The sequence below is a fragment of the Actinomadura nitritigenes genome (assembly GCF_017573545.1).
Lineage (GTDB): Bacteria > Actinomycetota > Actinomycetes > Streptosporangiales > Streptosporangiaceae > Spirillospora > Spirillospora nitritigenes.
Genome location: NZ_JAGEOK010000021.1, coordinates 112293 through 166017 on the forward strand (window position 1 = coordinate 112293; position 53725 = coordinate 166017).

Here is a 53725-nt window from a genome sequence, read left to right on the forward strand (position 1 = left end):
CGCGAGCAGGTGCGCGCCGACGCAGACGGACGCGACGCGGCGGGCGTGCCGGGCGGTGGCGGCGATCCAGGCGACCAGGTCCGGATCGATCACCGGCGCGCCGGCGCGGTCCAGGGCGCCGGGCACGACGAGCGTGCCGACCCGGTCGCCGACCTGGTCGAACGTCAGGTCGGTGGCGAGCCGGACGCCGGCGCTGGTGCGCACCTGGCCGCCGTCCGGCCCGGCGAGCAGCACCCGGTAGGGCGTGCCGCCGGACATCTCCCGGTTCGCGGCCGCGAACACCTCCGCGGGCCCGGTGACGTCGAGGAGGTCGACGTCGGGGAACACGGCGATGACGACACGGTGCGGAGCGGACATGCCTCCATTGTCACGGGCGTCCCGCCGTGACCGCCATGACCAGGTTCTGGCATATCCGGACATCGGGCCGCCGCGGACCCCGTCAGGCGGGGGCGCTGAGCGCGACCGCGGGTCCGTCAGGGGTAGCCGCCGGCGCGGCCGAGGAGGGCGGGGGCGGGCGTGCCGAGGAGGCCGGCGAGCCAGGTGCCGGTCTCGGCGACGGCGTTCATGTCGATGCCGGTCTCGACGCCGGAGCGGTGGAGGGCGTAGAGGAGGTCCTCGGTGGCGATGTTGCCGGTGGCGGCGGGCGCGAACGGGCAGCCGCCGAAGCCCCCGGTGCTGGCGTCGAGGGTGGTGGCGCCGAGGTCGACGGCCGTGAGCGCGTTGGCGTAGCCGGTGTTGCGGGTGTTGTGGAAGTGGAAGCGCAGCGGCGTGCCGGGCGCGGCCGCGCGGACGCGGGCGGTCAGGTCGCGGACCTGCGCGGGGACGCCGACGCCGATCGTGTCGGCGATCGCGATCTCGAAGGCGCCGGCGGCGTGCGCGCGGCGGGCGATCTCGGCGACGCGCTCCGGAGGCGTCTCGCCCTCGAAGGGGCAGCCGAACGCGACCGCGATGGTGACCCCGGCGGGGATCCCCGCGTCGTGCGCGGCGGCGGCGATGCCGTCCCAGGCGTCCAGCATCCCGGCCATGGTGCTGCCCTGGTTGCGCACGGAGAACGTGTCGGACGCGACGAGCACGACGTTCACCTCGTCCACGCCCGCGTCGAGGGCGCGGTCGAGGCCGCGCCGGTTGAGCACGAGGCCGCTGTAGGAGACCCCGTCGCGGCGCGGGACGCCCGCCATGACCTCCTCGGCGCCCGCCATCTGCGGGACGCGCTTGGGGTTGACGAACGAGACGGCCTCGATGCGGCGGGCGCCCGCGTCCACGCAGCGGGTGATGAAGGCGATCCGGTCGTCCGGGTCGAGCACGCGGGCCTCGTTCTGCAGCCCGTCACGGGGACCCACTTCGAGGACTGTTGTATGCAACTTCGCCTCCAGCTTGCGAGTTTCGACCCTGGTGTGACTATATTGCATGCAATCGAAGCGAGGGAGGGGCGATGGCACGGGCGACCGACACGGCGTACGACGCGGTCCGCCGGATGATCCTCTCCGGCGAGGCGGCGGCGGGCAGCAGGCTCGGCGAGGCGGAGCTCGCCGAGACGCTCGGGCTGTCCCGCACGCCCGTCCGGGAGGCGCTGCAGCGGCTCGGCGCGGACGGGCTCGTCGAGGTGCTGCCGCACCGCGGGGCACGGGTCGTCCGGTGGACGCGGCGGGACCTGGAGGAGATCTTCGAGCTGCGGTCGCTGCTGGAGCCCTACGCCGCGGCGCGCGCGGCCCGGATGGCGCCCGGCGAGGACGTCCTGGCGGACCTGCTCGGCCAGTGCGACGCGATGGAGGCGGCGGTCGCGGCCGGCGACTTCACCCGCGTCGCGCAGCTGAACTCGCTCTTCCACGCCGCCGTCATCGACGCCTCCCGCAACCGGCGGCTCCCGGCGATGCTGACGTCGGTCATGCACGCCCCCCTGATCGTCGGGACGTTCCGCCGGTACGACGCCGGCGAGATGGCCCGCAGCATGAACCACCACCGCGAGCTGGTCGCCGCGATGGCCGCCCGCGACCCCGACTGGGCCGAATCGGTGATGCGCGCCCACATCCGCGCCGCCGCGGCCAACCTGAGCCACGACGCGAACGAGGCGGAGGACGAACGATGACAGGTGCGCTGGGAGACCTCCGGGTCGTGGAGATGGGCCAGCTGCTCGCCGGCCCCTTCTGCGGGCAGCTGCTCGGCGACTTCGGCGCCGAGGTCGTCAAGATCGAGCCGCCGGGGTCCGGGGACCCGATGCGCGAATGGGGCCGGGAGAAGCCGCACGGCATGTCGCTGTGGTGGCCGATCCTCGCCCGCAACAAGAAGTCCGTCACGCTGAACCTGCGCACGCCGGAGGGCCAGGCCCTCGCCCGGAGGATCATCGCGCAGGCCGACGTGCTGGTGGAGAACTTCCGTCCCGGCACGCTGGAGCGCTGGGGCCTCGCGCCCGCCGACCTGCAGAGGGAGAACCCGCGGCTGATCATCACCCGCGTCACCGGCTACGGGCAGGACGGCCCGTACGCGCCGCGTGCCGGGTTCGGCTCGATCGGTGAGGCGATGGGCGGCATCCGGTACGTCACGGGCGACCCCGACAGGCCGCCGTCCCGCGCGGGCATCTCGCTGGGCGACGAGCTGGCCGGCACGTTCGCCGCGCTCGGCACCCTCGTCGCCCTGCACGCCCGGCACCGGACGGGCCGCGGCCAGATCGTCGACTCGGCTCTCTACGAGGCGGTGCTCGCGCTGATGGAGTCGCTCGTCCCGGAGTGGGAGATCGCGGGCTACCAGCGGGAGCGCACCGGGTCCGTGCTGCCGAACATCGCGCCGTCCAACGTCTACCCCACGCTCGACGGGCCCGTCCTCATCGCCGCGAACCGCGACACGATCTGGCGGCGGCTCGCCGCGCTGATGGGCCGTCCGGAGCTCGCCGACGACGAGCGGTACGCGACGCACGGGGCGCGCGGCACCAACGCCGAGGAGCTGGACGAGCTGATCGGCGCGTGGACGGCGGGCCAGGGCTCCGACGCGCTGCTGGAGTTGCTGCACGAGAACGGCATCCCGGCCGGGCTGACCTACCGTGCCAAGGACATGCTGGCGGACCCGCACTACAAGGCCCGCGAGGCGATCATCCGGATGGCGCACCCGGACTTCGGCGACTTCCCGATGCACAACGTGTTCCCGAAGCTGTCCGAGACGCCGGGCGAGGTGCGCGCGCTCGGCCCGTCCCTCGGCCAGCACAACGCGGAGGTCTACGGCGAGTTGCTCGGCCTGTCCTCCGAGGAGATCACGTCGCTGGAGACGTCCGGCACCATCTGACCGCCGTGCGCCCCGCCCGCCGAGCGGGCGGGGCGCCGGTCGTCAGCAGTACTTCGACGAGCCGCTGCTGCCCCACTTGCAGGTGTCCGCCACCGCGCCGCTCGGGTAGCGGAGGTAGGCGGTGTCACCGGTGTTGTTCCAGATGTACGCCTTCGAGCCCCAGTACCGGTTCGTCGCGGTGTTCGTCCCACGGCCCGTGCGCACGTAGACCGACTTGTGCCCCTTGAGGGTGAACGAGCCGAACGTGTACGTGTGGCCGGACTTGTCGCGCAGCGTGACCCCCTTGAGCTGCCGCGCCGTCGTGGTCCTGTTGTACAGCTGCACCCACTCGGCGTTCAGCGACGCGTTCGACCCGGTGTCCTTGCCGGGCGAGTCGAAGTAGACGCGGTAGATCTGCACCGGGCTGGCCGCCTCGGCGGGCGCCGCCGCCAGCAGCCCCGCGGCCACCGCACCGGCGATGGCCGCGACCCCCGTCACAACAAGCCTCTTCACCCCGAGAACCCCTTTCGTTCACCAGCGAATGCCTATTTGTACCGGCATTCACACACACATGGTGGTGTGTGGCCATGTGTGGGTCGGATGGCAACCACAGGGCCCTCTCAGGCGTCCGGCACCCCCGTGTTTTCCCTGGTGAAGCCCGAAGTCCCGGCGGACGTCCTCACAGCGTGATCACGATCTTTCCGTGGACGTGGCGTCCGGCCTGCAGCGCCACGGCGTCGCGGATCTTCTCGATGGGGAAGGTCGCGGCGATCGGCACGGTCATCTCGCCCGCGAGGATCGCGTCGGTGATGCGCTCCAGGGCGCCCGGCCGCGCGTCGAAGCCGCCGGTCGGGCGCGTGCCGCCGGGCGGGTTGGGCCCCGCGGCGATCGTGGAGATCCGCTCGGGCGGCACGCCGAGCGCGAGCGCGGCCTCGGCCGTCTCGGTGCCGAACAGGTCGGTCGCGGCGGTCAGACCGCCGGGCGCCAGTGCCCGCACCCGGTCGGCCAGCCCGGGGCCGTACGCCACCGGCTCGGCGCCCAGCCCCCGCAGGAACCCGAAGGTGCCCTCCGAGGCGGTCCCGATCACGGTGGCGCCGGCGAGCCGCGCGAGCTGGACGGCGAACACGCCCACGCCGCCGGCGGCACCGCCGATCAGGACGGTGTCGCCGGACCGCAGGCCGATCGCCGCCAGCGCCGCGGAGGCGCTCAGGCCGGCCACCGGAAGGGTGCTCGCCACCTCGTCGCCGATGCCCTCCGGCGTGCGGGAGAGCATCTCCGGCGTCCTCGCCGGCACCGTGACCACCAGGAAGTCGGCGGCGGCCCTGCCCACCGTGCCGCCGTGGACGCGGTCGCCGACGGCGAAGCCCGCGGCGCCGTCGCCGACCTCGTCGACGACGCCCGCGAAGTCGGACCCGAAGCCGGACGGCAGGGTGACGCCGAACCGCGCCGCCGCCTCGGGCCGCGCGGCGAGGAGCCAGTCCATCGGGTTCAGCCCGACGGCGGTCACGCGGACGCGGACCTCGCCCGGGCCCGCGTGCGGCTCCGGGACATCGCGCAGCTCCAGGACCTCGGGACCTCCGAACGTCTCGTAGATGACGGCTCGGCTCATGGCAGACCTCCTGCAGCGGAGTGATGGGACTTGGTCCTATCACCGTACACGAGTGATGGGACCAAGTGCCGTAGACTGTCCGCATGGCCCGCTGGCAGCCCAACGCGTCGCAACGCCTCGTCGCCGCCGCCCTCGACCTCTTCGCGGAGCGGGGCTACGAGAACACGACCGTGATCGACATCGCGCAGCGCGCCGGCCTGACGAAGAGCACCTTCTTCCGGCACTTCCCGGACAAGCGCGAAGTCCTCTTCGGCAGGGACACGATGACCGCGCTCCTCGCCGACGGGATCGCCGCGGCGCCGCCGGCCGCCACCCCGCTCGAAGCGGTGGCGAACGCACTGGACGCGATCGGGCGCGAAGCCTTCACGCCCGACCGCCGCGAGATCATCGCCCGCAGGCGGGCCGTGATCGACAGCCACCCGGAACTACAGGAACGCGAGGCGCTGAAGGGGCTCGCCCTCACCGCCGCCGTGACCGCCGCGCTCCGGCGGCGCGGCGTCCCCGACCTGACCGCGCGCGTCGCCGCGGAACTGGGCGCGCTCGCCATGAAGATCGCCTTCGAGCGCTGGAGCGACACGGCCAACGGCGATGACTTCGGCGAACTCGCGCGGCGGACGCTCCGCGACCTGCGGGAGGCCGGCGCCTCGTGCTGACGCGCCTCCGGCGGGTCGCGACGCGGTGCGTCGCCTCGTCCGGAACCGGCGCGGTCAGGCTTCTTCCGGGTCGCGGCCCAGCACCGCGCGGCCGCCGTCCACGGGGACGACCGCGCCGTTGACGAAGCTCGCCTCGTCCGAGAGCAGGTACCGGACGGCCGCGGCGACCTCGTCCGGGCGGCCGACGCGCCCCACCGGGTGCAGGGCGCGCATCTCGGCGTCGATCCGCGCGGCGGACGCCGGATCCCGGGCGGCGAGGAACGCCTCGTAGCGGGCGGTGGTGATCGAGCCCAGCGCGACGACGTTCACGCGGACGCCGCGCGGCCCGTAGTCCACGGCGAGGGCGCGGCTGAAGCCCTCGACGGCCGCCTTCGCCGTCGCGTAGGTGAGCGATCCGCGGACGGGACGCGCCGCCTGGTGCGACGAGACGTTCACGACCGCGCCGCCCGTCCCCGCGTCCAGGAACCGGCGGATCGCGGTCAGCGACCCCACCACGGCGGGGTCGAAGTTCAGCGCCACCGCGTCGATGACGTCGCGCGCCCCCGGGACGTCCACGGCGGCGTCGCGGAACACGGCGGCGTTGTTGACCCAGCCCTTGAGGGTGCCCGCCGCCTGCGCCGCGTCCGCCGCCTCGTCCGCGACGGACTCGTCCCGCACGTCGCCGACGACCGCCGAGACGCCCGGTCCGGTCGCCCACTCCACCGCGGCCGGGTCCAGCTCGACGACCACCACGTGCCCGCCGTCGGCGATGAGACGTTCGGCGATCGCGCGGCCGATGCCGCGCCCGCCGCCGGTGACGACATACGAGAGCCCCACGAAACGGAACGTACCACTGCGTTTGGGGCGGGACATGCGGGCAGGGGTGCAGCGGACGCATGTTCGAGGAGGCAGCGATGGCAGACGTCTTCACGGTGCTGGCGAAGGATCACACCGAGGTCAAGCAGATGTTCACCGAGCTGGAGGCCGGCTCGGCCAACGCGTCGGAGGCGTCCGTCCGGGGCGAGGACGGGCGGCGCAGGCGCGGCGAGATGGTGCGGCGCCTCATCATCGAGGAGTCCAAGCACGAGGCCGTCGAGGAGGAGTACTTCTGGCCGGCCGTCCGCGAGCTGGTGGAGGACGGCGACCGGCTCGCCGACCACGCCATCGAGCAGGAGCAGACGGCGAAGAGGGAACTCGACGAGCTGAGGCGGCTGGACGCCGGCGACCGGAGGTTCGAGGAGCTGCTCGCGAACCACATCACCGACGCCCGCGAGCACATCGCCTACGAGGAGATGACGGTGTGGCCGGCGCTGCGCAGGGTCATCACCGACGAGCGGGCGGAGCGGCTCGGCGGCAAGCTCGAGCAGGCCAAGAAGACGGCGCCGACCCGCCCGCACCCGCACACCCCGCCGAAGCCGGGCGTCCTCAAGACCGCCGGGCCCGCCGTCGCGGCGGCCGACCGGCTCCGCGACAAGATCAGCGGCCGCGGCCGGACCTGACCGACGGGAGGAACGGCCATGACCGAGTCCACGCGGCTGGCCCTGGTCACCGGCGCGTCCAGCGGGATCGGGCGCGCGCTGGCGGACGAGTTCGCCCGGCACGGCTTCCACGTGATCATGGCGGCGGAGAACGCGGAGATCACCGCGGCGGCGGAGGCCGTCGGGGACGCGACGCCCGTCCGGGTGGACCTGGCGCGGCCCCGGGGGGTCGAGGAGCTGTACGCGGCGGTCGGGACGCGCCCCCTGGACGCGGTGGCGATCAACGCGGGCGTCGGCGTCGGCGGCGACTTCGCCCGCGACAACGCGCTCGCCGACGAGCTGAACCTGGTCGACCTGAACGTCCGGTCGGCCGTCCACCTGGCGAAGCTGGTGCTGGACGGCATGGTGCGCCGGGGTTCGGGGCGGCTGCTGTTCACCTCGTCGATCGCCGCGACGTCCCCCGGCCCGTACCTCGCCACGTACGCGGCGTCCAAGGCGTTCCTGTACTCCTTCGCCGAGGCGCTGCGCCACGAACTGCAGGGCACCGGCGTCACCGTGACCGCGCTGCTGCCGGGCCCGACGCGCACGAACTTCTTCGAGCGCGCCGGGGTGCTCGACACCAGGCTCGGCAAGTCCGGCAAGGACGACCCGGCGGAGGTGGCGCGGCAGGCCTACGACGCGCTCATGGCGGGCAAGGACCACGTCGTCACCGGGTCCGCGCGCAACAAGGTGCAGACCACGGCTTCCAGGGCCATGCCCGAGCCGGTCAAGGCGAAGATGCACGCGATGATGTCCAAGCCCGGCACCTAGGCCGGGGGCCTCCGCGCCAGGTCACATACCTGCCCCGCGATCGGGCAGGACGTCTCATCATGATCAGGGCGCGGGCTGCCCCACCGGGGTGGGGACGGGCGGTCGACGCCGTCACACGGCGGCTGGGCGGGCCCCGCCAGGCCCGCATCGTGCTGCTGCTCGCCTGCGTCCTCGCCCTCAACACCGCCGACTCCGGCGTCATCGGCGCGATCGTCGAGCAGCTGCGCACCTCCCTGCACATCGACAACACGCAGGTCGGCGTGCTGACCGCCGCGCCGGCGCTGGTCGGCGCCGTCGCGACCGTCCCGGTCGGCATGCTCACCGACCGCGTCCCGCGCGTGCCGCTGCTCGCCGGCAGCATCCTGCTGTGGAGCGCCGCGATGGTCGTCGGCGGCCTCGCCACCTCCTACGACTGGCTGCTGACGTCGCGGGTCGCGCTCGGCGCCGTCACCGCGACCGCCGGACCCACCGTCGCGTCCCTGACCGGCGACCTGTTCCCGAACCAGGAGCGGGCCGGCATCTACGGGCGGATCCTCGCCGGCGAGCTGATCGGCGCCGGGTTCGGCCTGGTCGTCGGCGGGAACGTCGCCGCCGCGCTGAGCTGGCGCGTGTCGTTCTGGTTCGTCGCGGCCCTCGGCGTCGCGCTCGCCGCGGCGGTCTGGCGGCTGCTGCCCGAGCCGGGACGCGGCGCGCAGGGCCCGGCCCGCTCCGCCGCGCGCGCCGGCGCCGAGGCCGCCCAGCGGGCGGTGGAGGAATCGGACGTGCGGCCCCGCCCGGAGAACGTGCTGACCAGCGACCCGTCCCGGATGACGCTGCTCCAGGCCGCCCGGCACGTCCTGCGCATCCGCACCAACGTGATCATCATCGTCGCGTCCTCCATCGGCTACTTCTTCTTCGCCGGGCTGCGCACCTTCGCGATCGTGTTCGTCCAGCACCGGTACGGCATCGGGCGCGCCGGGCTGAGCCTGCTCGTCCCCGTCATCGGCCTCGGCGCGCTCGCGGGCGTCCTCACCGCCGGCCGCCTCGCCGACCGCCTCGTCCGGCGCGGCCGGATCGCCGCCCGCGTGCTGGTGCCGAGCGTCGCCTACACCGCGTCCGCGCTGCTGTTCCTGCCCGGCCTGCTGACCACCTCGGCGTGGGTGGCGATGCCGCTGTTCTTCCTCGCCGCCGCCGCGCTGGCCGGCGCGAACCCGCCGCTGGACGCCGTCCGCCTCGACGTCGTCCACTTCGGGCTGTGGGGCCGTGCCGAGAGCATCCGCACGATCCTGCGGATGGCCGGCGAGGCGGTCGCGCCCGTCCTGTTCGGCTGGCTGTCCGGCGTGTTCGCGCCCGGCGACCACTCCGGCACGGGCCTGGACCGGGTGTTCCTGCTCGCGCTGATCCCGCTCCTGGTCAACGGCCTGATCCTGCTGCGGGCGCGGCGCGACTACCCGGCGGACGTCGCGTCCGCCATGGAGTCCGAACGGCGTTTCGCCGCCGGGTGACCCTCAGATCACCAGGCGCCTGGACACCAGCCCGTGCCCGACCTTCCCGCCGTGCCACAGGTCGAACCGGCAGCCCGCCGGGAACGCGCCGGGCCCCGCCGTCTCCGTCAGCAGCGTCATCGTCACGATGTGGTCGACGTCGCCCGGCCGCAGCGGCTCCCCGTCGTCGGTCGTCATGACGACCTTGTGGAACGCGTTCGGCTTCTGCTCGGCGCCCTTCTCGCGCAGCGTGAACGGGCAGCCCTCGGCGGGGAGGTCGGCCCCGATCGCCTGCTCGTCCAGCGAGACCAGCGCCTTGAACTTCGCCAGCTTCATCTCCGTCGCTCCTCCCACCCGGCGACCTCGTCCTTCCCTTCCATGCTTCCACCGAACGCGCGCCCTACCCCGTGAGACCATGATCACCATGCCCGAACCGGACATCGCCCCCCAGAACTTCCTCCGCACCCTGCGTCCCGGCGACCGGTGCGGCGGGGTCGTCGCGGACGACCGCCGCCAGGAACTCTCGGTGGTCCTCGACGGGTTCCCGGCCCGGCCCCTGGGCGTGGTCGGGCCGCTCGACCGGTCCTGGCGCGACCCGCGCGCACCCATCGAGCCCGGACGGCGGATCACCGCCGTCGTCCTCTCCGCGGATCCCGATCGCGGCAGGGCCTGGCTCTCGCTCGCCGCGACCGAGCATCCGGAGCTGTGGGCGTTCCTGGAGGGGCGGCGGACCGGGGAGCGGCTGCCGGGCGTGGTGGCGGCGATCGAGCGGTTCGGGGTCTTCGTCGACCTGGACGACGGTCCCCGCCACCCCGTCCACCCGGGCGTCGGCTTCGTCACGGTGCCCGAACTGTCGTGGCGCCGGCTCGACGCGCCGTCCGACGCCGTGCGGGTGGGGCAGCGGGTGACGTGCGAGTTCCTCCAGTTCGACACCACGAACGGCGAGGCCCGGCTGTCGCTGCGCGCGACACGGCCCGACCCGTTCCGGGCGTTCGCCCGCGGCCACCGGGCGGGGGACGTGCTGGACGGCACCGTGACCAAGGTCGTTCCGTTCGGGGCGTTCGTGCGCGTCGCGGACGGCATCGAGGGCCTGCTCCGCGACGTGCCGGACGGGGACGTCCGGGCGGGCGACGCCGTCGCCGTCGTGGTCGGCGAGATCGACGCCGAGCGGCGGCGGGTGGCATTCTCGGACCGGGCTCGAGGAGGACGCTCATGACGCTGGTGCGGGCCGTGCGCGCGGACGATCTGGACGGCGTGGCGGCGATCGCGGCGCATTACGTGCTGAACAGCACGGCGACGTTCGCGGAGACGCCGCAGACGGTCGCGGAGTGGCGGGAGCGGCTCGGCGACCTGGAGGGGCGGGGCCTGCCGTTCCTCGTCGCCGAGGCGGACGGCGAGGTGGCCGGGTACGCGTACGCGGGACCGTGGCGGCCGAAGCCGGCGTACCGGTACACCGTCGAGGACACGATCTACCTCGACCCGCGGCATCTCGGCAAGGGACTCGGGACGGCGCTGCTCGGCGAGCTCGTGGAACGTGCGGCGAAGGCGGGGATGCGGCAGATGATCGCGGTGATCGCCGACGCCGCCGGCGACGGGTCCGTGGCGCTGCACCGGCGCTTCGGGTTCGTCGAGGCGGGGCGGCTGAGCGACGTCGGGCACAAGCAGGGCCGGTGGATCAGCACGATCCTGATGCAGCGCGCCCTCGGCCCCGGAGCGGGCGCGTAGGGCCTTTCCGGCCGGGCCCGGCCGGGTTACCCTTCGCATGGCGTCCGTGCCGGTCGTTTGCGCCTCGACTTGGGAGGGTCCCGCACGCGGGACGGTTCGGCTCTGACACCGGCTCCTCTGTGTCCCGCTTTACCGAGGAGTCGTCCCGATGCAGTTCAAGCACAAGCGATGGTCCGCGGCAGCCGCCGCGCTCGCCTCGGCCGCCGCGGCGGTCGTCCTGTCGCTGGTCGCGCTGGTCGCGCTGTCGGCGCCGTCATCGGCGCGATCCGCCCCGTCGATCGCCTGCACGTACGCGGCGTGGGCGGAGGGCACCACGTACAAGGTCGGCGACAGGGTCACCTACAAGGGCGACGGTTACGAGGCGCTCGTGGCCCACACCGCCTACCCGGGCGCGAACTGGAATCCCGCGTCCACGCCCACGCTCTGGCGCGACCTGGGCGCGTGCGACGTCTCGACGCCCCCGACCACCCCGCCGACGACTCCCCCGACCAGCCCACCGACCACTCCGCCGACCAGCCCTCCGCCCGGGGACGGGACGTGCGCGGTGAAGTCCCGGCCCGCCGGCAAGGTCCTGCAGGGCTACTGGGAGAACTGGGACGGCGCGTCCAACGGCGTGCACCCGCCGTTCGGCTGGACGCCGATCGGCGACCCGGCGATCGGGCGGCACGGCTACAACGTGATCAACGCGGCGTTCCCCGTGATCCGGTCGGACGGCACCGTCCTGTGGGAGGACGGCATGGACTCGACCGTCAAGGTCGCCACCCCCGCCGAGATGTGCGCGGCGAAGGCGGCGGGCGCGACGATCCTGATGTCGATCGGCGGCGCCGCCGCGGGCATCGACCTGGGTTCGAGCAGCGTCGCGGACCGGTTCGTCCAGACGATCGTGCCGATCCTGAAGAAGTACGACTTCGACGGGATCGACATCGACATCGAGACGGGTCTGACCGGCGGCGGCAGCATCACCCAGCTGTCGGCGTCGCAGGCCAACCTGATCCGGATCATCGACGGCGTGCTCGCGCAGATGCCGTCGAACTTCGGGCTCACGATGGCCCCCGAGACCGCGTACGTCACCGGCGGCAGCGTCACCTACGGCTCGATCTGGGGCGCCTACCTGCCGATCATCAAGAAGTACGCGGACAACGGGCGGCTGTGGTGGCTGAACATGCAGTACTACAACGGCAGCATGTACGGCTGCTCCGGTGACTCGTACGCCGCGGGGACCGTGGAGGGCTTCGTCAAGCAGACCGAGTGCCTCAACAACGGCCTGACCATCCAGGGGACGACGGTGAAGGTGCCCTACGACAAGCAGGTTCCCGGGCTGCCCGCGCAGCCGGGCGCCGGCGGCGGCTACATGGCGCCGAGCCTGGTCGGCCAGGCGTGGAACCAGTTCGGCGGCGCCCTGAAGGGCCTGATGACCTGGTCCGTCAACTGGGACGGCTCGAAGGGCTGGACGTTCGGCGACAACGTGCGCGGTCTCCAGGGCCGCTGAGCGGCAGGAGGGGCGGCGGCCGGACGGGGGTTCCCGTCCGGCCGCCGTTCCGCGTTACTTCAGGAGGCCGCGCATCTTGGCGATCTCGGCGGTCTGCGTGCGGACGATCCTCGCCGCCAGCGCCTTGGCGTCGGCGTTCCGACCGGAGCGGATCTCGGCCCGCGCCATCGTCACGGCGCCCTGGTGATGCTCGATCATCATCCGCAGGAACGCCCTGTCGAAGGCGGCGCCCTTGAGGCCCTTGAGCGAGGTCATGTCCTTCTCGCTCATGATGCCGGGCATGTCGTGGTGCATGCCGGACATCGGGGCGGGCGCGCCCCAGTCCTTCAGCCAGCCGGTCATCGTCTCGATCTCCGGCGCCTGCGCCTTCTCGATGCCCGCGGCGAGCGTTTTGACCTGCGCGGACGCCGCGCGGGACGGGGCGAGCCCGGCCATCTCGACGGCCTGCCGGTGGTGCGGGATCATCATCTGCGCGAACATGACGTCCTGCTCGTTGTGCGCCGCCTGAGCGGCGGTCGCGGGCATGGACATGGACATGGACGGGGTCGCGGACGACTTGGAGCCGCCCTTGCCGCCGGAGTCGCCGGAGTCGCCGCACGCCGCGAGGGCGAAGGCCAGGGCGGGGACGGCGACGAGCGCGATTGCGCGTTTCACTGGGTCGAGCCTTTCGTGTGCCGGTTCATGACAGGTCCTCGCGGCACGCCGAAGCGGCGCGCCGGTGGGCCTGTCACAGCCGGAGCACGCTCAACCGGTGAAGGGACGGGCCGGGCGGGGAGCGTCCGCCGCGCGGCACGGGCGCCCGGACCGCCGGGCGCGCCGCGACCGCGACCCGCATCACCCGGAGAAGGCCGAACAGCAGCGCGACCAGCAGGGACACGAGCAGCGTCCCCAGGCACATCTGCCCGCTCGGATGGTCCGGGTGGTGGTCGCCCGGCGGGTCGCCGACCACCACGTGGTGGTGCGCCGGGCCGCCGGCGCTCGCCAGCGGGGCGGCGGCCATCTCCATCGGGCCGGGGGACGCCTGGAGGCCGTGCATGGCCATCAGCCCGGTGAAGAGCAGCAGCAGGCACAGCGGCGTCCCCCGATGGAAACGCCGCCGTGCCCGCTTCAGTGGTCCCACCGTCTCCCCGTCCCCGAAGTCGTTCCGGACCTCATGCTAGGACGGGACGCGGCGGGTCAGGACGGGGAGAACGCGTACAGCTTGTTGTTCTGCGCGCAGTCGTAGGTGCCGTCGGAGCAGAGCCCGAACCAGTATCCGGAGCCCCAGTAGACGGTCCCCGCGACGACGGCCGCGCCGCCGATCACGGCCCCGCCGCTGTCGAACCGCCACAGGACGCTGCCGTCGGCGGCGTTCAGCGCGAACATGGTGTCGGCCGCGCCGTTGATGCCGCCGGCGTAGACGACGCCGTTCGCCGCGCTGAGGAACCCGACGTCGAGCGTCCCGTACGGGTCGCCGACCTGCCAGAGGATCTTGCCGGTGGCGGCGTCGAGCGCCGCCCACGACCCGCCGTTGACGGTGGTCTTCGTCCCGTCCGCGCCGACGATGTCGTACTCCTCGTGCTCGGCGTTGCCGATGCCGACGTAGATCCGCCTCCCGTCGGTCGCCGAGCCCCATTCCATGCCGCCGAGGTCGCTGCCGGGGCCGACCTGGGTGTGCCAGATCTCCTTTCCGGTCGCGGGGTCGAGCGCCCAGTAGATGCCGCTCTTCTGGCCGATGCCGAGGATGCTGCGCAGGTGCCCGCCGTCGGCGACCTGGTAGAGGTTCGGCGCGGACCCGAAGTCGAAGTCGGGGCCGCAGGTGTCGCAGTCCTCCGTCCCGACGTCGGCGGTCAGCGTCTTGAACGACCAGTCGACGGCGCCGGTCCGCAGGTCGAGGGCGACGACGGAGTCGGTGTAGTTGTCGTCCGGGCCCTGCTCGCAGTCCTGCTGCCCGGGGCGGGTGCAGACGCCGTCGGGCACCGTGTAGTTGTTGCCGGTCGTCACGAACAGCCGCCCGGTGGTGTTGTCGACGGCGAAGGAGCCGCCCCACACCGAGTTGCCGGTGTACCCGTCGGGCGCCATGTACCGCCGCCACCGGACGGCGCCGGTCACCGCGTCGAGCGCCACGACGCTGCCGCGGAACCGCACGGGGTGGCCGTCGCCGAACTCGACGCGGCTCGCCGTCCCGACGTAGACGGTGTCGCCGTTCACGACCGGCGACGTCGTCACCATCGCGGCGGGGTCGGCGTCGATCAGCGTGCTCCAGCGCTTCGCGCCGGTGAGCCGGTCGGCGGCCATGACGCGGGCGCCGGCGTCGGACGGCACGCTGGACACGCCGTCGCCGAACACGATCTCCGTCCCGGCGACGGCCGGGCTCGTCCGGGACACGTCGCCGGACACGCCGCTGTAGTCGGACACCGGGCGCTGCCAGCGGACGGCACCGGTGAGCGCGTCCACCGCCGACAGCTTCCCGCCGTAGTCGGGCACGTAGACGGTTCCGAGCGACACCGTCGGCGTCGCGGCCACGTTGCCGGCCAGCGTCGCCGACCACCGCGGCTTGAGCCGCGAGGCGTTGCCGGGCGAGATGACCGTCTCGGTCGCCGCGTACCGGGTGTTGGCCACGTTCTGGCCCGCGACCGTCCAGCCGGCGACGTACGGGACCGCACCGGACGGCGCCGCCGACGCGGACGGGAGCGCGAGCAGCGCGGCGGCGAGGGCGGCGGCACCGGCCAGGGCCTTGCCGCGGATGCGTGCACGGGCCATCGCTCAGCCCTCCGCGATGTAGGCGTGGACGATGCCCATCACGTCGTTCCTCGCGGCGGGCGAGTCGTAGTAGCTGGTGACGGTCAGCCGGTCGCCGAACCGGACCGTCGCGAGCGGGTCGCCGGAGCAGGTGCCCATCTTCACGATGGTCCGCATCCCGCCCATCGTGTCGTAGGTGGCGGGCGAGTCGCAGATCAGCGTGCCGGTCGAGTCGTCGGTCGCCTTCACGTGGACGCCGCCGGCGTGCTGGTGGCCGTTGGCGAACACGACGCGGCCGGCGACCGTGGACGTCCAGCTCCAGGTGTGCGTGCTCGGCCCGGCCGGGACGCTGTAGTCGGAGGTGAGGCAGCCGCCCGCGTCCAGCCACAGCGACCGCACCGGCGTGGTGGCCCCGGCGGCGGCGATGGTGTATGTGATGGAAATGTAGACCGTCTTCGGTTCCGCCGAGTAATTCATCAGATCGGTCAGCATGGCCCAGCGGTCATAGCTTTTCACCGGCAGCCCGTAACCGTCCGGCATGGTCTTCTCGGTGCGCTCGTCGCCGGACGCCCAGATCCGGTCGCCGAGCGGGCTGAACGGGCAGACGGTGTCGTGCGCGGCCAGGTTCGAGATGACGAAGTGGTGCAGCATCGGGCCGCTGTTCATGTCGGCGGTGCTGCCGTCGGCGTACACCAGGTCCGGTTTCTCGCCGACGATGTCGCAGTTGGAGCAGGGTTTCGGCGCCGCCGACACCACGTTCGGCAGCTCGCCGGGACGGTCCATGGTGCCGCCCGGGATCGTCCACGGGCCGTACCTCACCGTCACCGTCTGCGTGGCCGGGGCGGCGGCCAGCGCATGCCCCGTCCCGGCGAGGGCCGCCATGAAAGCGACCATCGCCACGATCATCGTTCGGAGTCTTCGACGCACTTCGATCACCCCATTCTGGGCTCGGCGCGAATTCCACCCGGAATTGCGTGCGGCCCGAACGTACGGCCGCCTCCGCGTCCCGCCATCGGCGAAATCACCGGCCGCCCCGCCATTGCGCGGACGCCCAGCGGGAGGCCCGCCGGAGGCTGCCGCCGCACACCGCGTGCCGCGCCGGCACGGCGAATGGAAGCCGATGACCTGCTGATTCACATGACTCCGTCAACTCGAAGTTTGATCAGGTGCCGTTCGGCAATCGGAGTCTCCGTGACAGAGCTACGCACGGAAAAGGGCGTCGTCGACACGCGGATCCCCGCGCGGCTGGACCGGCTGCCGTGGGCGCGCTGGCACTGGATGATCGTCATCGGGCTCGGCACCGTCTGGATCCTGGACGGCCTCGAGGTCACGATCGTCGGCAACCTCGCGCCCCAGCTCGCGAAGCCGGGCAGCGGCGTGGCCATCACCGCCGGCCAGGTGTCGGGGTTCGGCGCCGCGATCTACGTGACCGGCGCGTGCCTCGGCGCGCTGTTCTTCGGCTGGCTGACCGACCGGTTCGGCCGCAGGAAGCTCTTCATGATCACGCTGCTGGTGTACCTGGCGGGCACCGCGATGACCGCGCTGTCGTGGACGGCGTGGTGGTTCTTCCTGTGCCGGTTCATCACCGGGTTCGGCATCGGCGGCGAGTACGCGGCGATCAACTCGGCGATCGACGAGCTGATCCCGAGCAAGCACCGCGGCCGGATCGACATCGTCATCAACGGCAGCTACTGGCTCGGCGCCGCCGCGGGCGCGCTGCTCACCATCCCGATCCTCGGGCGGTTCGCGGTGGACGTGGGGTGGCGGCTGGCGTTCGCGCTCGGGGTCGTCCTCGGGCTGGTGGTGCTGCTCGTCCGGCGGCACGTCCCGGAGAGCCCGCGCTGGCTGATCATCCACGGCCGGACGCGGCAGGCGGAGCAGCTGGTCGGCGACGTGGAGGAGACGGTCCGCGACGAGACCGGCGGCCGCCTGCCGGAGCCCGGCGCGTCGATCCGCATCCACCAGCGCAGGAGCCTCGGGTTCGGGCTCATCGCGAGGACGCTGTGGCGGCGGTACCCGAAGCGGACGATCCTCGGGTTCGCGCTGTTCATCGGGCAGGCGTTCCTCTACAACGCGATCACCTTCGGGTTCGCGGACATCCTGAGCACGTTCTTCCGCATCGACACCGACACCGGCTACTTCTACGCGGTCATCGCGGCCGGGAACTTCCTCGGCCCGCTCCTGCTGGCGCCGCTGTTCGACAGCTGGGGCCGCAAGCCGATGATCAGCGGCACGTACGTGCTGTCGGGCGCCCTCCTGCTCGTCACCGCGTACCTGTTCGACCAGGGGCACCTGACCGCGACGACGCTGACGGCCTGCTGGTGCGCGGTCCTGTTCTTCGCGTCCGCCGGAGCCAGCTCGGCGTACCTGACGGTCAGCGAGGTCTTCCCGATGGAGACGCGCGCGCTGGCCATCGCGTTCTTCTACGCGATCGGCACCGCGGCGGGCGGGATCTCCGGGCCGCTCCTGTTCGCCAAGCTCGTCGGGACGGGCGTGCCCCGCGACACCGCGATCGCGTTCGCCGTCGGCGCCGTCCTGATGATCGCGGCCGGGCTGGTGGAGGCGGTCCTCGGCGTCAAGGCCGAGCGCAAGGGCCTGGAGGACATCGCGCAGCCCCTCACCGCGCAGGAGCCCGCGGAACCCCTCACCGCGCAGTAGCGGGCGCTTCTCGACACGCCCGCCGAAGAATTCTTCGGCAGGCGTGTCGAGAAGCGCGCGCGGGCACCGACCAACGGGTGAGAGGCGCCGCAAGGGGTGCCGAGCACCGAGGGAGACGGTCCCATGAGCATGGTCACCTGCGACATCGCGATGTCGGTGGACGGCTACGTCGCCGGCCCGAACCAGAGCCTGGAGAACCCGATCGGCGAGGGCGCCGAGGACCGGCTGCACCGCTGGATGTTCGAGCAGCCCGAGGCCAACGCCGAGGAGCTGGAGGCGATCACCGCCGCGGGCGCGTTCATCATGGGCCGCAACATGTTCGGCCCCGACCGCGGCGACTGGGACCTCGACTGGACCGGCTGGTGGGGCGACGAGCCCCCGTACCACGCGCCTGTGTACGTCCTCGCCCACCGCCCGCGCGGACCCGTCGAGATGCGGGGCGGCACGACGTTCCACTTCGTCACCGACGGCATCGAGTCCGCCCTGGCGCGGGCGCGCGAGGCGGCGGGCGACGCGGACGTCGCGGTCGCCGGCGGCGCCTCGACCGTGAACCAGTACCTCGCCGCCGGGCTGATCGACGAGCTGCGCCTGCATGTCGCCCCGGTCGTCCTCGGCGCCGGCGAGCGGCTGTTCACCGGCGTCGGCTCCCTGGATCTGGAGCCCGCCGGCGTGCGGCACACCGGCATGGTCACGCACCTCACCTACCGTCCCCGCCCGGCTCGCTGACCCGCCGGTCAGGGGTGGAGGGCGGCCAGTTCGGCGGCGAAGCCCCGGATGAGGGCGGCCAGGCCGGCCTCGAAGGCCAGGTCGCGGTGGCCGGGCGGGGCGTGCAGCATCGGTTCGAGCCCGGCCGGGACGTCCTCGCCGGGGAGGGGGCCGCCGGGCGGGTCGTCGAGGACGAGGACGGAGCCGAGCAGGAAGTACTCGACCGCGTGCACCAGCGGCAGGAGCCGCTCCTCGGGCCAGCCGGCCCGGCGCAGGACGGTGAACGCGCCGGCGTAGGCGCGCAGCGCCGCCCGCGACCGGACGGGCCGCGCGGCCAGCAGCGGGACGGCGCGCGGGTGCGCGGCGAAGGCGGCGCGGTAGGAGCGGGCCCAGCCGTCCACCGCCGCCGTCCACGGCGTGATGGTCGGGTCGAGCGTCATCTCGCCGACGATCAGTTCGCGGATGCCGTCGACGACCTCGTCGCGGCCGGAGATGTGGTTGTAGAGCGACGGGCCCTTGACGCCCAGCGCGGCGGCGACGCGGTTGACCGACAGGGCGTCGGCGCCGTGCTCGTCGACCAGCGCGAGCGCGGCCCGCATGATCGCCTCGCGGGTCACCAGCCGGCGCGGCGGCCTGCCCATGCGCCTCTCCCCCGATCCGCCCCGAGTCCGCCTCTCGACGGCGGACGGCGGCCAGTGTAATGTCCCCCCGACGCTAAAACTATGACTTCTAGTTTTACGGAGGGGTGCCGTGGAGTACGCCGAGTACCGCGCCCGCGACGCGGTCGGGCTGGCCGCGCTCGTCACCGCCGGCGAGACGACCCCGGCCGAGCTCCTGGACGCCGCGATCGCGCGCGCCGAGGCCGTCGACCCTCGGATCAACGCGATCGTCCGGCCCATGCACGACCTCGCGCGGACCCGCGCCGCCGAGCCGCTGACCGGACCGTTCGCCGGGGTGCCGTTCCTCCTCAAGGACCTGTCGCAGGACTACGCCGGGCTGCCCACCGGCAGCGGCAACCGGGCGCTCCGCGACGTCCCCGCCGCCGAGCACGCCGAGGTCGTCCGCCGGTGGCTGGACGCGGGGCTCGTCGTGTTCGGCAAGACCAACACCCCCGAGTTCGGTGCCAAGGGGATCACCGAACCCGAGGTGAACGGCCCCACCCGCAACCCGTGGGACCTCGCCCGCACCCCCGGCGGGTCGTCCGGCGGGTCCGCCGCCGCGGTCGCCGCCGGGATCGTCCCGGTCGCGGGCGCCAACGACGGCGGCGGCTCGATCCGCATCCCGGCGGCCTGCTGCGGGCTGTTCGGCCTCAAGCCCGGCCGCGGCCTCGTCCCCGCCGGGCCGTCGTACGCCGAGCACCTGCACGGCGCGGCCGTCGACGGCGTCGTCTCCCGGACCGTCCGCGACAGCGCCGCGATGCTCGACGTGCTCACCGCGGCCCCCGACCCCGGCGGCCCCTACCTGCCCACCAAGCCCGACCTGCCCTACGCGGAGCTGGCGCGGCGCCCGCCCGAGCGGCTGCGCATCGGCTTCGCCACCGAGTCGCCGCTCGGCACCGAGGTCGACCCGCAGGCCGTCGCCGCCGTCGAGGACGCGGCCCGGCTCCTGGAGGGCCTCGGCCACGACGTCGAGCCCGCGGCGACCGGCATCGACGAGCGGCGCCTCGCGTTCGACTTCCTGGCGATGTGGTCGACGCAGCTCGCGTACACGGTCGACGAGATCCGCCGCGCGACCGGCGCGTCCCGCACGGCGTTCGAGCTGGACACCCATCTCGTCGCGGCCGCCGGACGCGTCCGGTCCGCGCCCGCCTACTTCGCCGCCCACGAGCGCTGGAACACCTACGGCCGGCAGCTCGCGGCGTTCCACTCCCGCTACGACCTGCTGCTCACCCCGACCCTCGCCAGGCCGCCGATCCGCATCGGCGAGCTCGACACGCCCGCCCCGCTGCGCGCCGTCGGCCGGGCCGCGCTCGCGCTCGGCCTCGCCGGGCCGCTGACCCGGACGAAGCAGTGGCGGGACGCCGTCATCGCCAACCTCGCGCCGGTCCCCTACACGCAGCTCGCCAACATCACCGGGCGCCCGGCGATGAGCGTCCCGACCTACCGGACGCCCGGCGGCCTGCCGCTCGGCGTGCAGTTCGTCGGCCCCCTCGGCGGCGAGGGCGTGCTGCTCGCGCTGGCCGCCCAGCTGGAGGCCGAGCGCCCCTGGTCCCACCTGGAACCGCCGCTCTGACGGATGGCGGGATCTTAACGGTGATCGGCGGTCCCGCCGCTTCCGCGGCGCGGGCGCCGGATCCGATGCTGTGCGCATGTCGAACGACGTCCGCGCGCGGGACGGCCGCCGCGCCTGGCGGGACTTCCGGCTGCTGTGGAGCGGCCAGAGCGTCAGCCTGATCGGCGACCAGGTCTTCCTCCTCGCGCTGCCGCTCACCGCGCTCCAGGAACTGCACGCCGGCACGATGCGGATCGCCCTCGTCGCCGCGCTCGGGAAGCTGCCGTTCCTGCTGATCGGGCTGCCCGCCGGGGTCTGGGTCGCGCGGCTCGGCATGCGCCGCTCCATGCTCGGCGCGGACCTCGTGCGGGCCCTCGCCGTCCTGTCGCTGCCGGCCGCCGCGTGGGCGGGTGCGCTGACACTGCCGCACCTGATGCTCGCCGCCCTGGTCACCGGCGTCGGCATGGTGTTCTTCCAGGTCGCCTACCAGTCGTACACGCCCACGCTGATCACCGACGACGGGCGGCTGCACGCGGCGAACACCCGGCTGTCGCTCTCGGAGTCGACCGCGCTGCTCGCCGGTCCCGGCATCGCCGGGGCGGTCGTCACCGCCCTCGGCGCGGTGCGGGCGCTGCTCACCGACGCGTCCAGCTACGCCGTCAGCGTCGCGACGCTCGCGCTGATCCGGCACCGCGAGCCGCCGCGCGAGCCCGCCGGCGAGGCGCGCCCGCTCCTGCGGGACGTCGGCGACGGGCTGCGGTTCGTGGCCCGGCACCCCGTCCTGCGGCCGATCATGGTGTGCGGCGCGCTCTACAACCTGGGCGTCGCCATGTACGACTCGCTCATCGCGGTGTTCGCCGTCCGGCACCTCGGCCTGCACGCGTGGGCGCTCGGCGCGGCCCTCGCCCTCGGCGGCGCCGGGTTCCCGCTGGGCAGCCTCATCGCCCGGCGCGTGTCGGACCGCGCGGGCATCGGGCCGTCCCTGGCGCTCGCCGGCGTCCCTTCCGTGCTCGGCCTCGCCCTGGGCGCGGCGGCGTCGGGGCCGTGGCCCGCCGCCGTGCTCGCGGCGGGCACCTTCGTCAACGGCGTCGGGCAGGGCGTGTTCGCCGTCAACGCCATCACCATCCGGCATCTCGCCACGCCCCCGGAGCTCGCCACCCGCGCGACGGCCGTCCACCGCTTCCTCACCTGGGGCGCGCTGCCCGTCGGCTCGGTGATCGCCGGGGCCGTCGGGTCCGCGTTCGGCCTGCGGACGGCGATGGTGACCGCCGCCGCGACGTCCGCCCTGTGCCTGATCCCGCTGCGGTCCCGCCCGCTGCTCCGCACGCGGCGGCTGCGGCGTTCCGCCGTCCCGCAGACGGCGTGACCCGGCCGCGGATCAGCCGATGAGGTGGTCGCACAGGAACCGCGCGATCTCCTCGTAGGCGAGCAGCTCGTTCTCGCGGTCGGTGAACCCGTGCCCCTCGTCGTCGAAGACCCGGTACCGGACGTCGACGCCGCGGCTCCGCAGCCGGTCGACGAGCCGGTCCGACTCCGCGCGCGGGACCCGCGGGTCGCGGGCGCCCTGCAGCACCAGCAGCGGCGCGGTGATCGTGTCGGCGTAGGTGATCGGCGACCGCTGCCTGAGGTCCCCGGCGTCGGTCTCGGGGTCGCCGAGGACGGCCGCGACGAAGTGCTTCCAGGTCGGCGGGCAGGCCCGGGCGAGCGCGACGAGGTTCGCGGGCCCGCACAGCGACACCCCGGCCGCCCACCGGTAGGGCAGCCTCGCCAGGCACGACAGCGCGGCGAACCCGCCGTACGAGCCGCCCATCACGGCGATGCGCGCGGCGTCGACGCCGGGCTCCGACCGCAGGTGGCAGACCGCGTGGTCGAGGTCGTCCAGGTCGAACCCGCCCCAGTTGCGGTGGACGAGCCTCTGGTGCCGGGCGCCGTAGCCGGTGGACCCCGCGATGTTCGGCGCGAGGATCGCGATGCCCTGCGCGAGAAGGTGCTGGTAGAGGCCCGAACGGAGGTACTGGGGCCGTTCCTGCGCCTCCGGGCCGCCGTGGATCGACAGCAGGACGGGGTGCGGCTCCGGCGTGCGCGGCCGGTAGTACAGCGCGTGGACGTACCGTCCCGCCGACGACGGGTAGACGACCGGCTCCGGCTCCACCGGCTCCACCGCCCCCGCCTTGAACGCGGGCGGGCGGGCGTCGGTGAGGTAGCGGACGCCGTCCGCCGCGTCCAGGACGGCGATCTCGGCGGGCCGGGTGGCGGTGTCGAGCAGGACGACCAGCGGCTCGGCGCGCGGCGCGAGCGCCAGCGCGGAGACGACGCCCGGCGGGACGTCGGGGAGCGGCAGCGGGTGGTCGGCGTGGCGCGCGTGCAGGACGGAGCACCCGTCCTCGTTGACCGACCAGACGAGCGTCTCGCCCGCGACCTCGATGCGCTCCACGTCCCAGTCGTGCTGGGCGACCGGTTCGAGGCTCCCGGTGGCCAGCCGGTAGAACGCCCCGGCGACGAACTCCCCCCACAGGTCCGTGCGCAGGTAGAAGCCCGTGGAGTCGGCCGCCCACGGGCCCGGCTCGAACAGCCCGTCGCCGTGGTCGGCGGTGACGCACACCGGTGCGGCGGACGCGTCCCGCAGGTCGGTCAGGTACGCGGCGACCCTGGTGTGGGACCGGAACCCGCCGGTCAGCAGCCACCGCCCGTCCGGGGAGATCCCGACCGGCTGGAAGACCACGCCCGGCGGCGGCTCGATCCGCCGCTCGGTGTCCTCCGCGAGGTCGCGGACGAGCACGTCCTGGACGGTCTCGTCGCGGTCGTTCGCCGCGTAGACCAGGCGGCGCCCCTCGGCGTCGAACGGCGCGGCGGGCAGGACCCGCTGGCACCGCGGGCCCGCGCCGATCTCGACGGGGCCGCCGGCGCCCGGCCGGCCGCCGTCGCCGTCCAGGTCGAGGCGGTACAGCCGGTACTGCTCGTCGCCGTCGCGGTCGGCGGTGAAGACGAGGCTCTTGCCGTCCGGGGCCCACGCGATCCGCCGGACGGCCCGGTCGGGCAGCCGGGTCAGCCGCCGGGGCACGCCGCCCGCGACGGGCACCGTCCACAGGTCGAAGCGCCCGGCGGCGTTGCTCGAGTAGGCCACGGTGCCCGCGTCGGGAGACAGCGCCAGGGTCGGCTGGAAGCCTTGGCGCGGGACGAAGTCGCGGTAGCCGGGCATGGAGCCCTCCAGGGTCGGCCGGAATACCTGATCCGCAGCGCGGAGGCGGCCGGGCCGGGCCGCCCGGGGCACCACAGGAGCCCCAGTGTCCACCCGATCACCTTCAGGCACAGAGAGTAGCCGGACGGAGCGCGAGCGTCACATGACCGCTCGGGTGAGGTTATTCGGCCGCGCCCGCCTGCGTCATCGAGCCGGCCGGATCGGTCACCGGACCGTGACGCGGACGCTCCCGTACGCGAAACGGCCGTCCGCGCCGGACTCGACCGCGACGATCAGGGCCGGGCCGGGACGCAGCGGCTCGTCGAACGGCTCGTCGCGGCCGTCGGGACGGCGGATCGCCCCCACGGCGCCGAACGTCACCCCGCCCGCCTGCACGGCGACGTACGCCGGCGGACGGCCGGTCGCGGCGCGCATCGCCGGGCGGGCGTCCAGCTTCGCGCGCGCCGCCGGTTCGAGGATGCGGACGGTCGCGGCGGGCGCGGGATCGACCCGCCCGTCGGCGGAGCCGTCGGCCCGCGAGTGGACGACGACGGCTCCGGCGGGCCGCAGGGTCCGCTTCTCGACGAGCAGGTACAGGAACGCGCTGGGGGTGCCGCGGCCCTGCGTGATCCTGTCGACGAGGGTCCATTTCGCGGGGCCGTGCGGGTCCGGGGCGATGCGGGCCAGCGCCGCCCGCAGGCCGCGCGGCGATCCGTACCGCCGCTGCGACTCGGGCGTGAGCAGCCGCCATGCCTTCCCGGCGTCGCGGTGCGCCGCGGCGTCCTGCCAGCCGCGGGGCACGCCCTCGATCCCGCTGGTGTCCGGCGGCGGCTTGCAGCCGCAGATGTGGGGCCGGGCGGGCTCGTCCAGGACCGTCACCACGGTCACCGCCGCCCCGGCGACGACGATCAGGACCGCGGCGATCACCCAGGGGAGCCGGCCGCGCCGGAACGGCAGCTTCCGAATGTTCATCCGGTTTCCCCCATGTGCTCGCGGACGCCCGGGATCAGACGGTCCGGCCCGCGCGGGGGTTCCGCCGGTGAGGGCGCGAGGCGGGCCGTCAGCCGGGGGTCCGGTGCACCCGGGCCGTCTCCCGGACGACCGCCCAGGCGTCCGCGACGGGCCCCACATGCCCGAGCTTGTCCGGGTTGAGCACCGTGCGGATCATCTGGATCCGCCCGTCGAGGATGTCCAGGGACCACGTGTTGACGACCCTGCCGTCCCGGTCGCGGAACACCGCGCCCGGCTGGCCGTTCACCTCGCACGGCTCCACCGCGCCGCCGATCTCCAGGAACGGCCGGACGAGCGTGGCGAGCGCGTAGGCCACCTTCGCGGCCCCGGCGACGCCCTCGCCCCACCGGGGCGCCTTGCCGCCGCTGTCGCTGACCAGCCGCGCGTCGGCGGCGAGCAGCTCCCGCAGCCTGTCGACGTCCCCTTCGGTGAAGGCGTCGAAGAAGCGTCCGGCGAGCTCCTCGCGCTCGCGCCGGTCCGCCTCGTACCGCGGACGTCCCGCGTCCATGTGGCGGCGCGCGCGCACGGCGAGCTGGCGGCACGCCGCCTCCGACCTCCCCACCGCCGACGCGACCTCCGGGAAACCGAACCCGAACACCTCCCGCAGCACGAACACCGCCCGCTCCAGCGGGCTGAGCCGTTCGAGGAGCAGCAGGGCCGCCATGGACAGCGAGTCGGCCAGCTCCGCCGACCGCTGCGGGTCCTCGTAGGGGTCCGCCAGCAGCGGCTCGGGGAACCACAGCCCGACGTACTGCTCCCGCCGGACGCGGGCCGAGCGCAGCACGTCGATCGAGATCCGCGTCACCACGGCCGACAGGTACGCCTTCGCCGAGGCGGGCCGCGCCGCCGCACCCTCGTACCGCAGCCACGTCTCCTGGACCGCGTCCTCGGCCTCGCTGACGCTGCCGAGGATCCGGTAGGCGATCGAGAACAGCAGCGGCCGCAGCTCCTGGAACTCCTCGGCCCGGCTCACGCCAGTTCCTCCTTGAAACCCTGCCGCCACGACGGGTAGCGCGGCTTCCAGCCCAGCTCCCGCTTGGCCTTGGCGTTGGAGAACCCCCGCCCCTCCGTCATCATGATGACGGCCTGGTCACCGGCGAGCAGCCGGGCCAGCCACACCGGGACCCGTATCGGCCGCTTCGCCCCCGCGCACGCGGCCAGGTGGGGCAGCCATTCGCTCGCCGGGGCGGGCTCGTCGTCCACGATGTTGAACACGCCCCGCGCCTTGCGCTCCACGGCCAGCACGGTGGCGCTCGCCGCGTCGTCGAGATGGATCCACGAACTGTACCCGGTGCCGCGCCCGACGAGCGGGTACTGCCGCTTGCGGACCAGTTCCACCTGGTCGTCGATGGCGCCCGGACCGTAGAACGCCCCGTACCGCAGCACCGCGCCGCCCACCCGGAGGACCTCGTCCTCGACGTGCCGCATCGCCTCCATCCCGACCTGCGCCGCCGTCCCCTCCAGCAGGTCGAGCGGGTCCTCCTCGGTCTTCACCCAGCCGCCCTCGCGGACGCCGTTCCAGCTCGCGTAGCCCTGCGCGACGACATGCGGCACGCCGGTCGCCTCGACGGCGGCCAGCAGGTGGTCGGTCCCCTCGGTGCGCAGCCGGTTGGTGAGCGCGAACCAGCGGTCCGGGTGCTTGATGTCCGGCTTCCCGGCGTGCGCCATCGAGATCGCCGTCATCTGGTGGACGACCGCGTCCGGCCGGGCGGCCGCGACGGCCTCGCCGACGGACGCCGCGTCCAGCCCGTCCATCACGACGGGCTCGGCGCCGAGGCGCTCCAGCAGGTCGAGCTTGGCGGCGCTCGTCGTCGTCGCCGTCACCTGGTGGCCCCGCGCCACGAGTTGCGGCACCAGCCGCTGCCCGAGAACCCCGCTCCCGCCTGCCACGAATACGCGCATGACCTTCCCCTTCCCGCTTCCGGTCCGTCCTTTCGGACCCGAGACGAGACAGCCCCGGCCGCCTGTGACACGGCCCCGGTCCGGGGGTCGGCACGCCGCCGCCCACAGGGGTTCGCGCATGCTGGTCGACCTCCACCGGACCCCGCATTGACCTGCGGTTTCGGCGACACCCGCACGGTTTGGCCGGGAGGGCGGCGGGGAGCCCGGCAATTATGAACAAATCCACCATTTCCACCACACTCGGGGCCGCAGTGCTCGCGGCCGGTGCGCTGGCCCCCGCCGGGGCCGCCCACGCGACGACGAGCCCGAGCCCGAGCGCGAAGACCACGACCGTCACCGTGACCGAGAAGGAGTTCACGCTGACGCCGTCCATGACCAACCTCAAGCCGGGCGCGTACACCTTCGTCGCCAAGAACGTCGGCACGACGGTGCACGGGCTGGCCATCTCCGGCCCGGGCATCAGCGGCACGAAGATGATCACGGGCGTCAAGCCCGGCTCCACCGGGATGCTGAAGGCCGTCCTCAAGTCCGGCACGTACCAGATGTGGTGCCCCGTCGACAACCACAAGGGGCTCGGCATGCACACGCAGCTGACCGTCTCCGGCGCCGGTGGCGGCGGCGCGCCGACGAGCCCGTCGCCGACGACGCCGGCGCCCACCACGAGCAAGCCCGGCGGGTACTGACCGCCGGGCTTGCCGCACACGTCGGCGGACAGCGCCGTCCGCCGGCACCGGGCTTGACGGGGACGGAGGCCGCCACCGCCCACCGGCCCCGCCAAGCCCCCTTCCTTTCCCGCCGCGCTCCCGCGGAGGCACCCGCGAGTAGCGCCGTCACCTCGTCCACGGGGCTCCCTCAAGGGTTCGCCATCGGGCCTTCGGTGACTGAGAAAGAGCAGGTCAGCGTCTTGGCAAGTCAGTTCGGCCACCGCTTCCCCGGGTAAGGGCGGAGCCGGAAAGGAAGGCATCGGCTCGACCGATTCCGAGCCCTCCAAGGGAAGGACGTCCTGCGATGTCCCGAACGACTCTGCGCAGCACTCCGCACTCGTCCGGTCCGGCGACCCCGGCGTGGCGGAGCCGCGGCGTGCGCATGGCGGTGCCCGTCGCGGCGCTCGCGGCCGCGGCCACCGCGTGCGGGGGCTCGGCCGGTCCGGGCGGCGCCCACGCGCACCGCCCCGCCGTGCCGGTGGCCGCGACGACGGCGCCGAACACCTCGAACGAGGGCGGGACGATCGCCACGGCGAAGGTCGGCAACCTCGGGCAGGTCCTGGTCGACGGCGAAGGCCGCACGGTCTACCTGTTCGAGAAGGACCAGGGCGGCACGTCGTCCTGCTCCGGGCCCTGCGCGGCGGTGTGGCCGCCCGTCACGACGACGGGCACGCCGCACGCCGGCACCGACGCCAAGGCGGCCAAGCTCGGCACGACCACCAGGAGCGACGGAAAGAAGCAGGTCACCTACGGTGGGCACCCGCTGTACTACTACACGCCCGACGGCGCCGTGAAGGGCAGCGCCAAGGGGCAGGGGCTCAACCAGTTCGGCGCCGGGTGGTACGTGGTGTCCTCGGCCGGCCAGAAGGTCGAGAAAGGTGGCTCCTGACACGTCGCGCGCGCGGATCCCGTCCCCGCGCTGGTCCGCCGTCGCGGCGGCGGGCCTGCTGGCCGCCGGCTGCGCGTTCGCGACGAATTCCCAGAGCCCCGGCCACCAGCAGGTCACGTCGGCCGCCGTGCCGAAGCTCGGACGGGTCCTGGTCGACGACAAGGGCCGCACGCTGTACCTGTTCGCCGCCGACCCGCCGAACCGGTCCACCTGCTTCGGCGCGTGCGCGAGCATCTGGCCACCGGCCACGACCCAGGGACCGCCCGGGACGTCCGGCGGGGCCCAGGCGGGCATGCTGACCACGATCGCCCGCCCCGACGGGCCGCGCCAGATCGTCTACGCCGGGCACCCGCTGTACTACTACCAGGCCGACACCGGACGCGGCGACGCCCAGGGCCAGGGCATCACGCAGTTCGGCTCTCCCTGGTTCGCCCTCACCCCGCAAGGACAGATCCAGACCACCGGGAGTGCCCATGGTGGCTACCAGCCCTGACCTCACCGGCACGGGGGCCCTGTCCCCGGCTCTGCTGCGCCACCTGTCGGCGCTCCTGCTGTTCGGCGTCGGCGCCGTGCACCTGTACGAGTTCCTGGCCGACCACTACCGCGTCATCCCGATCATCGGCCCCCTGTTCGCGGCGAACTTCGCCAGCGCGGTGGTACTGGGCATCCTGCTGCTCGTACCGCTCGCCTCCATCCCGCTCGTCCGGTCCCTGCCGCTGATCGGCCGGGCCCCGCACGCGCTCGTCGCGCTCGGCGGGATCGTGTTCCTCCTGGGCACGATCATCGGCCTGCTCATCAGCGAGCAGGCGACGCTCTTCGGCTTCCACGAGTACGGCTACCGGACGACGGTCTGGCTGGCACTCGGCCTCGAATCGGCCGCCGTCCTGGCCCTCGCCGGCTACCTGGTCATGGAGACCCGCCGAGCCCGCCTCCACCCGGCCACCGCCTGACATCCGGCGAAGCCCCGCGCCACGGACCGGCCGACGACCCTCATGAGCGGACGCCGGCGTGGAAGCCGGTCACCGTCCGCCCGGACATCGCGGCGTCGTCATCCGGTGTGGTCCAGACGGGCGGCGTCGTCGTAGGACTCGCGGGCGTCGAGCAGTTCGTCCCAGTGCTCCTCGGTCCAGGCGCACGCCGCGGCCATCGGCTGGAGCATGCTGCGGCCGAGCGGGGTCAGCTCGTACTCGACATGCGGCATCGTCCCGGGATGGACGGTGCGCTCGACGAGCCCGTCCCGTTCGAGAGAGCGCAACGACCGGGTGAGGACCTTGGGCGTGACGCGGCTCAGCGGGACGCGCAGCTCGGAGAACCGGCGCGGTCCGTGCTCCAGGCAGCGGATGACGAGCCCCGCCCATTTGTCGCCGAACCGGATCGGGTTGAGGGCGGACGGGCACAGCTCGTCGAACATGTCGGCGGGCAAAGGCTCCCTCATGCCCTCACGATAACCGGTATCCCGGCGGAAACCGCGGCCCCCGTTAACGTCGGCGCACCGGCCGGGCGCACGGGCTCCCGGCCCTGGTGAAAGGCGGTTCCTCCATGAACATCGTGGTCTTCGGCGCGGGCGGCCGGGCCGGGCGGCAGGCCGTCGCCGAGGCGCACCGGCGCGGCCACCGGGTCACCGCCGTGGTGCGCGACCCGGCGCGCCACGGCGACCTGGCCGGCGCGCGGGTCGTGGCGGGCGACGTCACCGACGCGGCCGGCGTCGGGCGGGCCGCCGCCGGGCACGACGCCGCCGTCAGCGCCGCCGCGGACCTGGCGGTGCCGCCGCACGACTTCTTCACCGCCTCGTCCCGCGCGCTGGCCGCCGGGCTGGCCGGGGCGGGCGTGCGCCGCCTGCTGGTGGTCGGGCTCGCGTCGATCATGCCCGGGCCGTCCGGCGTTCCGCTGATGGACGAGCCCGGCTACCCGAACGAGTACCGGTCCTTCTACCTCGGCCACGCGGCGGGCCTGGACGAGCTCCGGGCCTCCGACCTCGACTGGACGTACGTGGCGCCCGCGGGCGACTTCGACCACGACGGCGCCCCGGCCGGCCGGTACGCGATCGCGGACCACGGCGATCCGGCCAGCCGCATCACCTACGCGGACTTCGCGATCGCGCTGCTCGACGAGATCGAGAAGCCCCGCCACCGCCGCGCCGCGATCAGCGTCCGGGAGGCGTGACGCCCGAGGTCCGTGCCGGCTCGGACCCTCGGGGCGCGCCGGGTCAGCCGCCGTCTTCGAACGTGTCCATCGCGTCCTCGTACGCCTGCTCGTAGGCGGCTTCCTGGTAGGCGTTCTGGACGGCCTGCTGGGCGAAGCCGGTGTCGAACGAGTCGTCGTCACCGCCGTCGTCATCGTCATCGAGCATCTCGTTGACGACGGCACCGGCGACGAACCCGGCCGCGAGACCGCCGGCCGCGCCCGCGGCCACGCCGCCCCAGCCCGGCCCGTGGCCGCCGTGGTGCTCGCCGTGATGGGCGCCGTGGCCGAACCCCTCGTGCCCGTACTCATGCCCGCCGAAGCCGTGCCCGCCACCGTGCCCGGCCACGGCCTGCAGCCAGGACTCCAGCTCGTCCGCGAGACCCCGGCCACGGTGGAGCACCGCAGCCGCCCTCTCCGCAACGGTCTGCTACAAGTGTAGTTAGAAGCGCCCTCGGCGGTACGGGGAACCGGCGAGGGCGCCGGATCAAGAATTCGATCGGATGTTCGAGAAACCGGGACGGGCGCCTTTCCGGCTCCTAGGCTCGACACCGTGAGCTCCTCCGAGACCACTGAGCCGTGCCGGGGTTTCTGGGCCGACACCGCCCGCGTCAGGACCGGTTACCTGGCCGAGGTGCCGACCCACACGCTGGTGCTGAAGCTCGCCGAGGAGGTCGGCGAGGTCGCCGAGGCCTACATCGGGATGACCGGCGGCAACCCCCGTAAGGGCGTCCACAAGAGCAGGACCGATGTGCTGGACGAGCTCGCCGACGTCATGCTGTCCGCCGCGATCCCCATGGTCGATCTGGCGGGCGGCGCGGCCGAGGCCGAGGCGCACATGGCCGGACGTCTCGGGATCGTCTCCGCCCGCACGGTCGCCGCGCCACCGGCGGAGGGCGGCGCCGGCGGCTGGTACGGGTCCTTCGTCGCGCCCCATGTCGTCCTGCGGCGCCAGGACGGCCAGGTCCTGATGCTGCGCCGCCACAACACCGGGTACGCCGACGGGTGGCTCTGCCCGCCCGCCGGACGGATCGAGCCGGGCGAGGACGTGCTGGCCGCCGCGATCCGCGAGGCCCGCGAGGAGACCGGGGTCCGGCTGCGCCGCGAGGACGCCCGTTTCGTCCATGTCATGCACCGCACCGCCGAGACGCTGCCGGGCCCGTGCCACGCGGTGAGCGACTTCTGGTTCCGCTTCGACCGCTGGGAGGGCGAACCGCGCGCCGCCGAGCCGGACAAGGCGTCCGAGGCGGTGTGGATCGACCCGGTCAGGCCGCCCCGCGACGTGATCCCGCACTGCGCGCTGGCGCTCGCCGCGATCATGCGCGGCGAGCCGTTCGGCGTGCACGGCTGGGCCTGACGCGGCGCCCTCCCCGGCTCCCGCGGCACGCTCCGCCTGCTCCTGTGCCGACGCCTCCGCCTACACCGGATCGGTGATCCGGACGCGGTCGCCGTCGCCGTCGGAGAGGAACGACGCCAGCGCCCGCCCCTCCTCGGCGACGGCGGTGCGCTCGGCTCGGGAGAAGCGGCGCAGCGGGGTGACGGCCACCGTGCCGGCGTCGGCGCTCCAGGTCGCGGCGGCCCGCCCGTCGACCAGCACCACGCGGGCGCCCGTGACGGACAGGCCGCGGTGGTCGTCGTCGATGATCCGGCCGCGGTCGTGGTAGCCGAGGATCGCGTTGTCGTACGCCGGCAGGAACCGCACGGGGGCGGGCGTGTCGGGATCCGGGCGCGGCGCGTCGGGGAGGTCGAGCAGCTCGCGGCCCCGCCCGTCCCGGAAGGCGACCAGTTCGCCGCGCATCGCGGCGATCGCGGCGGGCAGTCCCGCGAGACCGCACCAGGCGCGCAGGTCGGCCGAGGCGGCGGGCCCGAACGCGGCCAGGTAGCGCCGCACCAGCACCTGCCCCACCGGGTCCGAACCGTCCGTCGGCGGAGGGTCGGCCTCGCGGCCGAGCCAGGAGGACAGCGGGACGTTGCGCACCCCCGCCCTGGTCCGCCACAGCCCGCGCGGCGGGATCTGCGCCATCGGGACGAGGGCGGCGACGAGCATCTCGCCCAGGGCCCGCGGTGACGGGTCCGGCCGGCGTCCGGCGACCGCGCGCGCCAGCTCCGCCATGGAGCGCGGCTCGCCGTCGGCCGTCACCGCCCGCCCCGCCGCCGCGAGTTCGTCGAGATCCACCCCGGCGAACTCGCCGCGGTAGACCCCGAGGACCCGCTGGCGCAGCATCGCCTCGTGTCGGCCCCGCCAGGACAGGGCGTCCTCGGCGGTGACGAGGTGGACGGTGCGGCGCATGAGGTGCGTCCGCACCACGCGCCGTCCGGTCAGCAGGTCCGAGAGCGTCGCCGGGTCGAACGCGCGGAGCCGCGACCAGAGCCCGACGAACGGCTCCTGCGGTTCCTGCGCCTGCAGGCCACAGAGGTGCCCGATCGCGTCGACGGCCGGGAGGCCGGCGCGATCGAGGAGCAACTGGCGGGCGAGCGTCGCGCGGCCCAACGCCCGGTCGTCGAGGACGGCCACCGGGGTCAGGACGCGTCGTAGCCGCCGGCGACGTCCAGGACCCAGACGACGCCGAACCGGTCCACGAGCATCCCGTAGAGGGGCGCCCACTGCGCGGGCCCGAGAGGCTGCCGGACGGTCGCCCCCTCGGAGAGCTTCTCCCAGCAGGCGGTGATCTCCTCGGCCGTCCCGCCGCGCACCGAGACGAAGAACGCGTTCTCGCCCCGGTTCCACGGCAGGTTCGACGGAACGTCGTACGCCATCACCCGGAAACCGTTGCCGGCGGCCACCTGGCCCCACATCACCCGGTCCGCGTCGGCCGGGTCCTGGACGTTTCCGGCGTCCTTGTAGGTGACCACGGCCATGTCCCCGCCGAACACGGACCGGTAGAAGGACAGCGCCTCGCGCGCATCGCCTCGGAAGTTCAGGTGGGTCACGGCGTCGACGGCCATCGCGGGCTCCTCATCGTTCGGTTTCGTCGGGCTCGGTGTCCACCGTCGCAGTGGAAGCGGACAGGTTGTGGCCGCTTCTCCCGCGAGAATCGGAAGCATGCACAAGACCTCAGCGCGGCTGCTGGAGCTGCTCTCGCTGCTCCAGGCGCGCCGGGACTGGCCGGGCGCGCTGCTGGCCGAGCGCCTGGGCGTCAGCCCGCGCACGGTGCGCCGCGACGTCGACCGCCTGCGCGAGCTGGGCTACCCCATCGCCGCGATCAAGGGGCCGGACGGCGGGTACCGGCTCGCGGCCGGCACGGAACTGCCGCCGCTGCTGTTCGACGACGAGCAGGCCGTCGCCCTCGCCGTCGCCCTCCAGACCGCCGCCACCAGCGGCGCGGGCATCGAGGACGGCGCGGCGCGCGCGCTGGCCACCATCAGGCAGGTCATGCCGTCGCGGCTGCGCCACCGGATCGACACCTTGCAGGTCACCGCCGTCGAGCGGCCGGCGCCCCGGCCGGAACCGCAGGTCGACGGCGGCGTGCTCATGGCGCTCGGCGCCGCCGTCCACGCCCGCGAGGTCGTGCGGTTCGACTACGCGCCCGCCGCACCTCCGGAGGCGGGCGGCGGCGCCCCGGTCCCGCCGCGCCGGGCCGAGCCCCACCACCTCGTGACCTGGGGCGGCCGCTGGTACCTCGTCGCCTGGGACCTCGACCGCGAGGACTGGCGCACCTTCCGCGCCGACCGGATCACCCCGCGCGCCCCCACGGGGCCCCGCTTCACCCGCCGCAACGTTCCCGGTGGCGACGTGGCCGCGTTCGTGGCCGGCCGCTTCCGCGGCTCCAGCGGCTCGGCCGGATGGGCCTGCCGCGGCGAGGTGATCCTCGACCTGCCCGCCGCGGTCGTGTCCCGCTACTCCCGGGACGGGCTCGTCGAGGAGCTCGGCCCGGACCGGTGCCGGCTCGTCCTGGGCTCGTGGTCCTGGCCCGGCCTGGCCGCCGCCGTCGGCCGCTTCGACGCGGACTTCGAGGTCGTCGGTCCCGCCGAGCTCGAGGACGCCTGCGCCGACCTGGCCCGCCGCTACACCGCCGCCGCGTCCATCGGCCGCGCCGGCCACTGAGGGAACGCCCCTATTTCGCGACGGCCACGAGCCGGACGGCGAGGCCGGTGAAGACGGTGCCGCTGAAGATGTTGAGGCCGCGCGCGACGCGGCGGCTCCGCCGCAGCAACCGGGCGAGCCGGCCGGACAGCAGCCCGACCGTCCCGTCCACGGCGAGGCCGATGAGCACGAGCGTCAGCCCGAGCACGAGGAACTGGACCATCGGGTGCCCGAGCGAGGGATTCACGAACTGCGGCAGGAACGCGATGTTGAACAGGATGACCTTGGGGTTCAGCAGGTTGGTGACGACGCCCCGCCAGAACGCGCGGAGCCGGCCCGGTCCCGCGGGGGCGGCCTCGTCACCGGCTTCACCGCGGTCCAGGAACGACCTCACCGCGAGGTAGAGGAGGTAGGCGGCGCCTGCCCAGCGCAGCACGTGGTAGAGGGTCGGCAGGGTGGTGAACAGGGCCGAAAGGCCGAGCATCGCCGCGATCGCATGGGTGAGCGCGCCGGTGGCCACTCCCGCCGCGGCCATCACGCCGGTGGCGGGGCCGCCCCGTCCGCCCATGGCCACGATGAACATCATGTCGGGGCCAGGCGTGAGGCACAGGGCGAGCGCGGCGACAAGAAACGCAACATAAAGGGATGTATCCAACACGCTCGCATCATGGAACGCCGGACCGCCTCCGCGCGACCCTTTAACCGGCCGCGCCTCCTGACGACGACCGGCACGGCCCGCGCTCAGCGCGGCTCGCTCGGCAGGTGGGCGTAGACGGCAGGTCCATGCGGGGCGGTTCGCAGGGCCGCCCGCAGGGCCGGCGGCGGTACGGCGTGGACCTCCCGGTGATCGGTCTCACCGCGGGCCGGGTCGGTGCGGTGCGCGAGGCGCGCGTCGTACAGGTCGAAGCCGGCGGCCGCGCCGCCGCACGGATCGAGCCGGCTCCATCGCCCGACGATCCGGGTGGCGACGAGGGCGTGCAGGTGGAAGCCGCCGGGCCCGCGGTCGTCGGCCAGACGCTGGTAGCACACACCGGCCGGAAGGCCCCGGGCGCGCAGCAGGGCGACCAGCAGGTGGGCCTTGCCGTGGCACAAGGCGTCCCCGCACCGCAGCACCTCGGACGCCCGATAAGCGGTACTCCACCGGTCCACGTCTTCCGAACGGGCGATGGTGTCCCGCACGAACACGAACGCCGCCTCGGCGTACCGCTCCGGATCGACCTCCACGGACCACCCGTCGACGCCGCCGCAACCGCGTTCCAGTTCCTCTGCGACCGCCTCTACCGCCGGATGCCGGTAGTCGGCGACCTCGTCGGCCGCGTAATACGCCTCGGGATCGTCGCGAACCGGGATGAGGGCGAGGTAGCCGTCACCGCGATCGGGCCACCGGCGAGCGCCCGCACCGACCTGCGCCGGGAGCGGCGCGAGCGGGGTGACGGCCGGCGGCACCGGCAGCCGCCAGACGTCGCCCACCAGCGCCGTGACCCGCTCGGCGATCCGCGTCCCCAGGCGACGCCGGATCGGCCCCTCCAGGACGGCCACCCGCAGAACCACCCAGGTCGACATCGGGCCGAGAGCGGTGACCGTCGCGGTGACCAGCACCGGATCGAGCCCTCCGGGGCCGCTTCCGACCAGACCGCGCAGCGTTCGCCGGTCCCCTGCCGTCCGGACCTCCGGCGAGCCGCCCGAGCGCCCCGCCCGAGCGACGGCCGCGCGCAGACGTGCCTCCGCATCGGCCGACGCCAGCGGCAGCAGGAACTCGACCTCGTGGACGACCTTGCGCAGCCGCCCCGCCACCCAGCGCACGCCCCGTCGAGCCGCCCTCGACCCGGCCGCCGCCGCGAGCGCCGCCACCAGCGCAGCGCGCTCCTCGTCCTTCCCGGAGGTCACCGCCGAAGCGTGCCCGACCCGCGACCGCCGCTGCAAGATCAGGAGAAGGGCCGGAAACCGGCGGGGTGTCAGGCAGGCAGGTTCGCGGTGCGGGCGAAGTCCTCCACGGAGGCCGGCTTGATCTCCGGGTAGCGGTCGTTGTCCAGGGTGTCGAACTTGCCCTTTCCGGTGACCATGCACCACTGGTATTGCAGGGCCACGTAGTCGAACGGGTTCTGCGTCGTCATGGCGCGGCGCTCTATCTCGGCCCGCAGTTCGTCGGCCGTGCCCAGCGTCCGCAAGGTGAGCTTCCGGCCGGTGCCGCGCTCGACGGCCTCGCGGAACCGGCGCATCGAGACGACCTCACCGGCGAAGCGGACCGTCCCGCCGTCCGCCAGTGCCGGGTCGAGGGCGGCGGCGACGGTGTAGAGGGCCGTGTCCTGGACGGTGGTGAGGTCCATCGGCTGGTCGGGGTCGCCCCAGTGCGACAAGGTGCCCTTCTCCCAGTCGATGAGGTCCATGAAGCCGGTCATCACCTCGGCGAAGGCGCCGTTCAGCACCGACAGCACGCCGAGCCGCGATCCCCCGAACAGTGCCGCCGCCTGCCGCCGCCAACCGATCATGACGTTGTCGCCGTCGTCGAGCTTGGTGATGTCGATGGCGAAGTCCGAGGGGACGAACCGAGCGGCACCGGCCTGCTCGGCGGCGGCCAGGAGGTTCGCCTGCCCGTCGATGATGAGGTCGGGGCCGCCCTGGACGGCGGAGACGACGGTCCGCGCCCCGCCGATGGCGGTGGCCAGCCGGTCGGCCGGGTCGGTGATGTCGCCCTCGACCAGCTCGACCCCCTCGGCCCGCAGGGCGTCGAGCGCTCGCTTCTTCTCACCTGCGGCGCCGGGGCGCACCAGCGCGCGCACGGTCACATCCCGGTCCAGGAAGGCCGACACGATCCGGTTGCCGAGCAACCCGGTCGCGCCCACGACGAATACGTCTGCCTGTGCTGCCATCGTCCTTGGTCTCCTTGCGTCGTCATGCCGTACCGCGCCACGCAGGGCGCGCTCGCCTCGGGCGGGCGATCACGAAGGTAAACTCTGAAACCAGTTACAAGGTCAAGCGGCGAAAGCGGTTCGGATGCGCATCGGGGAACTCGCCAGGCGCACGGGGGTCGACGAGCAGCTCCTCCGCTACTACGAGAAGCAGGGCCTGCTCACGCCGGAGCGGTCTCCCAACGGCTACCGCGACTACGCCGACGCCGACGTCGGCGCGGTGCGGAAGATCCGCGCCCTGCTGGCCGCCGGGCTGTCCACCGCCACGATCGCCCAGGTCAGCTCGTGTCTGCGCGACGACTCCCTGCCGACTCCCGCGTGCGCGGGTGTCATCGGGCGCCTGCGCGACGAACGCGCGAGGCTCGACCAGGCCATCGAAGGTCTCCTTGAGGCCCGCGCCGCTCTCGACGATGTCATCGACCGCGGCCAGGACCACGAAGCCCCGCACGGTGACGTCTCCACCGGCAAGCCCGCTTGGGGAAGTGCGCTAACGAGGCCGAGGTAACGCCCACCGGCCTCGAACATCCGAAAGCGCGTGATCTCGAGTCCGCGCCGGTCCCCGACGCGCGAGGGGATCAGAGGTCGAGGACCAGGGCCCGGTGGTCGGACACTTCGGGCGCGGTCGCGATCTCGAACCGCTCCACCGCGCCGGGGTCGGAGACCAGCAGGTAGCTCGCGTGCCGGAGCGGCTTCGGGTAGCGGGAGGTCCGGGTGTCGGCGCCGCCGACCAGGTCGGTCAGCCCGAGGTCGGCGAGGATCGCGAAGGTGGTGCTGCCGGGGAGCAGGTTGAAGTCGCCGCACACCACGGTCAGGTCGCCGTCCTCGCGCGCTCCCTCGACGAGGTCGGCCAGCCGTCCGGCCTGCGCTCGGCGGGCCGGGGTGTCGGCCTTGCCGCGCGGATCGCGCAGGCCGTGGAGGTTCACGACGGTGACGAACCGCTCCGCCCGGCGGTCGTGCACGCGCACGGCCAGCGCGGCACGGGGCCGGCCGTCGTTCGGCCATCGGTCGCGGTGCTCGGTGTAGGCGCCGTGCACGAACGCGGACCGTACGCCGACCAGCGGAAGGGTCTCCCCGACGAAGGTGGCCAGGCCGAAGTCCTGCCGGTGGAACCCCTGTTGCCGATCTTGGACCGGCCCCGCGTCGCTCGCGGTGAAGAGCCCGTGGTGGCGCGGGAGGCGGGCGCGGACATCCCCCAGCAGGTTCGCCCGCTGGGGCAGCGACCGGTCGGCGTCGTCGAAGCGCGTCCAGCCGCCGAGACCCGGCGTGTGGGTGACCTCTTGCAGGCACAGGACGTCGGCGCCGCACGCGTCGAGCCAGGGGGCGAGGTCGTCGAACATCGCGCCGCCCCAGGCGTTGAGGGAGATGATCCGCACGTGCACCGAATCTAGTCCGCCCGCCGAGCCGGCCGGTCGCCCGAGCACCCGGCCCCGGCCGCTCGCCGGACGGGCGATGCCCGCCCGGCGAACGGTGCGCGCGGCGCCGTGCGGCTAGTCCTGGACGGTGAACTCCGTGGTGACCGGGGAGGGCCCGAGCACCCAGGACGCGGTGAGCTTCACCTTGGTGCCGGCCGGGACCGACTCGTCGACGTAGATGCTGAACTGGGCGCCGTCCTTGTCGGACGGGATGCTGCCGTCGGCGGGCAGGCCGCTGAAGTAGGCGCTGACGCCCGGGGTGTCGCTCGTCAGGTTGATCCTGGCGCCGAACGGGTGCCAGATGCCGCCGAGACCGACCACCCCGAAGTTCTCGGCGTTGCCCGGCCGGTGACGCACCGGCCCGAGGACGCCGACGGAGTACCGCTTGGGCACGCCGATGACGCCGGCGAACTGCGTGGCGGTGCTCAGAGCGGCCCTGACGGTCGCGAAACGCGGCTGGTCGTAGGCCGTGACGTCCATGGCGAAAGTGGCGCCGGTGGCCCCGGCCGGCACCTCCACGTAGTACGGGAACGAGACGGCCGAGCTCTCGTACGGGGTCTGGCGCAGGTCCACGGCCAGCCCGCCGACCGGCGCCGGGGACTTGAGCCGCACCGTGCCGGTGATCTTGCTTCCCTCCACCGCGATGCGCTTGTCCACGGTGAAGGAGGTGACGTCCTGCACCCGCGCGTCGATCGGGTCGACGGTGACGGACGTCTCCGCGGCGGAACCGCCGGCACGGGCGGTCAGCCGGGTCACGGTCCCCGCGCTGGTCGCGGACTGCACCCTGATCGGGAAGCTGACGCTGCGCTGCCCGGCGGGCACCGTCGCCCTGTGCCTGGTCGCCTGCCAGTAGGTCAGGTCCTCGAACTCGTTGCCGTCCAGAAGGTCGACGGCGACCCCGCCCGCAGGAGCCGGCTCGGCCAGGGTGACCGTCTGGATCGCCTGCTCCCCCGAGGTGATCCTGGAAGGCGACACGGTCGTGGACGCGACCGTGACCTCGGCCGCCGACGCACGCAGCGGAGCGAAGACCGCGGCGGCCAGCGCGAGGGGCAGCACGGCGCCGCCGGCACGGCGCCCGGCCCGCCGAACGGAGAAAGCGGAAGTGGATGCGTTCATGGGCCCAGTCAATGATCTTCACCGGGCCCCGCACCAGATCAGGCCCTCATACGTTCGATCTCCGTAAGAACTCCTCCACCGGCGCCGTCACCTCGCCACCCGGCCTCAGAATGCTCGGGTGACCCGACCCAGGATCCGCGTCGCCGCCTATGTGATCCGGCTCCGCGCCGCTCCCGAACTCCTCGTCTTCGACCACGTCGGCATGCCTCAGGCCGGCACCCAGGTCCCGGCCGGCGGCGTCCGCCCCGGCGAGGAACCGGAGCAGGCCGTCCTACGCGAGGTTCTCGAAGAGACCGGCCTGCGCACTGCCTCCGTGGTCGAGCCGCTCGTCGTCGAGAACAAGCCCCACCCCGACACCCACCAGCCGCGCAGGACCACCTACTTCCACCTCCGAGCACCCGCGTCCACAGCGGACACATGGGCTCACACGGTAGGCGGCGCCGGGGAGGACACCGGCCTGACCTTCGCCTGCCGTTTCCTGCCGCTCCCCCTGGAACGGCCCCTGACCGACGATCAGGACGCCTGGCTAGGCCGCATCGACCCCCGGTGGGCCACTACGAGCGCTCGTCGTCCGTGACCCCGCGGGCTCGCTCACCACGCCCTGCGCATATCATCGCGATATGGCGATTGATTCCGATTGTGGAATGAGTTCGTTGGACGCCCTCGCGCCGGCGGCGGCGCTGTTCCACTCGTTGGCCGACCCGGTGCGGCTGTCGATCGTGCAGCGGCTGGCGCGCGGGGAGGCGCGCGTGGTCGACCTGACCCGTGAACTGGGGCTGGCGCAGTCGACGGTGTCCAAGCACCTGGGCTGCCTGCGCGGCTGCAAGCTGGTGGACTACCGCGCGGAGGGCCGCCAGTCGTTCTACTTCATCGCGACCCCCGAACTGCTGGACCTGCTCCGCTCGGCCGAGCGCCTTCTCGCCGCGACGGACCACGCCGTCGCGCTGTGCCCCACCTACGGCATCGACGGCGGCGAAGGCGTGGGGGCGTGCACGGACGAAGCGGAGGCGCGGGCGTGACAACGCTGTCGCTGGGTCCCTCCCCCCGACGCCGGGCGCAGCTGGCTCGGCGGGTGCGGCTGCTGGTGGCCGCCACGATCACCTACAACGTGGCCGAGGCGGTCGTGGCGATCACCGCCGGAACGGTCGCGTCCTCGGGCGCGCTGGTGGCGTTCGGGCTCGATTCGGTGATCGAGGTCGCTTCGGCCGCCGCGGTCGCCTGGCAGTTCTCCGCCCGCGACCCGGCCGTGGTCGAGCGTCGCGAGCACCGCGCACTACGCATCATCGCGGCCTCGTTCCTCGCGCTGGCCGCCTACGTCACCGTCGACGCGGTCCGCACCCTGCTGGGCGCCGGGCAGGCGGAACACTCGACGCCGGGCCTCGTGCTGGCCGCGCTGTCGCTCCTGGTCATGCCGTTCCTGTCGGCCGCGCAGCGCCGCGCCGGCCGGGAACTGGGCTCGGCCAGCGCGGTGGCCGACTCGAAACAGACCCTGCTGTGCACCTACCTGTCCGCCGTGCTGCTGGCCGGGCTGGCGCTCAACGCTCTGCTCGGCTGGGCCTGGGCCGACCCGATCACGGCGCTGGTCATCGCCGCCGTCGCCGCCAAGGAAGGCCGCGACGCCTGGCGCGGCGACACCTGCTGCACCGTCCCCGCACGACAGGCGGCGACGTCGGACGGCGCGACCGGCTCGTCCGCGGACGCCTGCGCATGCGCGGCCCGCTGCGAAGCCGAAGGCCGCCCCGGTGCGATGACCGGAGCGCCCGCCAACGTGCCGAAGGCGGGCACCGGCTCCCCTCCACGGCCAGGCGCGGAAGAGCGTTCGACGACCCTTGACGGTGATCCGAACAGATGACGAACTACGCCCGCATGTACCGCTTCGGCATCACCCCCTGGGAGCGCTACGGCAAGGCCGCAGGGGCCGGCATCGCCGCGCTCCTGGACCGCGAGGAGGCGGACCGCTCGCGGCCGCTCGGCCGCGCCCTCGACCTCGGCTGCGGCCGCGGCCAGTTCACCCCCGAGTTGGGGCGCCGCGGCTGGCAGGCCGTCGGGATCGACGACGTCCCGGCCGCGATCGAAGCGGCCCGGCGCAGGCCCGCGGAAGGGGCCACCTATGTGGTCGGCGACGTGACGGACCTGGCGGCGGCCGATCTGGGGACGTTCAGCTTCTTCCTCGACATCGGCTGCTTCCAGGGTTTCGAGGCCGAGCGGCGGCACGCCGTGGGCCGCGGCGGCACGCCGTGGGCCGCGGTGTCACCGCACTCGCCGACCCCGCCGCGACGCTGCTGATGCTCGCCTTCGGCCCCACCCGGCTCCGCTCCCGCATCGGCGGGGTGTCCCGGGCGGAGGTCGAGGACGCGTTCCCGGACTGGGAGATGCTCGACGTCCGGCCCGCCGAGACCGCGGGACTGGGGTGGCCGATGAACCGGACGTCCCCGCAGTGGTATCGGCTGCGCAGACGGTACTGACGCGACGGACCGAACCGCCCGTGAAGGGCAAGCATCATAATTCGCATGATCTGGACCAGAGTCCTGCGACGCTGGCGGTGGATCGCCGCGCTGGCCTTGTGTCCCGTCCTGGTCGCGTCGGTGGCGGTGGGGATCGCGTACGGGAAGGGCGGCTGGTACGCCGTCAACGTCATGCTGCGCCGCGGCGCCAACGTCTGGGGCGACGTGGCCCCGGACGACTCGCGGCTGTCCCCGGGGATCCGGTTGTCGCTGGCCGGACGGCGCACGCCCGACGCGCCCGAGCCGGCGCGCTGGCGTCGGATCGCCACCGGGCTGGAGGTCGCCGAGTTGCCCGTCCGGGTGGGCGGGCGACCCGTGGACGCCCTGCTGCTCAGCAGGATCGACCCGGCCCGCTACAGATTCCGTGTGCTCAATCGCCCGGCGGGCGACCGGGACGTCGGTGACTGGATGAAGGCCACCGGGGCGTCGCTGGTCGTCAACGGCAGCTACTACGGCCGTCACGGGACGCCGGACACCCCGGTGATCAGCGATGGCCACCGGCTCGGTCCGGCTTCCTACCAGGCCGCGCACGGGGCGTTCGTGGTCGGCGGGTCCGGTGGCCCGGGCGGTGCCCGGCTGGTCGACCTGGCCGCTCTCGACTGGCGGCGGGCCCTCAGCGGCACGAGCCAGGCGATGGTGTCCTACCCGATGCTGCTGGGAGCCGACGGGCATGGCCGGGCCGGCGGCACGGACGAGCGATGGCTGGCCAACCGCAGCTTCCTCGGGCAGGACGGCGCCGGGCGGATCATCGTCGGCACCACCCGCGATGCCTACTTCTCCCTGCCCTCGCTCGCCGCGTTCCTGCCCCGGGCCGGGCTCGACCTGCGCTTGGCCCTGAACCTGGACGGCGGGCCGGTCGCCTGCCAGAAGGTGTCGGCCGGCGGGTACCGGCGGGACTTCTGCGGACGTTACGAGCTGGCCGTGCACGGCGGCCGGCTTCAGCTGCTGTGGCCCCTGGTCGACTTCCGGCGTTCGGCCCTGCCGATGGCGCTGGTGGCCGTCCCGCGCTGAACCGCCCTCGAGAGGGACAGTCCTGCACGCCGAGGGCCCGACCACCGGCGAGATCCGGCGCACCTCACCCACCGCACGGCCCTGCCGTACCTCGCCCCCAGCGCGACGACCCATGCCCCTCCCGGAACGTGTATCGCGGGCGTATCGAAAAACGCATACGCCACCGCAACGCTCTTCCGTCTTCAGTGGAGCCATCGACCACATCAAAGGTCGGTTCGTCGATCAGGAAAGAGACCGTCATCTTGGAATCGGATTCCGTACGTGGCGTCAATCGGCGGCGGCTGCTCGGGTGGGGCGGCGGGCTGGCGGCCGCCGGCGCGGTGGCGGCCGCCGCGCCGCTGGTGGGCTCCCGATCCGGGCATGCCGTGACCACGGGGCAGCACCTTCCGGCCCCGAACGGCAACGGCGTCCCACCGGCCGCCCGTCCAGGCGGAGCCTACGACCGGTACGTGGCGAAGCTGGCCGCCGAGGGCAAGTTCTCCGGCGTGGTGCTGCTGTCGCACAAGGGCCGCACGGTCCTGTCGCGCAGCTACGGCATGGCCGACGAAGAGAAGGGCATCCGCAATCACGAAGGCACCGCGTTCAGCCTCAGCTCGGCAGGCAAGCCGTTCTACGCGGTGGCCATCTTGCAGCTGGCGCAGAAGGGCAAGCTGAGGCTGTCGGACACGGTGGGCACCCACCTGAAGGGCTTCGCCAAGAACATCGCCGAGCGGGTGACCATCCACCACTTGCTGTCCGGCACCTCCGGGCTGTCCAGCCCGGAGGAGGACGTGCAACACGTCTTCCAGAGCCGCAAAGAGGTGCACAGGTATTACCAGCGGCGGGCCCGGCAGGCGAGACTGGTGGGCGTTCCAGGCGTTCCCGACACCGCCCACGCGGAGGCGGAGGTCACCATTTCCGCGCTGATCGTGGAGGCCGTGACCGGCACGACGTACTGGGACTACGTCCAGGAGAACATCTTCAAGCGCTGCGGCATGACCGGCTCGGCGTTCTACACCCGGCCGCAGTGGCTCGCCGACGAGCACATCGCCCACCCGTACATGACGCTGGCCGACGGCAGCCAGGTCGACGCCGTCCGCAACCTGGACAAGAGCAGCCCCAACCGGGAGACACTCGGCAAGAATCCGGGCCGCGCCTTCATCGATCCCCCCGGAGACGGCGGCTTCGCCACCGCGCCGGACCTGGTCCGGTTCGCGCACGCGCTGGGCGACGGCACGCTCCTGGACCGGCCCTGGGCCGACGTGCTCACCGGGGCCAAGCTCCCCCATGGACCGACGTCGTTCGGCGCGTACGGAATTACGGCGTCCATCGTCGGCGGCCAGTGGATGTACCAGCGCGCCGGCGGCAACCCCGGTGTCGCCGCCAACTGGGACATCTACCCGGACACCGACTGGGCCGGTGTCATCCTCGGCAACTGCGACGGCGTGCCACTGCAGGAGATGATCGGGCAGGAGATGCAGGCCATCACCGGGGCCACACCCGGCGGCGGGTCCGGTGGCGGGGGTGGTGGCTGAGTTCGGTGTCCGGGGCTGGCCGGTGGCTTCGGCCGGTCCTGGGAAGAGGTCAGAGGCCATGGCTCGCCCCCGCGGACCATGGTCTCTGACCGTGTGGCTATGGGCGTAGGTACGGGCCCGGTTGGTAGCGGGTGAAGGACGGGCTCGTCGGGTGCAGTCCCGGCTCGGGGTCCGTGTCGAAGACGGTCTGGTAGTCGGGACCGAGCTCGGCCGCGGCGCTGTTCAGCGCAGCCGGCCGGGTGGTCGGCCAGTGGCGGGTGTTCATTCGCGTCAGGAGGGTCCGGAGGGTCGTGATCTCTTCGGAGGCGGTGAAGGAGCAGTGGTAGCCGCGGTCGACGAAGAGCTGCTTCAGGTTGGCCGGGTCGCCCGCGCGACGCACCTGGGCGGCGTACCGGCTCTGGTTCTCCGGGGGGACGTTGCCGTCGCCGGTCGTGTGCAGGGTCACCACCGGCCAGGGGGTGCGGCCGGTGGGGGTGCCGTAGCGGCCGAGGTAGCGGACGGCCGTGGGGTCGGCCTTCACCCGGGGTGCCGCGTCGAGGCGGGCGAGGTCCTCGCGGAGGCTCAGGCCGGCCTCGCGGTAGGCGCGTTTCACCAGCTGCTTCTGCGTGGAGCGGGCGAGGAGCGTCCGGTAGTCCACCCCCGTGTTCCAGGACGGGTTGCCGCCGGCGCGCTGCTCGATGTCGGTGCGGTTGAGGCCCCAGAAGGCGCCTCGGTCGTAGGCGGCGTAGTAGGTCTGCTGCTCCACCTGGCCGGCGACCGTGCCGGGTGCCGGTGCGCGCGAGGCGTAGCGGCCGGGAATGTCGGCGAGGGCGGCGGCGAGGGCGAGGCGGGCGCGTCCACGGGGGTCGTCGAGCGCGGCTCCCAGTGCCCGGCGGGCGTTGGTCGTGTTCGTCTGCGGGTCCTTGATACCGACGAGGTCGAGGTCGGGCGCGAGAAGTGTCTTGACCGCGAAGTTCGCGTCCAGGGCGCTGTTGAAGTGGCCGGTCGTGCCGCCGACGACTCCGCAGAGGGAGGCGACGCCGGCGAAGCGGCGCGGGTCGCGTTCCGCCAGCAGGACGGCGGTGAGGCCGCCGGCGGACGCGCCCGCCGAGATGGTCCGCCGGGGCTTGCCGACGTTCGCCGTGAACCAGTCGAGCAGGGCCGTCTGGTCCTTCAGGCCCGACTCGACCACGCCCCAGCCGCGCGGGACGCGGAACTGCGAGGCCGCCAGCGCGTATCCGTGGTCGAGCAGCCACTGCTTCGTGGCCGGGTGGTTCGTCAGTTCGATGTCCGAGGGCGCGGGGAACTCCAGGCTGTACGCGCCGTGGCTCCACAGGAGAAGCGTCCCGTTCCAGTTGGCGGGGATCTCGGCGCGGTAGGGAACTCCGTCGATGTCGCCCTCACGGACATCGGCGCGGGCGGGCAGCGCGACCGCGGTGAGGGCGGCGAACACCATCAGCGGAACGGTGCGGCACAACAGGCGGAGGCGGTTCATGCCCGCACCTTCCAGGAGGCTCCGGCCCTGGTGCAATGATTTTGAAAATAGCCTAAATGTTGTAAATTCCGGCCATGCTGCGGCTCTGGCTCGACTACGAGGACCTCACCCGGATCCGCATCACCCCGGGCCTCTCGCCGATCGCCCAGACCGTTCTCGGCGCCCAGGCCCTGCGCGGGGCCGGGCCGGAGCCGGTTCCCGGCCCATGGCGGGCGCGAACGCGCACGCGGCTCACCGGCCCGTCGCGTCTGCTGCTCGACCTGGTCCCGCCCGGACGCCTGCTCCCCGATTTCCTGACGCCGTACACGCACGTGCCGGGGTTCGAATCGGAGCTCGACGCCGTCGCCTCGACGCCCGTGCGGCGCATCCGCGCGGAACTGGAGCGGACGTACGGGCGGCGGCCGCCCGTCTCGTGGCTGTCCCGCCTCGCCGCCGGAGACCCGGAGGCGATGCGGGCGCTCATCTGCGGGCTCCGCGACTTCCACCGGGTCGCGCTGGCCGACCTGTGGTCCGGTATGGGCGCCCACCTGTCCGCGGAGGCCGGCGGCCATGCCCGGACGATGGCCGACCGCGGGATCGGCGGCCTGCTGGGAAGCCTGCACGCCGGCATCCGCTGGGCGCCGCCGGTTCTGGAGATCGAGACGCTGCGCGACGGCGACGTGCGCCTGCAGGGACGGGGCGTCCAGTTCGTCCTCTCGCCGTTCGTCACCGAGCCGCGTGTCCTGCTCGCCGGCGACGATCCGGCGGCCGTGGTGGTTCCCGCGTCGCGGCCGTTCGGCGCGACGGTCGGGCGCGACGCCCTGCCGCAGGTGTTCGGCCGGACGCGTGCGGCCGTGATCCAGGTGGTCGGCGCGCAGCGGGAGCTCACGACGGGGGCGCTGGCGGCCCGGCTCCAGATCAGCGCGGCGTCCGCGTCCCAGCATGCCAGCGCCCTTCGCGGCGCCGGTCTCATCACCAGCGAGCGCCGGGGCAAGACGGTGCACCACGCGCTGACACCACTCGGCGAGCGCTTCCTGCGCGATTCGAACCCGAGGGAAAGCCTGGATTGACCGCAGGACCCCGTCCCCGGCCCGGCGACGGGGAGACTGCGCCTTGGGTCCCCGCTCGGGAACAGGACAATCAAGGCCGCACTGTCAGCTTGGCAATACCTTTGATCTCACTGGCCTGCAGCGTCGTCGCGTTGGTGTTGCCAGGAGGGCGGAAGGCGCTGGTACCGGTAGACGCCGTAAGCCTTGTGGCCGTTGATGTGACTGTGTGAATGCAGGCATAGCTCCATGCCGTGCGGCGCAATGACGCCGAGGTATTCGACCAACCCTTCCCTGGACCTCGCAGCGAACGACAGAACGTTGCCCTCCACCGAGTACGGACCGCGGGGCAGGCGGGGGTGGTCGGGAAGCAGCCAGCGGGCCACCGACACGACGGTCTCCTCCAACGGGAGATCATGCTCGACGGAGACGGCCATGCCCTCGCCTGTCGGGAAGAAGCGCAGGAACGAGGTGTACGCCTGGCCTTGCTCGGCGTACAGGCCGTCGAAGCGGAGCTGCACGTGATTCCTCCAGGGGTCGGAAATATCTTCCAACACACACGGAGGGGCGTGACGTTCGTACGCGACCGGGAGACCTCCCCGGCCGATCCTCCCGGAGCCGGAGTGCCCCGCCGGAGGCGCCTTGTGCGGTGCTCGCCGCCAGTCCGCCCATGCCCGGTTCCGACATGGAGTGAGTCACCGAGGACCTCGAAGAGGAAGAGTCGGAAGACCGCGACGAACGGATGCGGGTCCTCCCGGACGAGATCTTGTTGCGGGAGGACGAGTACTGCGCGACGGTCAAGTGGCGGCTATTGCGCCGATCTGGATTCGGTGGGGAAGTCCTCGATGCCGAGGACCCGCAACAGATCCAGCCGCTCGCGGGTCTCGGCGTCGGCAGGGGTGAGCACCAGCAGCTGCTGGCTCTGGTCGGGAGTGATCAGCGTCTCGCAGTCCAGCAGCAGGCGGCCCACTCGCGGGTGCAGCATGGTCTTGCGGTCGGCGCGCCGGACCGCCACCTCGTGCTCGGCCCACAGCCGCCGGAAGTCGGCGCTGGCGGCCTGCAATCGTTCGATGAGTCCGGCGACGGCGGGGTCACCGGTTCGGCGGCCGGCGGCCGCGCGCAGGTCGGCCACGAGCTTGCGGGCGTAGTGCTCCTGCTCCTCGACCGGGGCGACCGCGCGGGCGGCGGCGTCGGTGAACCAGCGGTAGGCGACGTAGCGCTGATCGCCGGAGAAGCCCGTGTGGTCGCCGGTCACCAGGACGGCCGCCCGGTTCTGGGCGAGGACCTCGCCCAGGTCGGACAGGACCAAGGCCGGGGTCTCGCCGAGCAGGTCGAGCATGCGCATCAGGCCGGCGCGGGCCAGGCGGGCCGCTCCGTCGGCGGGCGGCGGCCGGTGGCCGGCCAGGTGGAACAGGTGGTCGCGTTCGTCGTCGGACAGACGCAAGGCCCGGGCCAGCGCGCCGAGCAACTGAGGCGAGGGCTGACTGCTGCGGCCCTGTTCGAGGCGTACGACGTAGTCCACCGACATACCGGCGAGCATGGCCACCTCTTCCCGGCGCAGGCCGGTGGTGCGGCGACGGGGGCCGTCGGCGATGCCGACCTCGGCCGGGCGGATCGCCTCGCGGCGGCGGCGCAGGAAGTCGGCGAGCTGGTCACGTTGCACGGCCCCATCGTCCCTCGCGGCGGCGAGCGTATCCAGGGAGCGGCTCTCCCACGATGAACGCTCCGCTCCCGTACGTCCGGGCTCGGGCGCAGGGTTGGAGGACGACATCGAGAACGAAGGAGAACCTGATGCGGACACGAACCCTCGGCAGGATCGGACCGGCCACCTCCGCGCTGGGCCTGGGCGCGATGGGCATGTCGGGCGCCTACGGCGCGGCCGACCGCGCGGAGAGCATCGCCACCGTGCACGCCGCGCTGGAGGGCGGCGTCACGCTGATCGACACCGCCGACTTCTACGCCATGGGCCACAACGAGCTGCTGCTCGCCGAGGCGCTGCGCGGCCGGGATCGCGACAGTTACCAGCTGAGCGTCAAGTTCGGCATGCTGCGGGGCCCGGGCGCGGAGTTCGGCGGGCAGGACGGCCGTCCCGAGGCGGTGAAGAACTTCCTGGCCTACTCGCTGACCCGGCTGGGCACCGACCACATCGACATCTACCGCCCTGCGCGGCTGGATCCGGCGGTGCCGATCGAGGAGACGGTGGGTGCGATCAAGGACCTGATCGACGCCGGGCACGTGCGGTACCTGGGGCTCTCGGAGGTCGACGCGGCGACGATCCGCCGGGCGCACACCGTGCACCCGGTCGCCGACCTGCAGATCGAGTACTCGCTGATCTCCCGGGCGGTGGAGGCGGAGGTCCTCCCCACGCTGCGGGAGCTGGGCATCGGCCTGACCGCCTACGGCGTGCTCGGCCGCGGCCTCATCTCCGGGCACTGGAAGGCCGGCCACACCGCGGGGCCCGGCGACACCCGCGGTTTCAGCCCGCGGTTCGCCGGCGGGAACGTGGAACACAACCTCGCCCTCGTGGAGGCGCTGCGCCGGGTCGCCGCCGCGAAGGGGTCCACCGTCGCCCAACTGGCCATCGCCTGGGTGGCTGCGCAAGGCCCGGACATCGTGCCGCTGGTCGGCGCTCGCACCCGCGAACGGCTGGCCGAGGCGCTGCCCGCGATGGAGCTGAACCTCACCGCGGACGACCTCGCCGAGATCGAGAAGGCGGTACCGCCAGGCGTGGCGCGCGGCGACCGATACCCGGCCGCGTTCATGTCCACCCTCGGCGTGGGCAACTGAGCACGGCTCTCCAGCAGGCTCCCCTCCGGCACAGGTGACAGACCGTCTCGCGCGAACACCCGACAACAATTCAGGACAGAAACCGGCCTATGAAGCACCTATGTTTCAGCCGGCCGAGCAGTACCAGCGAGAGGACGCCAATGCCCGAGCAGATCAACGCCGCGCCCGAGGGCTACACCACCGTCGCGCCCTGGGTCGTCACCGACGACACAGGAGCTTTCCTCGACTTCGTCGGCCGAGTATTCGACGGCGAGGAACTCGGGCGGGTGCAGACCGAGGACGGCTTGATCGGTCATGGTGAGATCCGGATCGGCGACACGGTCGTGCTGGCCTTCGATCGTCACGCGGACTGGCCTCACATGCCGAGCCTGCTGCGCGTGTTCGTCGCCGACGCCGACCGGGTGTTCCAACGAGCCGTCGCGGCCGGCGGCCATGTCGTCACCCCTGTGGCGGACAACGCCTTCGGTCAACGCGGAGGGCGAATCAAAGACCCATTCGGCAACATCTGGTGGGTGGTCAGCAGCGTTGAGTACGTCTCAGAGGAGGAGATGTGGAAACGGCTACAGGAACCCGTCTACGCCGAAGGCATGCGCGTGGCGCAGGAGACCCTCGACGCTGAACTCAGCGGCCGACACCAGGGCCGCAGCAGCGCACCGGTCAAGACGACCGGCTGACCTGATACTCATCCGGGGCCCCGTGAAGGACAGCCCATACGAGTCAATTCGAAATACCTCCCGCTTACGGCCGTTGACGGGTCGGAAATCCTCTGACGACCCAAGGTAAAATCCGCATTCTGGGCGGACGGTCGACGCGGCGCGCCAGGACCGGACGGAACAGGCCGCCCGCCCGGGCGCGCCGGCGCGGGCGGCGGCGCCATCGCGACCGGAAGAGGAGGTACAGCGCGAGCCAGGCGAGGGTGCACAGGGCACCGATCACGGTGAACGCGGACGCACGAGCTTCCAGAGGCCGGTGGGCAGGGTAGACACGAGGCTTACCGTCCCGGCCTTGAGGATCACCGCGAGCCGCCTGCTTTCACAGGTGGCGCCGGACCTTGCCCGCGGCCTGGCTCAGGTGGTTGTCGACCAGGCCCGGGGCGCCGGTCAGGCTTACGGCCACGGAGCCCATGCGCACGAATTCCTCCTCGATGACGATGGTGCGCGCCGGTCCCACCATCGTCACGGTCATCCCGAACTGCTCGTCACCGAGCTGGGGGACGTGCACCTGGCTGACCGTGGCCTGGACAGGGGTCGTTCCGGAGGTGAAGGTGAACGAGCGGCAGGAGGACATCGCCCGGACGGCGCCGCCCAGAACGGTGGACAGCCGCGAGGGGGAGTCGCTGAAGAGGGTCTCCGTCACTTGCGACGAGCTGTCGTAGCCGTACTGGAACGCCCTCGCCGTCTGCGCGGCGAACGAGGTGGCGAACATCTTCGACAGCTCCGGACAGCCCTGAAGCCCGACGTTGTCGTCGCCGCCACCAGACTCGGCCGGTACTTCGGAATAGTTGGCCCCCAACTCGGACGTCGTCAGGAGCAGTGCGTCAAGCTCGGCTTTGGCCATCGGCTTGGAAGGCGAACCCTGGGTGCGCGATGCCGCGCCGCCGGGCGTGCGAGGCGTCGCCAACGGCGGACGCGCGGCCACCGTCTGCTTCCCGTCTCCGGTGGCAGGGCCGCAACCGGTCGCCGCGGCCATGAGCGCCGCCGCGACCAGCGCGGCGGAGAACCTGTCGTGGCGCGCTGAGATGCGACGCGGCCCGCGTTCCTTCCGGATGGGCGATCTCCTTGAAGGTGTTTCGTGTCGAATGGGAACGTGTCCGAAGTTCGCGCCCCTGACGGGGTGAAAGGGCCGATGCTCGGCATCCCCGGTTCATCGGGCGGACTCCACGACGCCCTAAGGGATGATGTCGGCGACGATCGTTGTCGAGCCGTTGCGGCAGGAGGACACCCGTCCGGTCCGGCCGGACTCGGCGGAGGAGTTCGACGCGCACGTCCATCCGTCCACGGTGGCCACGCCCGCGGAGCCCTGCTTGGGCGTGCTCGGCCGGTAGTAGGCGCGGAGCACCCTGAGGACCGTCGCGCAGGTCGTCCGGCCGGTCTGGACGGCCGCGGCGAGCAGATCGCCGTTGGCCGCCTTGACCTCGCCGCAGACGGTGTGCGGACCGACCGGCTTCGGGCGCGGAGCGGCCGGCTTCCGGCTCGGGGAGGCGGGCTTCGTCGCGGAACCGGCCGGTTCCGGGCTGGACGAGGCGGCCGGGGCGGTGGACGCGGCGCTCGTCTCCGGAACGGCAGAGGTCGATGAGGCCTGAGCGCTGGGGGCGGGGGCCGTCCGGGAGGGCGCCTTGCCCTCGCAGGCGGCCAGGGTGAGCAGGAGCACGGCGGATGCGGCGAGAAGGGGCGAGCGCAACTGATCAACTCCGCGGCGGGGAAACAACCGCACGAGTCTCCCACAAAATGATCAACTTCACCCTCGGCGGTTCGGTGACCAGGCGAAACGCCCGGCGCGTGCATCGTCGCCGAGCCAAGACGGCGCCTGGCATCGCGCCCGATCGGCCTACGTCCCCGAACAGGTGGCTCGCGAGTATGCGCACCTGACCCCGGACCGGGAAACCCTCACCGACCCCGTCCCGGCCATCTTCCCCCCCGCCTAAGCGCCGCTTCCTTCCGGCTCGGCGTGAGCCCTGATCGCGCCACGCCCCTACCCGGCTCATGGGGGCTGCCCGATGACTGCCACAGCAGGCCGTAGCGGGCTACATCGCCAAGCACGCCACCAAAGCCGCCGAATGCGTCGGCACCCTGGACCGGCGCCTTGACCCCGCTGACGACCGGGCCAACCTGCCGCTCACTCCGCACGCCGAGCGACTCATCAGCGAATGCCTGACCTTGGGTGCCCTCGACGAGTTCGCAGACCTCCGGCTCGTCCAGTGGGCTCACATGCTCGGCTTCCGGAGCCACTTCTCCACCAAGTCCCGCCGGTACTCCACCACCCTCGGCACACTGCGGGCCGCTCGCATCGCCTTCATCCGCGAGCAGTCCCCCGGCTGGCTACCGCCCGACGACCAGGACCCTGACCTGATCCTCGCCATCGGCGAATGGCGCTTCGCAAGCCAGGACCCCACACGCGGCGAGACGCTCGTCACCGCCGCACTCACCAGCTGCTGACGGTCGTTGAGGCGGCGGACTACCTCAATACCTCGCAGCGGTTCCCGCATCGTCTCATCGCCGGACGGCGCATCCGCTCCGTCAAGCTCGGACGCTTCGTGTGCATCCCTGAATTCAGGCGTACCGGCTGCTGCGCGCCGTACTCATGACCCACCACCTACCGCAGCTACTGCGTG

62 protein-coding genes (1 of these 62 running past the window's edge) are annotated in these 53725 nt (G+C 73.1%); 33 read left to right on the forward strand and 29 right to left on the reverse strand.

The annotated features are described in order from the left end of the window. Positions 1 to 357, reverse strand: partial view of a GlxA family transcriptional regulator gene (locus J4557_RS30095; RefSeq protein ID WP_208270123.1) — the 5' end (the start) only. It extends 618 nt beyond the left edge of the window; 357 of the gene's 975 nt are visible here — the first part of the coding sequence; its start codon is at positions 355 to 357; its stop codon lies beyond the left edge, outside the window. 116 nt (positions 358 to 473) lie between these two features. Then, positions 474 to 1409: a hydroxymethylglutaryl-CoA lyase gene (locus tag J4557_RS30100; RefSeq protein ID WP_208270124.1), complete on the reverse strand. Its 936-nt coding sequence runs from the start codon at positions 1407 to 1409 to the stop codon at positions 474 to 476. A 23-nt stretch (positions 1410 to 1432) separates the two neighbouring features. Between J4557_RS30100 and J4557_RS30105 the strand changes: the two genes are divergently transcribed. Next, entirely contained in the window at positions 1433 to 2086 is a 654-nt protein-coding gene (locus J4557_RS30105; protein WP_208270125.1) for a GntR family transcriptional regulator, read from the forward strand. After that, positions 2083 to 3273 carry a CaiB/BaiF CoA transferase family protein gene (locus J4557_RS30110; RefSeq protein ID WP_208270126.1) on the forward strand — a complete coding sequence of 397 codons (1191 nt, stop codon included), beginning with the start codon at positions 2083 to 2085 and terminating at the stop codon, positions 3271 to 3273. Before J4557_RS30105 ends, J4557_RS30110 begins: the two co-directional genes overlap by 4 nt. 42 nt (positions 3274 to 3315) lie before the next feature. Here the strand turns inward: J4557_RS30110 and J4557_RS30115 are convergent, their stop codons facing one another. Both J4557_RS30115 and J4557_RS30120 read right to left on the reverse strand, forming a co-directional pair. Beyond that, a complete protein-coding gene (locus J4557_RS30115; protein ID WP_307800288.1) occupies positions 3316 to 3765 on the reverse strand; it encodes a lamin tail domain-containing protein in 450 nt (149 codons plus the stop codon). Between the two features lie 166 nt (positions 3766 to 3931). Beyond that, complete coding sequence (locus J4557_RS30120) at positions 3932 to 4861, reverse strand: NADP-dependent oxidoreductase (protein WP_208270127.1); 930 nt, start codon at positions 4859 to 4861, stop codon at positions 3932 to 3934. An 83-nt stretch (positions 4862 to 4944) separates the two neighbouring features. Here J4557_RS30120 and J4557_RS30125 point away from each other — a divergent pair, with 83 nt between their 5' ends. Next, positions 4945 to 5514, forward strand: a complete 570-nt coding sequence (locus J4557_RS30125) for a TetR/AcrR family transcriptional regulator (protein ID WP_208270128.1) — start codon at positions 4945 to 4947, stop codon at positions 5512 to 5514. Between the two features lie 54 nt (positions 5515 to 5568). On the opposite strand, the gene J4557_RS30130 is transcribed toward J4557_RS30125, so the two are convergent. After that, a complete protein-coding gene (locus J4557_RS30130; protein ID WP_307800289.1) occupies positions 5569 to 6330 on the reverse strand; it encodes an SDR family NAD(P)-dependent oxidoreductase in 762 nt (253 codons plus the stop codon). Between the two features lie 77 nt (positions 6331 to 6407). Between J4557_RS30130 and J4557_RS30135 the strand changes: the two genes are divergently transcribed. Genes J4557_RS30135 through J4557_RS30145 form a run of 3 tightly spaced genes read left to right on the forward strand, consistent with a single transcriptional unit; the run spans position 6408 to position 9265 of the window. After that, positions 6408 to 6992, forward strand: coding sequence for a hemerythrin domain-containing protein (locus J4557_RS30135; protein WP_208270130.1), 585 nt, complete (start codon positions 6408 to 6410; stop codon positions 6990 to 6992). 18 nt (positions 6993 to 7010) lie between these two features. Beyond that, positions 7011 to 7781, forward strand: a complete 771-nt coding sequence (locus J4557_RS30140; protein WP_208270131.1) for an SDR family NAD(P)-dependent oxidoreductase — start codon at positions 7011 to 7013, stop codon at positions 7779 to 7781. A gap of 59 nt (positions 7782 to 7840) precedes the next feature. Then, positions 7841 to 9265, forward strand: coding sequence for an MFS transporter (locus J4557_RS30145; protein ID WP_208270132.1), 1425 nt, complete (start codon positions 7841 to 7843; stop codon positions 9263 to 9265). 3 nt (positions 9266 to 9268) lie between these two features. Here J4557_RS30145 and J4557_RS30150 read toward each other — a convergent pair whose 3' ends face one another. Continuing rightward, on the reverse strand, positions 9269 to 9580 hold the full coding sequence (locus tag J4557_RS30150) for a hypothetical protein (RefSeq protein WP_208270133.1): 312 nt from the start codon (positions 9578 to 9580) through the stop codon (positions 9269 to 9271). 88 nt (positions 9581 to 9668) lie between these two features. Here J4557_RS30150 and J4557_RS30155 point away from each other — a divergent pair, with 88 nt between their 5' ends. The 3 genes from J4557_RS30155 to J4557_RS30165 all read left to right on the forward strand — a co-directional run bounded on the left by J4557_RS30155 (position 9669) and on the right by J4557_RS30165 (position 12458). Beyond that, positions 9669 to 10460, forward strand: a complete 792-nt coding sequence (locus tag J4557_RS30155; protein WP_208270134.1) for a S1 RNA-binding domain-containing protein — start codon at positions 9669 to 9671, stop codon at positions 10458 to 10460. Then, positions 10457 to 10969, forward strand: coding sequence for a GNAT family N-acetyltransferase (locus J4557_RS30160; protein ID WP_208270135.1), 513 nt, complete (start codon positions 10457 to 10459; stop codon positions 10967 to 10969). Before J4557_RS30155 ends, J4557_RS30160 begins: the two co-directional genes overlap by 4 nt. A gap of 148 nt (positions 10970 to 11117) precedes the next feature. After that, the gene (locus J4557_RS30165) at positions 11118 to 12458 is read left to right on the forward strand and encodes a carbohydrate-binding protein (protein WP_243776560.1); all 1341 of its coding nucleotides are present in this window, start codon (positions 11118 to 11120) and stop codon (positions 12456 to 12458) included. A 54-nt stretch (positions 12459 to 12512) separates the two neighbouring features. Here the strand turns inward: J4557_RS30165 and J4557_RS30170 are convergent, their stop codons facing one another. The 4 genes from J4557_RS30170 to J4557_RS30185 all read right to left on the reverse strand — a co-directional run bounded on the left by J4557_RS30170 (position 12513) and on the right by J4557_RS30185 (position 16085). After that, entirely contained in the window at positions 12513 to 13112 is a 600-nt protein-coding gene (locus J4557_RS30170; protein WP_208270136.1) for a DUF305 domain-containing protein, read from the reverse strand. Between the two features lie 73 nt (positions 13113 to 13185). Then, positions 13186 to 13578, reverse strand: coding sequence for a DUF6153 family protein (locus tag J4557_RS30175; RefSeq protein WP_208270137.1), 393 nt, complete (start codon positions 13576 to 13578; stop codon positions 13186 to 13188). A 56-nt stretch (positions 13579 to 13634) separates the two neighbouring features. Next, complete coding sequence (locus J4557_RS30180) at positions 13635 to 15200, reverse strand: outer membrane protein assembly factor BamB family protein (protein WP_208270138.1); 1566 nt, start codon at positions 15198 to 15200, stop codon at positions 13635 to 13637. 3 nt (positions 15201 to 15203) lie between these two features. After that, on the reverse strand, positions 15204 to 16085 hold the full coding sequence (locus J4557_RS30185) for a hypothetical protein (protein WP_208270139.1): 882 nt from the start codon (positions 16083 to 16085) through the stop codon (positions 15204 to 15206). Between the two features lie 285 nt (positions 16086 to 16370). On the opposite strand from J4557_RS30185, the gene J4557_RS30190 reads away from it, so the two are divergent. Together J4557_RS30190 and J4557_RS30195 are read left to right on the forward strand one after the other, a co-directional pair. Then, positions 16371 to 17837: an MFS transporter gene (locus J4557_RS30190; protein WP_307800291.1), complete on the forward strand. Its 1467-nt coding sequence runs from the start codon at positions 16371 to 16373 to the stop codon at positions 17835 to 17837. A 123-nt stretch (positions 17838 to 17960) separates the two neighbouring features. Beyond that, entirely contained in the window at positions 17961 to 18563 is a 603-nt protein-coding gene (locus J4557_RS30195) for a dihydrofolate reductase family protein (RefSeq protein WP_208270141.1), read from the forward strand. Positions 18564 to 18571: 8 nt separating this feature from the next. On the opposite strand, the gene J4557_RS30200 is transcribed toward J4557_RS30195, so the two are convergent. Next, complete coding sequence (locus J4557_RS30200; protein WP_208270142.1) at positions 18572 to 19183, reverse strand: TetR/AcrR family transcriptional regulator; 612 nt, start codon at positions 19181 to 19183, stop codon at positions 18572 to 18574. A 109-nt stretch (positions 19184 to 19292) separates the two neighbouring features. Between J4557_RS30200 and J4557_RS30205 the strand changes: the two genes are divergently transcribed. Further along, the gene (locus tag J4557_RS30205; protein ID WP_208270143.1) at positions 19293 to 20774 is read left to right on the forward strand and encodes an amidase; all 1482 of its coding nucleotides are present in this window, start codon (positions 19293 to 19295) and stop codon (positions 20772 to 20774) included. A gap of 76 nt (positions 20775 to 20850) precedes the next feature. After that, positions 20851 to 22119, forward strand: coding sequence for an MFS transporter (locus J4557_RS30210; protein WP_208270144.1), 1269 nt, complete (start codon positions 20851 to 20853; stop codon positions 22117 to 22119). Positions 22120 to 22131: 12 nt separating this feature from the next. Here J4557_RS30210 and J4557_RS30215 read toward each other — a convergent pair whose 3' ends face one another. The 4 genes from J4557_RS30215 to J4557_RS30230 all read right to left on the reverse strand — a co-directional run bounded on the left by J4557_RS30215 (position 22132) and on the right by J4557_RS30230 (position 26844). Next, the gene (locus J4557_RS30215; protein WP_208270145.1) at positions 22132 to 23952 is read right to left on the reverse strand and encodes a S9 family peptidase; all 1821 of its coding nucleotides are present in this window, start codon (positions 23950 to 23952) and stop codon (positions 22132 to 22134) included. 204 nt (positions 23953 to 24156) lie between these two features. Next, complete coding sequence (locus J4557_RS30220) at positions 24157 to 24903, reverse strand: hypothetical protein (protein WP_208270146.1); 747 nt, start codon at positions 24901 to 24903, stop codon at positions 24157 to 24159. A gap of 88 nt (positions 24904 to 24991) precedes the next feature. Next, the gene (locus J4557_RS30225) at positions 24992 to 25915 is read right to left on the reverse strand and encodes an RNA polymerase sigma-70 factor (protein WP_208270147.1); all 924 of its coding nucleotides are present in this window, start codon (positions 25913 to 25915) and stop codon (positions 24992 to 24994) included. Next, on the reverse strand, positions 25912 to 26844 hold the full coding sequence (locus tag J4557_RS30230; RefSeq protein WP_208270148.1) for an NAD-dependent epimerase/dehydratase family protein: 933 nt from the start codon (positions 26842 to 26844) through the stop codon (positions 25912 to 25914). Before J4557_RS30230 ends, J4557_RS30225 begins: the two co-directional genes overlap by 4 nt. A gap of 212 nt (positions 26845 to 27056) precedes the next feature. On the opposite strand from J4557_RS30230, the gene J4557_RS30235 reads away from it, so the two are divergent. From J4557_RS30235 to J4557_RS30250, 4 genes are all read left to right on the forward strand, one after another. After that, positions 27057 to 27527, forward strand: coding sequence for a hypothetical protein (locus tag J4557_RS30235; protein WP_208270149.1), 471 nt, complete (start codon positions 27057 to 27059; stop codon positions 27525 to 27527). Between the two features lie 325 nt (positions 27528 to 27852). Further along, positions 27853 to 28437 carry a COG4315 family predicted lipoprotein gene (locus J4557_RS30240; protein WP_208270150.1) on the forward strand — a complete coding sequence of 195 codons (585 nt, stop codon included), beginning with the start codon at positions 27853 to 27855 and terminating at the stop codon, positions 28435 to 28437. After that, a complete protein-coding gene (locus J4557_RS49950) occupies positions 28427 to 28930 on the forward strand; it encodes a COG4315 family predicted lipoprotein (RefSeq protein WP_208270151.1) in 504 nt (167 codons plus the stop codon). The genes J4557_RS30240 and J4557_RS49950 overlap by 11 nt, the downstream gene beginning before the upstream one ends. Beyond that, positions 28911 to 29387: a hypothetical protein gene (locus J4557_RS30250; protein WP_208270152.1), complete on the forward strand. Its 477-nt coding sequence runs from the start codon at positions 28911 to 28913 to the stop codon at positions 29385 to 29387. Before J4557_RS49950 ends, J4557_RS30250 begins: the two co-directional genes overlap by 20 nt. Positions 29388 to 29485: 98 nt before the next feature. Here J4557_RS30250 and J4557_RS30255 read toward each other — a convergent pair whose 3' ends face one another. Next, the gene (locus J4557_RS30255) at positions 29486 to 29872 is read right to left on the reverse strand and encodes a winged helix-turn-helix transcriptional regulator (RefSeq protein WP_208270153.1); all 387 of its coding nucleotides are present in this window, start codon (positions 29870 to 29872) and stop codon (positions 29486 to 29488) included. Positions 29873 to 29976: 104 nt separating this feature from the next. On the opposite strand from J4557_RS30255, the gene J4557_RS30260 reads away from it, so the two are divergent. Continuing rightward, positions 29977 to 30600 carry an NAD(P)-dependent oxidoreductase gene (locus J4557_RS30260; RefSeq protein WP_208270154.1) on the forward strand — a complete coding sequence of 208 codons (624 nt, stop codon included), beginning with the start codon at positions 29977 to 29979 and terminating at the stop codon, positions 30598 to 30600. A 43-nt stretch (positions 30601 to 30643) separates the two neighbouring features. Here the strand turns inward: J4557_RS30260 and J4557_RS30265 are convergent, their stop codons facing one another. Beyond that, a complete protein-coding gene (locus J4557_RS30265) occupies positions 30644 to 31021 on the reverse strand; it encodes a hypothetical protein (protein ID WP_208270155.1) in 378 nt (125 codons plus the stop codon). A gap of 150 nt (positions 31022 to 31171) precedes the next feature. On the opposite strand from J4557_RS30265, the gene J4557_RS51765 reads away from it, so the two are divergent. After that, entirely contained in the window at positions 31172 to 31975 is an 804-nt protein-coding gene (locus J4557_RS51765; protein WP_208270156.1) for an NUDIX domain-containing protein, read from the forward strand. 60 nt (positions 31976 to 32035) lie between these two features. On the opposite strand, the gene J4557_RS30275 is transcribed toward J4557_RS51765, so the two are convergent. Beyond that, on the reverse strand, positions 32036 to 33133 hold the full coding sequence (locus J4557_RS30275; RefSeq protein ID WP_208270157.1) for a winged helix DNA-binding domain-containing protein: 1098 nt from the start codon (positions 33131 to 33133) through the stop codon (positions 32036 to 32038). A gap of 5 nt (positions 33134 to 33138) precedes the next feature. Then, positions 33139 to 33564 carry a VOC family protein gene (locus tag J4557_RS30280; RefSeq protein WP_208270158.1) on the reverse strand — a complete coding sequence of 142 codons (426 nt, stop codon included), beginning with the start codon at positions 33562 to 33564 and terminating at the stop codon, positions 33139 to 33141. 97 nt (positions 33565 to 33661) lie between these two features. Here J4557_RS30280 and J4557_RS30285 point away from each other — a divergent pair, with 97 nt between their 5' ends. Further along, on the forward strand, positions 33662 to 34663 hold the full coding sequence (locus J4557_RS30285) for a helix-turn-helix transcriptional regulator (protein WP_208270159.1): 1002 nt from the start codon (positions 33662 to 33664) through the stop codon (positions 34661 to 34663). A 10-nt stretch (positions 34664 to 34673) separates the two neighbouring features. On the opposite strand, the gene J4557_RS30290 is transcribed toward J4557_RS30285, so the two are convergent. The 3 genes from J4557_RS30290 to J4557_RS30300 form a co-directional block, all read right to left on the reverse strand. Beyond that, positions 34674 to 35300 carry a LysE family translocator gene (locus J4557_RS30290; RefSeq protein ID WP_307800292.1) on the reverse strand — a complete coding sequence of 209 codons (627 nt, stop codon included), beginning with the start codon at positions 35298 to 35300 and terminating at the stop codon, positions 34674 to 34676. A gap of 83 nt (positions 35301 to 35383) precedes the next feature. After that, the gene (locus J4557_RS30295; protein ID WP_307800293.1) at positions 35384 to 36529 is read right to left on the reverse strand and encodes a transglutaminase-like domain-containing protein; all 1146 of its coding nucleotides are present in this window, start codon (positions 36527 to 36529) and stop codon (positions 35384 to 35386) included. A 68-nt stretch (positions 36530 to 36597) separates the two neighbouring features. Further along, positions 36598 to 37512: an NmrA family NAD(P)-binding protein gene (locus J4557_RS30300; RefSeq protein WP_208270161.1), complete on the reverse strand. Its 915-nt coding sequence runs from the start codon at positions 37510 to 37512 to the stop codon at positions 36598 to 36600. Positions 37513 to 37636: 124 nt separating this feature from the next. Between J4557_RS30300 and J4557_RS30305 the strand changes: the two genes are divergently transcribed. Continuing rightward, positions 37637 to 38056 carry a MerR family transcriptional regulator gene (locus J4557_RS30305; protein WP_208270162.1) on the forward strand — a complete coding sequence of 140 codons (420 nt, stop codon included), beginning with the start codon at positions 37637 to 37639 and terminating at the stop codon, positions 38054 to 38056. A gap of 70 nt (positions 38057 to 38126) precedes the next feature. On the opposite strand, the gene J4557_RS30310 is transcribed toward J4557_RS30305, so the two are convergent. Beyond that, entirely contained in the window at positions 38127 to 38924 is a 798-nt protein-coding gene (locus J4557_RS30310; RefSeq protein WP_307800294.1) for an endonuclease/exonuclease/phosphatase family protein, read from the reverse strand. A 114-nt stretch (positions 38925 to 39038) separates the two neighbouring features. Continuing rightward, positions 39039 to 40079, reverse strand: a complete 1041-nt coding sequence (locus J4557_RS30315) for a hypothetical protein (protein WP_208270163.1) — start codon at positions 40077 to 40079, stop codon at positions 39039 to 39041. A gap of 118 nt (positions 40080 to 40197) precedes the next feature. On the opposite strand from J4557_RS30315, the gene J4557_RS30320 reads away from it, so the two are divergent. The 7 genes from J4557_RS30320 to J4557_RS30345 all read left to right on the forward strand — a co-directional run bounded on the left by J4557_RS30320 (position 40198) and on the right by J4557_RS30345 (position 45108). Then, positions 40198 to 40656: an NUDIX hydrolase gene (locus J4557_RS30320; protein WP_208270164.1), complete on the forward strand. Its 459-nt coding sequence runs from the start codon at positions 40198 to 40200 to the stop codon at positions 40654 to 40656. A gap of 67 nt (positions 40657 to 40723) precedes the next feature. Further along, positions 40724 to 41098, forward strand: a complete 375-nt coding sequence (locus J4557_RS30325) for an ArsR/SmtB family transcription factor (RefSeq protein ID WP_208270165.1) — start codon at positions 40724 to 40726, stop codon at positions 41096 to 41098. Continuing rightward, positions 41095 to 41931 (forward strand): cation efflux transmembrane domain-containing protein, encoded by an 837-nt coding sequence (locus J4557_RS30330; protein ID WP_208270166.1) that lies wholly within the window; start codon positions 41095 to 41097, stop codon positions 41929 to 41931. The genes J4557_RS30325 and J4557_RS30330 overlap by 4 nt, the downstream gene beginning before the upstream one ends. After that, complete coding sequence (locus J4557_RS51770; protein WP_307800295.1) at positions 41928 to 42365, forward strand: class I SAM-dependent methyltransferase; 438 nt, start codon at positions 41928 to 41930, stop codon at positions 42363 to 42365. Before J4557_RS30330 ends, J4557_RS51770 begins: the two co-directional genes overlap by 4 nt. Beyond that, entirely contained in the window at positions 42317 to 42544 is a 228-nt protein-coding gene (locus J4557_RS51775; protein WP_307800296.1) for a hypothetical protein, read from the forward strand. Before J4557_RS51770 ends, J4557_RS51775 begins: the two co-directional genes overlap by 49 nt. A gap of 45 nt (positions 42545 to 42589) precedes the next feature. Further along, the gene (locus tag J4557_RS30340) at positions 42590 to 43594 is read left to right on the forward strand and encodes a phosphodiester glycosidase family protein (protein ID WP_208270167.1); all 1005 of its coding nucleotides are present in this window, start codon (positions 42590 to 42592) and stop codon (positions 43592 to 43594) included. 242 nt (positions 43595 to 43836) lie between these two features. Then, positions 43837 to 45108: a serine hydrolase domain-containing protein gene (locus tag J4557_RS30345; RefSeq protein ID WP_208270168.1), complete on the forward strand. Its 1272-nt coding sequence runs from the start codon at positions 43837 to 43839 to the stop codon at positions 45106 to 45108. Between the two features lie 97 nt (positions 45109 to 45205). Here J4557_RS30345 and J4557_RS30350 read toward each other — a convergent pair whose 3' ends face one another. After that, positions 45206 to 46582, reverse strand: coding sequence for an alpha/beta hydrolase family protein (locus tag J4557_RS30350; RefSeq protein WP_208270169.1), 1377 nt, complete (start codon positions 46580 to 46582; stop codon positions 45206 to 45208). Positions 46583 to 46656: 74 nt separating this feature from the next. Between J4557_RS30350 and J4557_RS30355 the strand changes: the two genes are divergently transcribed. Then, positions 46657 to 47631: a helix-turn-helix domain-containing protein gene (locus J4557_RS30355; protein WP_208270170.1), complete on the forward strand. Its 975-nt coding sequence runs from the start codon at positions 46657 to 46659 to the stop codon at positions 47629 to 47631. A gap of 107 nt (positions 47632 to 47738) precedes the next feature. Here J4557_RS30355 and J4557_RS30360 read toward each other — a convergent pair whose 3' ends face one another. Together J4557_RS30360 and J4557_RS30365 are read right to left on the reverse strand one after the other, a co-directional pair. Beyond that, positions 47739 to 48128 (reverse strand): hypothetical protein, encoded by a 390-nt coding sequence (locus tag J4557_RS30360; protein ID WP_208270171.1) that lies wholly within the window; start codon positions 48126 to 48128, stop codon positions 47739 to 47741. Positions 48129 to 48415: 287 nt separating this feature from the next. Then, positions 48416 to 49270: a helix-turn-helix transcriptional regulator gene (locus J4557_RS30365; RefSeq protein ID WP_208270172.1), complete on the reverse strand. Its 855-nt coding sequence runs from the start codon at positions 49268 to 49270 to the stop codon at positions 48416 to 48418. Between the two features lie 128 nt (positions 49271 to 49398). Between J4557_RS30365 and J4557_RS30370 the strand changes: the two genes are divergently transcribed. Together J4557_RS30370 and J4557_RS30375 are read left to right on the forward strand one after the other, a co-directional pair. Then, positions 49399 to 50394: an aldo/keto reductase gene (locus J4557_RS30370; RefSeq protein ID WP_208270173.1), complete on the forward strand. Its 996-nt coding sequence runs from the start codon at positions 49399 to 49401 to the stop codon at positions 50392 to 50394. 140 nt (positions 50395 to 50534) lie between these two features. Further along, positions 50535 to 51068: a VOC family protein gene (locus tag J4557_RS30375; RefSeq protein WP_208270174.1), complete on the forward strand. Its 534-nt coding sequence runs from the start codon at positions 50535 to 50537 to the stop codon at positions 51066 to 51068. Positions 51069 to 51426: 358 nt separating this feature from the next. Here J4557_RS30375 and J4557_RS30380 read toward each other — a convergent pair whose 3' ends face one another. Both J4557_RS30380 and J4557_RS30385 read right to left on the reverse strand, forming a co-directional pair. Then, the gene (locus J4557_RS30380) at positions 51427 to 52083 is read right to left on the reverse strand and encodes a hypothetical protein (protein WP_208270175.1); all 657 of its coding nucleotides are present in this window, start codon (positions 52081 to 52083) and stop codon (positions 51427 to 51429) included. A gap of 198 nt (positions 52084 to 52281) precedes the next feature. After that, entirely contained in the window at positions 52282 to 52794 is a 513-nt protein-coding gene (locus J4557_RS30385) for a hypothetical protein (RefSeq protein ID WP_208270176.1), read from the reverse strand. Between the two features lie 320 nt (positions 52795 to 53114). Between J4557_RS30385 and J4557_RS51780 the strand changes: the two genes are divergently transcribed. Both J4557_RS51780 and J4557_RS30395 read left to right on the forward strand, forming a co-directional pair. After that, positions 53115 to 53549, forward strand: coding sequence for a replication initiator (locus tag J4557_RS51780; RefSeq protein WP_372442548.1), 435 nt, complete (start codon positions 53115 to 53117; stop codon positions 53547 to 53549). After that, positions 53480 to 53698, forward strand: coding sequence for an excisionase family DNA-binding protein (locus tag J4557_RS30395; RefSeq protein WP_208270177.1), 219 nt, complete (start codon positions 53480 to 53482; stop codon positions 53696 to 53698). Before J4557_RS51780 ends, J4557_RS30395 begins: the two co-directional genes overlap by 70 nt. Positions 53699 to 53725 lie beyond the last annotated feature (27 nt).

Excerpts from the sequence above, each read along its gene's own strand:
- J4557_RS30100 (WP_208270124.1), bottom strand. The coding sequence starts at position 1,409 with ATGCAATATAGTCACACCAGGGTCGAAACTCGCAAGCTGGAGGCGAAG.
- J4557_RS30105 (WP_208270125.1), top strand. The coding sequence starts at position 1,433 with ATGGCACGGGCGACCGACACGGCGTACGACGCGGTCCGCCGGATGATC.
- J4557_RS30110 (WP_208270126.1), top strand. The coding sequence starts at position 2,083 with ATGACAGGTGCGCTGGGAGACCTCCGGGTCGTGGAGATGGGCCAGCTG.
- J4557_RS30120 (WP_208270127.1), bottom strand. The coding sequence starts at position 4,861 with ATGAGCCGAGCCGTCATCTACGAGACGTTCGGAGGTCCCGAGGTCCTG.
- J4557_RS30125 (WP_208270128.1), top strand. The coding sequence starts at position 4,945 with ATGGCCCGCTGGCAGCCCAACGCGTCGCAACGCCTCGTCGCCGCCGCC.
- J4557_RS30135 (WP_208270130.1), top strand. The coding sequence starts at position 6,408 with ATGGCAGACGTCTTCACGGTGCTGGCGAAGGATCACACCGAGGTCAAG.
- J4557_RS30140 (WP_208270131.1), top strand. The coding sequence starts at position 7,011 with ATGACCGAGTCCACGCGGCTGGCCCTGGTCACCGGCGCGTCCAGCGGG.
- J4557_RS30145 (WP_208270132.1), top strand. The coding sequence starts at position 7,841 with ATGATCAGGGCGCGGGCTGCCCCACCGGGGTGGGGACGGGCGGTCGAC.
- J4557_RS30150 (WP_208270133.1), bottom strand. The coding sequence starts at position 9,580 with ATGAAGCTGGCGAAGTTCAAGGCGCTGGTCTCGCTGGACGAGCAGGCG.
- J4557_RS30155 (WP_208270134.1), top strand. The coding sequence starts at position 9,669 with ATGCCCGAACCGGACATCGCCCCCCAGAACTTCCTCCGCACCCTGCGT.
- J4557_RS30160 (WP_208270135.1), top strand. The coding sequence starts at position 10,457 with ATGACGCTGGTGCGGGCCGTGCGCGCGGACGATCTGGACGGCGTGGCG.
- J4557_RS30165 (WP_243776560.1), top strand. The coding sequence starts at position 11,118 with ATGCAGTTCAAGCACAAGCGATGGTCCGCGGCAGCCGCCGCGCTCGCC.
- J4557_RS30180 (WP_208270138.1), bottom strand. The coding sequence starts at position 15,200 with ATGGCCCGTGCACGCATCCGCGGCAAGGCCCTGGCCGGTGCCGCCGCC.
- J4557_RS30185 (WP_208270139.1), bottom strand. The coding sequence starts at position 16,085 with ATGATCGTGGCGATGGTCGCTTTCATGGCGGCCCTCGCCGGGACGGGG.
- J4557_RS30195 (WP_208270141.1), top strand. The coding sequence starts at position 17,961 with ATGAGCATGGTCACCTGCGACATCGCGATGTCGGTGGACGGCTACGTC.
- J4557_RS30200 (WP_208270142.1), bottom strand. The coding sequence starts at position 19,183 with ATGGGCAGGCCGCCGCGCCGGCTGGTGACCCGCGAGGCGATCATGCGG.
- J4557_RS30210 (WP_208270144.1), top strand. The coding sequence starts at position 20,851 with ATGTCGAACGACGTCCGCGCGCGGGACGGCCGCCGCGCCTGGCGGGAC.
- J4557_RS30215 (WP_208270145.1), bottom strand. The coding sequence starts at position 23,952 with ATGCCCGGCTACCGCGACTTCGTCCCGCGCCAAGGCTTCCAGCCGACC.
- J4557_RS30220 (WP_208270146.1), bottom strand. The coding sequence starts at position 24,903 with ATGAACATTCGGAAGCTGCCGTTCCGGCGCGGCCGGCTCCCCTGGGTG.
- J4557_RS30230 (WP_208270148.1), bottom strand. The coding sequence starts at position 26,844 with ATGCGCGTATTCGTGGCAGGCGGGAGCGGGGTTCTCGGGCAGCGGCTG.
- J4557_RS30235 (WP_208270149.1), top strand. The coding sequence starts at position 27,057 with ATGAACAAATCCACCATTTCCACCACACTCGGGGCCGCAGTGCTCGCG.
- J4557_RS30240 (WP_208270150.1), top strand. The coding sequence starts at position 27,853 with ATGTCCCGAACGACTCTGCGCAGCACTCCGCACTCGTCCGGTCCGGCG.
- J4557_RS30250 (WP_208270152.1), top strand. The coding sequence starts at position 28,911 with ATGGTGGCTACCAGCCCTGACCTCACCGGCACGGGGGCCCTGTCCCCG.
- J4557_RS30255 (WP_208270153.1), bottom strand. The coding sequence starts at position 29,872 with ATGAGGGAGCCTTTGCCCGCCGACATGTTCGACGAGCTGTGCCCGTCC.
- J4557_RS30260 (WP_208270154.1), top strand. The coding sequence starts at position 29,977 with ATGAACATCGTGGTCTTCGGCGCGGGCGGCCGGGCCGGGCGGCAGGCC.
- J4557_RS30280 (WP_208270158.1), bottom strand. The coding sequence starts at position 33,564 with ATGGCCGTCGACGCCGTGACCCACCTGAACTTCCGAGGCGATGCGCGC.
- J4557_RS30285 (WP_208270159.1), top strand. The coding sequence starts at position 33,662 with ATGCACAAGACCTCAGCGCGGCTGCTGGAGCTGCTCTCGCTGCTCCAG.
- J4557_RS30300 (WP_208270161.1), bottom strand. The coding sequence starts at position 37,512 with ATGGCAGCACAGGCAGACGTATTCGTCGTGGGCGCGACCGGGTTGCTC.
- J4557_RS30305 (WP_208270162.1), top strand. The coding sequence starts at position 37,637 with ATGCGCATCGGGGAACTCGCCAGGCGCACGGGGGTCGACGAGCAGCTC.
- J4557_RS30315 (WP_208270163.1), bottom strand. The coding sequence starts at position 40,079 with ATGAACGCATCCACTTCCGCTTTCTCCGTTCGGCGGGCCGGGCGCCGT.
- J4557_RS30325 (WP_208270165.1), top strand. The coding sequence starts at position 40,724 with ATGAGTTCGTTGGACGCCCTCGCGCCGGCGGCGGCGCTGTTCCACTCG.
- J4557_RS51770 (WP_307800295.1), top strand. The coding sequence starts at position 41,928 with ATGACGAACTACGCCCGCATGTACCGCTTCGGCATCACCCCCTGGGAG.
- J4557_RS30340 (WP_208270167.1), top strand. The coding sequence starts at position 42,590 with ATGATCTGGACCAGAGTCCTGCGACGCTGGCGGTGGATCGCCGCGCTG.
- J4557_RS30350 (WP_208270169.1), bottom strand. The coding sequence starts at position 46,582 with ATGAACCGCCTCCGCCTGTTGTGCCGCACCGTTCCGCTGATGGTGTTC.
- J4557_RS30355 (WP_208270170.1), top strand. The coding sequence starts at position 46,657 with ATGCTGCGGCTCTGGCTCGACTACGAGGACCTCACCCGGATCCGCATC.
- J4557_RS30370 (WP_208270173.1), top strand. The coding sequence starts at position 49,399 with ATGCGGACACGAACCCTCGGCAGGATCGGACCGGCCACCTCCGCGCTG.
- J4557_RS30375 (WP_208270174.1), top strand. The coding sequence starts at position 50,535 with ATGCCCGAGCAGATCAACGCCGCGCCCGAGGGCTACACCACCGTCGCG.
- J4557_RS30380 (WP_208270175.1), bottom strand. The coding sequence starts at position 52,083 with ATGGCCGCGGCGACCGGTTGCGGCCCTGCCACCGGAGACGGGAAGCAG.
- J4557_RS30395 (WP_208270177.1), top strand. The coding sequence starts at position 53,480 with ATGGCGCTTCGCAAGCCAGGACCCCACACGCGGCGAGACGCTCGTCAC.